At 66.9% G+C, this 44,667-nt stretch carries 34 protein-coding genes, 6 pseudogenes and 1 riboswitch; of the genes and pseudogenes, 13 read left to right on the forward strand and 27 right to left on the reverse strand.

Annotation, left to right across the window (positions count from 1 at the left end):
* Positions 1–20: 20 nt before the first annotated feature.
* From J7E94_RS26265 to J7E94_RS26325, 12 genes and pseudogenes are all read right to left on the reverse strand, one after another.
* Positions 21–797: pseudogene (locus tag J7E94_RS26265) on the reverse strand (transposase); the annotation flags it as partial.
* 54 nt (positions 798–851) lie between these two features.
* A complete protein-coding gene (locus tag J7E94_RS26275) occupies positions 852–3,527 on the reverse strand; it encodes a non-ribosomal peptide synthetase (protein ID WP_215019282.1) in 2,676 nt (891 codons plus the stop codon).
* A gap of 65 nt (positions 3,528–3,592) precedes the next feature.
* Positions 3,593–4,942 carry a hypothetical protein gene (locus J7E94_RS26280; RefSeq protein ID WP_215019283.1) on the reverse strand — a complete coding sequence of 450 codons (1,350 nt, stop codon included), beginning with the start codon at positions 4,940–4,942 and terminating at the stop codon, positions 3,593–3,595.
* 108 nt (positions 4,943–5,050) lie between these two features.
* Positions 5,051–5,281 (reverse strand): MbtH family protein, encoded by a 231-nt coding sequence (locus J7E94_RS26285; RefSeq protein ID WP_215019284.1) that lies wholly within the window; start codon positions 5,279–5,281, stop codon positions 5,051–5,053.
* Positions 5,282–5,284: 3 nt separating this feature from the next.
* Positions 5,285–6,091 (reverse strand): hypothetical protein, encoded by an 807-nt coding sequence (locus J7E94_RS26290; RefSeq protein ID WP_215019285.1) that lies wholly within the window; start codon positions 6,089–6,091, stop codon positions 5,285–5,287.
* Positions 6,088–7,632 (reverse strand): condensation domain-containing protein, encoded by a 1,545-nt coding sequence (locus tag J7E94_RS26295; RefSeq protein WP_215019286.1) that lies wholly within the window; start codon positions 7,630–7,632, stop codon positions 6,088–6,090. Before J7E94_RS26295 ends, J7E94_RS26290 begins: the two co-directional genes overlap by 4 nt.
* Before the next feature lie 12 nt (positions 7,633–7,644).
* Entirely contained in the window at positions 7,645–8,859 is a 1,215-nt protein-coding gene (locus tag J7E94_RS26300) for a cytochrome P450 (RefSeq protein ID WP_215019287.1), read from the reverse strand.
* 28 nt (positions 8,860–8,887) lie between these two features.
* Positions 8,888–10,153: an acetyl-CoA carboxylase biotin carboxylase subunit family protein gene (locus tag J7E94_RS26305; protein WP_215019288.1), complete on the reverse strand. Its 1,266-nt coding sequence runs from the start codon at positions 10,151–10,153 to the stop codon at positions 8,888–8,890.
* Positions 10,150–10,392 (reverse strand): phosphopantetheine-binding protein, encoded by a 243-nt coding sequence (locus J7E94_RS26310; RefSeq protein WP_215019289.1) that lies wholly within the window; start codon positions 10,390–10,392, stop codon positions 10,150–10,152. The genes J7E94_RS26305 and J7E94_RS26310 overlap by 4 nt, the downstream gene beginning before the upstream one ends.
* A complete protein-coding gene (locus J7E94_RS26315) occupies positions 10,389–11,603 on the reverse strand; it encodes a cytochrome P450 (protein ID WP_308345465.1) in 1,215 nt (404 codons plus the stop codon). The genes J7E94_RS26310 and J7E94_RS26315 overlap by 4 nt, the downstream gene beginning before the upstream one ends.
* A gap of 3 nt (positions 11,604–11,606) precedes the next feature.
* Positions 11,607–12,374, reverse strand: a complete 768-nt coding sequence (locus J7E94_RS26320; protein ID WP_215019290.1) for an FkbM family methyltransferase — start codon at positions 12,372–12,374, stop codon at positions 11,607–11,609.
* Positions 12,375–12,417: 43 nt separating this feature from the next.
* Positions 12,418–12,627, reverse strand: coding sequence for an MbtH family NRPS accessory protein (locus J7E94_RS26325; RefSeq protein WP_215019291.1), 210 nt, complete (start codon positions 12,625–12,627; stop codon positions 12,418–12,420).
* 409 nt (positions 12,628–13,036) lie between these two features.
* On the opposite strand from J7E94_RS26325, the gene J7E94_RS26330 reads away from it, so the two are divergent.
* The 8 genes from J7E94_RS26330 (at position 13,037) to J7E94_RS26365 (ending at position 23,773) form a co-directional block, all read left to right on the forward strand.
* The gene (locus J7E94_RS26330) at positions 13,037–14,815 is read left to right on the forward strand and encodes a non-ribosomal peptide synthetase (RefSeq protein WP_251057248.1); all 1,779 of its coding nucleotides are present in this window, start codon (positions 13,037–13,039) and stop codon (positions 14,813–14,815) included.
* 129 nt (positions 14,816–14,944) lie between these two features.
* A complete protein-coding gene (locus tag J7E94_RS26335; RefSeq protein WP_251057249.1) occupies positions 14,945–16,132 on the forward strand; it encodes an MFS transporter in 1,188 nt (395 codons plus the stop codon).
* 30 nt (positions 16,133–16,162) lie between these two features.
* Positions 16,163–17,527 (forward strand): condensation domain-containing protein, encoded by a 1,365-nt coding sequence (locus tag J7E94_RS26340; RefSeq protein ID WP_215019294.1) that lies wholly within the window; start codon positions 16,163–16,165, stop codon positions 17,525–17,527.
* Positions 17,524–18,294: a thioesterase II family protein gene (locus J7E94_RS26345; RefSeq protein WP_215019295.1), complete on the forward strand. Its 771-nt coding sequence runs from the start codon at positions 17,524–17,526 to the stop codon at positions 18,292–18,294. Before J7E94_RS26340 ends, J7E94_RS26345 begins: the two co-directional genes overlap by 4 nt.
* A gap of 83 nt (positions 18,295–18,377) precedes the next feature.
* Positions 18,378–19,085, forward strand: a complete 708-nt coding sequence (locus tag J7E94_RS26350; protein WP_215019296.1) for a thioesterase II family protein — start codon at positions 18,378–18,380, stop codon at positions 19,083–19,085.
* A 12-nt stretch (positions 19,086–19,097) separates the two neighbouring features.
* Positions 19,098–19,922: an SDR family oxidoreductase gene (locus tag J7E94_RS26355; RefSeq protein ID WP_215019297.1), complete on the forward strand. Its 825-nt coding sequence runs from the start codon at positions 19,098–19,100 to the stop codon at positions 19,920–19,922.
* A 44-nt stretch (positions 19,923–19,966) separates the two neighbouring features.
* Positions 19,967–22,828 (forward strand): non-ribosomal peptide synthetase, encoded by a 2,862-nt coding sequence (locus J7E94_RS26360; protein ID WP_215019298.1) that lies wholly within the window; start codon positions 19,967–19,969, stop codon positions 22,826–22,828.
* An 87-nt stretch (positions 22,829–22,915) separates the two neighbouring features.
* A complete protein-coding gene (locus J7E94_RS26365) occupies positions 22,916–23,773 on the forward strand; it encodes an alpha/beta fold hydrolase (RefSeq protein WP_215019299.1) in 858 nt (285 codons plus the stop codon).
* Between the two features lie 99 nt (positions 23,774–23,872).
* Here the strand turns inward: J7E94_RS26365 and J7E94_RS26370 are convergent, their stop codons facing one another.
* From J7E94_RS26370 to J7E94_RS26405, 8 genes and pseudogenes are all read right to left on the reverse strand, one after another.
* Positions 23,873–24,055 carry a hypothetical protein gene (locus J7E94_RS26370; protein ID WP_215019300.1) on the reverse strand — a complete coding sequence of 61 codons (183 nt, stop codon included), beginning with the start codon at positions 24,053–24,055 and terminating at the stop codon, positions 23,873–23,875.
* A 362-nt stretch (positions 24,056–24,417) separates the two neighbouring features.
* Positions 24,418–25,662: pseudogene (locus J7E94_RS26375) on the reverse strand (ABC transporter ATP-binding protein); the annotation flags it as partial.
* A 343-nt stretch (positions 25,663–26,005) separates the two neighbouring features.
* Entirely contained in the window at positions 26,006–26,446 is a 441-nt protein-coding gene (locus J7E94_RS26380; protein ID WP_215019302.1) for an RICIN domain-containing protein, read from the reverse strand.
* A 501-nt stretch (positions 26,447–26,947) separates the two neighbouring features.
* Positions 26,948–28,216, reverse strand: coding sequence for a site-specific integrase (locus J7E94_RS26385; protein WP_215019303.1), 1,269 nt, complete (start codon positions 28,214–28,216; stop codon positions 26,948–26,950).
* Positions 28,213–28,362, reverse strand: a complete 150-nt coding sequence (locus J7E94_RS26390; protein ID WP_251057252.1) for a helix-turn-helix domain-containing protein — start codon at positions 28,360–28,362, stop codon at positions 28,213–28,215. Before J7E94_RS26390 ends, J7E94_RS26385 begins: the two co-directional genes overlap by 4 nt.
* A gap of 28 nt (positions 28,363–28,390) precedes the next feature.
* A complete protein-coding gene (locus J7E94_RS26395) occupies positions 28,391–29,734 on the reverse strand; it encodes a replication initiator (protein ID WP_215019305.1) in 1,344 nt (447 codons plus the stop codon).
* Between the two features lie 169 nt (positions 29,735–29,903).
* A complete protein-coding gene (locus tag J7E94_RS26400) occupies positions 29,904–31,232 on the reverse strand; it encodes an FtsK/SpoIIIE domain-containing protein (protein ID WP_215019306.1) in 1,329 nt (442 codons plus the stop codon).
* Positions 31,232–31,558, reverse strand: coding sequence for a hypothetical protein (locus J7E94_RS26405; protein WP_251057253.1), 327 nt, complete (start codon positions 31,556–31,558; stop codon positions 31,232–31,234). Before J7E94_RS26405 ends, J7E94_RS26400 begins: the two co-directional genes overlap by 1 nt.
* A gap of 229 nt (positions 31,559–31,787) precedes the next feature.
* On the opposite strand from J7E94_RS26405, the gene J7E94_RS26410 reads away from it, so the two are divergent.
* Positions 31,788–32,666: a GntR family transcriptional regulator gene (locus J7E94_RS26410; RefSeq protein ID WP_251057250.1), complete on the forward strand. Its 879-nt coding sequence runs from the start codon at positions 31,788–31,790 to the stop codon at positions 32,664–32,666.
* 71 nt (positions 32,667–32,737) lie between these two features.
* On the opposite strand, the gene J7E94_RS26415 is transcribed toward J7E94_RS26410, so the two are convergent.
* Positions 32,738–33,460, reverse strand: coding sequence for a GntR family transcriptional regulator (locus J7E94_RS26415; protein ID WP_215019309.1), 723 nt, complete (start codon positions 33,458–33,460; stop codon positions 32,738–32,740).
* A 156-nt stretch (positions 33,461–33,616) separates the two neighbouring features.
* Between J7E94_RS26415 and J7E94_RS34930 the strand changes: the two are divergent.
* The 3 genes and pseudogenes from J7E94_RS34930 (at position 33,617) to J7E94_RS26425 (ending at position 36,497) form a co-directional block, all read left to right on the forward strand.
* A pseudogene (locus J7E94_RS34930) lies at positions 33,617–33,816 on the forward strand (hypothetical protein).
* 1,341 nt (positions 33,817–35,157) lie between these two features.
* Positions 35,158–35,526 carry a hypothetical protein gene (locus tag J7E94_RS26420; protein WP_215019310.1) on the forward strand — a complete coding sequence of 123 codons (369 nt, stop codon included), beginning with the start codon at positions 35,158–35,160 and terminating at the stop codon, positions 35,524–35,526.
* Positions 35,527–36,119: 593 nt separating this feature from the next.
* Positions 36,120–36,497, forward strand: a complete 378-nt coding sequence (locus J7E94_RS26425) for a PD-(D/E)XK nuclease family protein (RefSeq protein WP_215019311.1) — start codon at positions 36,120–36,122, stop codon at positions 36,495–36,497.
* 181 nt (positions 36,498–36,678) lie between these two features.
* Here the strand turns inward: J7E94_RS26425 and J7E94_RS26430 are convergent.
* The 4 genes and pseudogenes from J7E94_RS26430 to J7E94_RS26445 all read right to left on the reverse strand — a co-directional run.
* Positions 36,679–37,866: pseudogene (locus tag J7E94_RS26430) on the reverse strand (tyrosine-type recombinase/integrase); the annotation flags it as partial.
* Positions 37,867–38,011: 145 nt separating this feature from the next.
* Positions 38,012–38,374 (reverse strand): annotated as a pseudogene (locus tag J7E94_RS26435) (transposase family protein); the annotation flags it as partial.
* Positions 38,375–38,622: 248 nt separating this feature from the next.
* The gene (locus J7E94_RS26440) at positions 38,623–38,964 is read right to left on the reverse strand and encodes a hypothetical protein (RefSeq protein WP_374224506.1); all 342 of its coding nucleotides are present in this window, start codon (positions 38,962–38,964) and stop codon (positions 38,623–38,625) included.
* Positions 38,965–39,212: 248 nt separating this feature from the next.
* A pseudogene (locus J7E94_RS26445) lies at positions 39,213–39,638 on the reverse strand (transcriptional regulator); the annotation flags it as partial.
* 228 nt (positions 39,639–39,866) lie between these two features.
* Between J7E94_RS26445 and J7E94_RS26450 the strand changes: the two are divergent.
* Positions 39,867–40,088, forward strand: a complete 222-nt coding sequence (locus J7E94_RS26450) for a hypothetical protein (protein WP_215019312.1) — start codon at positions 39,867–39,869, stop codon at positions 40,086–40,088.
* Here the strand turns inward: J7E94_RS26450 and J7E94_RS26455 are convergent, their stop codons facing one another.
* Together J7E94_RS26455 and cobN are read right to left on the reverse strand one after the other, a co-directional pair.
* Positions 40,089–40,358, reverse strand: a complete 270-nt coding sequence (locus J7E94_RS26455; RefSeq protein WP_215019313.1) for a hypothetical protein — start codon at positions 40,356–40,358, stop codon at positions 40,089–40,091.
* A 140-nt stretch (positions 40,359–40,498) separates the two neighbouring features.
* On the reverse strand, positions 40,499–44,116 hold the full coding sequence (gene cobN / locus J7E94_RS26460) for a cobaltochelatase subunit CobN (protein ID WP_215019314.1): 3,618 nt from the start codon (positions 44,114–44,116) through the stop codon (positions 40,499–40,501).
* Between the two features lie 53 nt (positions 44,117–44,169).
* Positions 44,170–44,250, reverse strand: a riboswitch (cobalamin riboswitch).
* Between the last annotated feature and the right edge of the window lie 417 nt (positions 44,251–44,667).

Raw genomic sequence — 44,667 nt, forward strand, 5'->3', positions numbered from 1 at the left:
CCATTTGCCGGTCGGTCTTAGTCCTTCTTCTCTGGGACGACCGCCTGGATGCGGCGTTTGTGCAGGTGGGCGCGGTTGCCGCGGGACGAGTACGCCTTGTCCCCGGCGACCGCGTCCGGCCGGGTGCGGGGGCGGCCGACGAGCCCGCGTACCCCTACCTTCTCCAGGACGGGGATGAACTGCGGGCTGTCCGCTGCCTGGCCCGTGGTCAGGATGAACGCCGGCGGCGGCACTTGCGGTCGGCGGCGAGGTGGACCTTGCTGGTCTGCCCGCCCCTGGAGCGTCCCAGGAGGGCGGCCTTCAGCCGGAGTTTCTGCCGACGCCGGATGCGTCTTCGTTCTTCCCGCGCGGGATCGCTTTCGGCCTCCTGCCCGCTTTGTTCGTCGCAGCTGCCCCTTTGACCTGGCTTTCTCTGCCTCGGCGGCGGCTTCCTCCAGGGCGGTGAGGACATCCTCGTCCAGGTGCATCCCGGCAGCGTCGTGGTGGGCCCGTGCGGTGGTGGAGTCGATGCCGACCAGGGACAGATCAACCTCGCCCCGCTTCGCGGCTTCTGCGGTCAGGCCCTCCAGCAGGGCCTCGAAGACGCCTGCGTGACGCCACTGCCGGAAGCGGTTATGAACGGTCGACCAGGCGCCGAGCTCCGTCGGCATCTACCGCCACTGCCCGCCCGTCTTGAACCGCCAGATCACGCCCTCGAACTGCTGCCGCAGTCGTTCGGGGTACGGGCCGTACTCGCCGATCGGCGGGTACGGCTCGATGAACTCCCACTCCGGATCAATCAGTTGCACTCGCGTCACACAAGAAGATCTACCGGTCCAAGACCCGCCGCGGGGCCAAATCCGGCAAGTTGATCACGACTCGATACGCGCCCTAGCGCCGCCGCCGACCACAGACTCGCTCACGACGAGCGCCAGCTTCGCCGCGGTCCGCTGCTCCATCATGTCGCGGGGGGAAAGGTCGAGCCCGTGACCGCGAACCCTGGAAACCACCTTGATCGACATGATGCTCTCTCCTCCGAGGGCGAAGAAGTCGTCGTCGACCCCCACCAACGGTAGGTCGAGAACCTCCGCGAACACCGTGCAGAGGATCTGCTCCACGGGAGTACGCGGGGCGCGATAGGTGCTGTCGAGCGATCCGGGATCGGGGAGGGCCGATCGGTCGAGTTTCCCGTTCGGGGTCATCGGCAATCGATCGAGCTTCACGTACAGCGGCGGCACCATGAATTCCGGCAGGTGCCGGCCCAGGAACTGCCGCAGCTCGCCGCGCCACGCGTCGCGCCGGTCGCCGCCGTTCGCCGTCTCGTCCGCATACGGCTCGCCCACGGGGTCGGAACCGACCACATATGCAACCAACTGCCTGCTACCCACCGACCCGGCGACATCGCGCACCACGACCACAGCGTGAGCTACCGCGGGATGCCGCATGAGAGCCGATTCGATCTCGCCCAACTCGATCCGATACCCGCGGACCTTCTCCTGCGTGTCCACGCGACCGACGAATTCGAGATCTCCTCCGGCGTTCCAACGGACCAGGTCTCCCGTACGATACATCCGCTCGCCCGGTGCTCCGAACGGACAGGCGACGAAACGGCTCGCCGTCATGGCGGGACGCCCCAGATAGCCCCGGGCCAGACCTGCTCCCGCCACGTACAACTCGCCGACGACGCCGACGGGAACCGGCTGGATTCGCTCGTCCAGAACGTACACGCGACTGTTCTGTATCGGAAGACCGATAGACGGCGGGCGGCCGTCGGCCAGATGCGCGCACATGGTCGGCATGACCGTGGTCTCCGTCGGACCGTACGCATTGGCCATCTGCCGATGTGGAGCCCAAGCGGTGACCAGCTCCGGCGAGATCGGTTCACCCGCGACGATGAGACAGGAGACGCTCGGCAGCGAGCCGAGCGGCAGCGCCGCGAGCACGGAAGGCGTCAGCAGGACGTGAGTGACCGCGGCCGCACTGATCGTATCGACCAACGGCTGTCCGGGTTCGAGCCGTTCCTGCGTGTCGACGACGAAGGTGGCCCCGGAGAACAGTGCCATGCACATTTCCCATATCGACGAATCGAAACTCGGCGAGTTGAACTGCAGCACTCTGGACTCCGGCGTGACGCTCAGCCGCTCGATTTGCGCCGCCAGCAGGCTGGCCAGTCCCCGATGAGTGACCGCCACTCCCTTGGGTGTACCGGTCGATCCCGACGTGTAGATGAGGTAAGCGGTGTGTGCCATCGTCAGTGGCACCAGCCGATCGGTGTCCGTCACAGCGGTCGTCGCAGAGTGCGTTAGCGCGGTGATCAGCGCAGGGTCATCCAGCCGCAGGACGGGCGTCGACCGACCAGCCCCGTGTGCGGCCGTCGCGGATTCGCCGATGATGACGTGCGCACCCGAATCCTTCAGCATGAAGTCGATGCGCTCCGCCGGATACGCGGGGTCCACGGGCATGTAGACGCCGCCCGCCTTCGCGACCGCCAGCGCCGCCGTCCAGAGGTCGGGAGAGCGCGTCACCATCACGGCGACGACCACTTCGGTGCGCACACCATGGTCGATCAGGAGACGGGCCAGCCGGTTGGACCGGGCGTCGAGATCGCGATAGCTGATCGTCTCGTCGCGGAACACGATGGCGGGGGCATCCGGACTCGCCATGACACGTCGTCCGAAGAGTTCGGGAATCGTGCCGGGGTTCACCTGCGCGCGCGTCTGATTCACAAGATCGAGCACCTGATGCCGCTCGGCCGGGTCGATGACGTCGACGGAGTTCACGGCCACGGTCGGATCGCCGGCCGCGATCGTGGCCGCGCGCACGAGACACCGCACCAGCCGACGCGCGGTGTCGGCGTCGAACACGTCCGTGGCGTAGACGATGTCCACGCGCAGGCTCGCTCCGTCACGGGGCGAGACGACGATCCGCGCGTCGAACGGCGCGGTCCCCGGCCGCTGCGGAGCGGGTCCCGCCGAACGGCCGCCGCGACCGTCGGCCACACCGTGCCAATCGAACCCCACCTGTGTCAGCGGGTGATGGGCCGTCGGTGGATCGACGACCAGAACTGAGACCACGTCGTCCAGCGCCATACCCCGGTGCTGTCGGGCCGCCTGGGATCGGTCGTGCACCGCGCGGAGCAACTCCCCGAACGAGATGTCGCCGGGCATATCGGCGCGCAGTATCCAGCGGTCATCGCTCGATCCGCCTCTCATGCCCGAAAACGCTTCGGCGCCGCCCACATTCCGTGCGCCGATCGTCACCGTCGTCTGCCCGGTGAGGCGCCGAAGTGTCATCGCCCATGCGGACAGCAGGACGACCGCCGGGGAGACCCCCTGCGCAGCGGCCAGCGCCTCGACTCGACCCCCAACGTCGGCGGTGAGTTCCACGCCGACGACCCCGACGTCGAGGCTCCGATGTGGCGGGCGCGGTCGATTCATCGGCAAGGGCAGGGGCTGAGGCACGTCGGCCAACTCCTTCGCCCAGTAGACGGCGTGCCCGGCAGACCCCTGCTTCGGCGGCACGGGCCCCCGTGCCTCACTGGTGCTCACGACAAAACCAACCCTTCACGCCGCGGCCGCTCCTCGGGCGCGGCCGACTGAGAGGCCACCGGTGGTCAGACTTCACGTCGCGGAGGGCGCGTGAAGGACGGCCTCTGGGAGAAGTAGTTCAGCCGCTCCTGAACATCACGGAAGTTCGCTTGCGTCACTTCGCCGGTGATCGAGAGGAGTAGCTGGTCCGACGACTTCGGGCCGTCCAGATAGCCGTCGAGAGGTCCTGCGACCGCTGCGGGACGATCTCGTGTCTTCGGGCACGTCGGGTCCGCGGACGCCGCATTGTCCCGCATCTTCTGCACGGTCCTGACCGCGTCGGGCGCCCCGGTCAAGGACTTCGTCTGCGTCCCGCCGAGATTGTTCCGCGGAAGGTGCAGGTGCATGTCTCGCCACGAGAAGATGAAGACGCGCAGATCGGCGACGTGACGCCTCAGCCGGGCAACGCCGCTCCCGTCGGGGGCGGTGTCCTCCAGGGCCATGACCTGCTGCGCGAATTGTTCATACAGATCTGTGAACAGGTGGAATCGCATGGCGACGGAATGGCTGCCACTCGTCATCCCCAGATTCTCGCGGATCTGGTGGTAATCGAACGTGCTCAGATTGTCCACGATCGGCGGCAACGACGCCTCGATCGCGGGATACAACGACGCGGCGCCGTCAAGCAGTTCGAGCGCGCGCGCGTGATCCCCGTCGCGCAGCTCCTTGGTCGCCAATTCGAGCCGATCGTTGATCTCCCTGACCAAGAGCTCGGGAATCTGATGCAATGCGCGGAACTGCGTGAAGTAGGTGTCGCCGACCAGACGATGTTCATCAACGGCATGACGCAGATGGGAGGAGGCGAGCGCTGCCTCCAGCGCCTCTGCGGGCTGGGGGTGAACCGCGCGAGCCAGATTCGTGGCCCACACGCGCGCGTCGTGATTCACGACGCGCACGCAGTGAAGAATCGTATACGCGCTGTCGGTGAACGATGCCTCGGAGATGACGGTCCTGGCGTCCAACTCCCCCCGGTCGACGAGCTCGACCAAGGAGCCGTCGAACAACTCGAGCGCCCTCGTGAACTCGGCGAACGCAGGCGTGTCCTGGAGTGGCCATCGCGGCGCGGTCGCCGGCCAGTCGCTGCTGATGCGCAAGGCGTCGCCGCTCAACCGCACCAGCAGCCGATGGAAGCTCCGGGTCCACAGCAGCTTGATCGCACACGCATCGACATCACCCGATGCCAGATCTGCGCTGGCGCGCGTGAGGAGATCGGCCACGTTGTACATGGCGATCTCCGATGACTGATAGAGCCCGATGAGCAACGCCTCGGGTGTGGAGCCCGGTACCGTCATGCTCAAACGAGCCGCCTCGATGGCGCCGATGCTATGCAATTCGTAATAATTCTCCGCTATGACGCCGCGGTCATTCTTGATCATGTCTGACTCCACCAGATCACCTGACATCTGAAATCCTCCTCATAGACGACGAACTGCAACGCACGAGAAGACCGCACTTCGCAGGGTTGAGAGCTGTCTGACGGCACGTCATGCTAGGCGCGCCAGCGCCTCGTCCGCGATATCGCGAAGCGACTGCGGCCTCATATCCGTCCACTCGCGCTCGATGAAAGCGAGGCACGGTTCCCTCCTATCCGACCCGAAGACGAGCTTCCATCCCGTCGGCTTGTCGGCGAAGGCCGGCCATAGTGAGTACTGCCCCTCATTGTTGACCAGGACGAGGAATTGCGCCTCGTTATCTTCGAACGGATTGCTGCTCATCGTCTACCCCCTACCATCGCTGATCCTCTCGGCCAAGAACGACAGAACGGCCGCTTTCGCACCTGGATCGAGCACCAAGCCGTCTCGATCCGTCGAGATCTCGACGACTTCCTCCGAGCGGCTTCCCAGCCAATCCGCTACCGGATGCGACTTCGAAATCAATTGGAGTACATCCCCACCCCAATGAGGCCACTGAGCATTATGAGCGGCAATCAGATAGACCAGCCAGTCGGAGAACCAATCAGCGAAGATTTCGACATCCCTGGCGATGCCGGGGACCCCTCCGTCGGGGCGCTGTTGCGCACCGATCGACGTCATCGAGTCGTGGATCTCCTGGGCGATCTCGCGAGGCTGAGCGAGCAGTTCGTCATCGGAGAGTGCCCGCGTCACATCGTCGGCGACGTCGGCGCCCACCATCTGAGCGATACGTCGCAGGGCTATCTCCCATTGCTCTCGGATCGCCTCGCCCGTCGACGGCTCACCGTCCAGGACCACGAGGGGCACGTCGTAGTGAGGTGACGAAAGCCTCGCCGCCACTTCCTGCGCGATCGACCCGGCCATGCAGTAGGTGACGACCGCCGCCACCTCGGAGCCCGCGTAGGTGTGCGGTTCGATGAGCGCGGACGCGTAGCCTGCGGCGTCGAAAGCGCGGACGTAGGGCGGTCGCAGGATCTCGACCACCCGGAACCCGTGGTCCTCCAAGCGAAGCGCGGTCAACGGCGGCTCGGACCTCAAGCCCACGTAGTCGACGACGAGGATGGTCCGTCGAGCGGTGAGCGTGCGTTCCTGATCGTCGTGCATCGACGTCACCGAGGGCCCTTCGCGTCGCTGACGAGCCGGGTCAACGCAGTGATGTAGGCACTCGTCATCGCCTCTAGGTCCTCGTTCGTCCACCAGTGAGCGCTGGCCGAGCCTTCCACCCGCATCGCACCGCGGCTTGCCTCGTGAACGACTTCGATCAGGAGGGGCAGACTCGTCGCGTCCACAATGCGTGATTCATCGATCCAGACCTCCGGGCGCTTCTCGAACTCGACGTAATTAAAGGCGCCGTCAAAAAGCGCATGCCCGGCCATTTCCCTGATCTTCAGATACGGGAAGTTCCCGAAGGTGGTGATCTGGCGTTCGGCCTCGAAGACCCGCCGCACCAGTTCCGCACCCGTGGCGTTTACACGGCAGTGCAGCGGAAGCAGGTTCAGGAAGAGTCCCACCATCCGCTCCGTCCCGAGCACGGGTGGGCGCCCGTTGATGACCACCCCCGTCGACGGGGCATCCAAACCATGGACCTCACCCCACGCCACGAGGTGGGCGGCCAGTGCGAAGCTCTTGACGGGAAGTCCCGTATGCGCCGCGGCGCGCACGAGGTCGGTTACAACCTCAGAGTCGACGTCAGCATGAGTACGCACCGTTGCGCCGCCGACGGGCCGCGGGCGTGCCCGGGGCAGGGACTCGGCATAGGCCGACCAGAACTTTTGGGCATCGGGCGAGGTCAGGGCCTCCCGCTCGCGTCGGACCAGCTCATCCATGCCGGCCACGGCGGGCGGCAGATCCGGGACCGCTCCCCGCAGTATCGACGCATAGCTGGACATGAGCTCCGAGGCGAACACCGTCTCGCTCCAGCCATCCATGATGGCGTGGTGGAATCCGTAAGTGAGCCAGAACGAGCTGTCATCCGGCACTGAGACGCAGACTCGGAGAAGCGGCGCTGTGGTCAACGCGAATTCCTGGCCGGCGCACGCGACGTCATCGTTGAGATCCACTTCGTGCTGGCCGGTCCGTGCGTCGTGCACGTGGACGGGGATCGTCGTCGACGCCTCCGTTACACGCATCACCTCGTCGTAGTCGGTCAGATTGAATCCGGTCCGCAAAGTTTCGTGCCGGGCCGTGAGGATGTCGAGCGCGGAGCGCAGAGCGGTCTCATCAAACGGAAGCCGGACGCGATGGGACACCACGTCCAGGTACACAGCGCCCGGCCGCAGTTCGGACTCGAAGAGGAGGCCCTGCTGCAATAGGCTGGCCGGACCGATCTGCGGTCCCTCCACCACCGGCTCGGCCGCAATGCCCGGTGCCGAGAAGGCCGAATCTCCGTCGGGTGCATCCTCGACTGCTGACACCACCTGGCTGAGCTCCCTGATCGTCGGGCTTTCGAGCATGCCGACGAGGGTGACGACGATCCCGTGCGACTCAGCACCGACGACGGCTCTAACTGCGAGCATGGAGTTACCGCCCAGAGCGAAAAAGTTGTCGTCGAGCCCGATAGACTCCGTCTCGAGAACGTCCGCCCATACCTGAGACAGGACACGCTGAATGTCCGTCAAACTGAGGTCGAGGGCGCCATTGGATTCAGGGTTCATATCCATCCTTCGTCACTGCATCCGCAAGGGAAGCTTCGAATACCCACTCAGCAGGTTCGAGTAAATGGGGAGCGGTTCGCCGGCCAGTTCCAGCTCGCGCACTTCCTCTCGCATCGTCCGCAGCAGGGCCGCCACCTCGATCTTCGCCAGATAGGCGCCGATACAGAAGTGCGGACCGTGGGACAACGTCACGTGGCGGTTGGGCGCCCGCGTCACGTCAAAGCTCGCGGGATCGCTGAACTCGGCCTCATCGAAATTAGCTGATGAAAGCCAGGCGATGATGAGGTCGCCTTCAGCGATCTCACGTGCACCCAGCGTCACCGACGCGCTGGCCGTGCGTCCCACGTGCATGACCGGTGTGCTCCACCTGAGCACTTCGTTGACTCCCGCGTCGATGGGCGTCCCTGACTTCAACAGCGTCCATTGATCGGGACGACGGACGAGCTCCAGAACCCCACTGATCATCGCGAGTCGCGTCGTCTCATCTCCTCCGAGGATCAGGCTGTAGCAGTTGTAGATGATCTCCTCAGCCCGCAGATTCTGGCCGTCGATGGTCCCGTCGATAAGCACATCCATCAGCGGAGACCTTGAGGACGACGGCTGACGAGAGCACTCGGCGACGAAGCGGGTGAAGTAGAGCAGGATTTCACTCTTGGAACGCATGGTTTCCTCGGCCGTGTGCTCCTCGGTATCCGAGCTAAGGGCCGAACTCGCGTGGCGCAGAATAAACGCCCGGTCCGATGCTGGAATGCCGAAGAGATCACAGATGGCCATGAGCGGGATATGAGCCGCCACGTCATGCGCAAACTCGCACGACCCGTCGGCGACCGCGCGACGGATCAGGTCGCGGGTGTTGGCCCGGACACGGTCGGCCGTGTGACTCAACGCCTGGGGCGTGAGGGCCCTCCAAAGCAGCTTGCGAATCGCGGCATGGCGCGGACCGTCCGAGACCGCGAGCATCTGCTGGGCCGCCGTATCACCACCCGCGAGCAGCGTGTTCAGCACGTTACCCCGGCCGGACACGAAAACATCGGCCGATCTGCACACCTGCACGACATCGGTGTATCTGGTCACGTTCCAGAATCCCGGAACGCCATCGCGGGCGGGCTGCCACGCCACCGGGTCATGCCTCCGGAGCTGGCGAAGGTGATCGTGCGCGGCTGTACCCGCGTGGAATGCGGGATCGGCGAGGTACGGTGTCGACTCTACGGGCGTGGTGAAGGTCATGTCGCTCCCGCCATATCTGCATGGCTATTCACATATCCACCAATTCCCGCGCTGTCACGGCGGATTCGGTGCCATCCATATCAAGTCGATAAACGACGTGGTCGAGGAGCCTGTCCACCTGCTTCAGCATCTCTTCGTGGGTATTCGAGTACCCAGAGATGACATCGAGCGGATTGGTCATTACGTCCAGGTCCAATGGATCGCCCTTCTGGTAGTAGGGCGTGTATTTCGAGACGCCGTCGAGACCAGTGACCGTGGCCGCATGGGCGTTCGCCACCAATCGGGCCAACCTCCGCGGGGCCGGCGTGTTGTATTGCCAATAGACCCCGGGAGGGGGACGGAACATCGACGGCGCCGGATCCGCTCCTAGCGCGATGGTCCCCGCGATCTCGATCGGCGATGGGACGCCGGCGCGTCGCGCGAGCTCGTGGATGTGGCCGCCGAGCCGACCGTTGATCTCGATGATGCGAGGTCCGTCAGGTGTCAACTTGATCTCGGTATGCGTCACGCCCCGACGCACGTCCAATGCGGTAAGGCCAGCGGTTGCGAGGTTCAATGACGCGCGCCGGATGTCCTCGTCCAGCAAGGCGGGCCAGAACTGTCCGACCTCTCGGAACGGCGCCGCGAGGGCGAACTTGCCGGTCACCGCCAGATGGGTGATTCGCCCGTCCACGACGGCACTCTCGATCGAGATGTAGTCCCCAATCCCGGCGGGCATGCGACGACCGACCAGCAGCTCTTCGATGACCAGCCCCGCCGGGAGATACCTATCGAGGAGCGCGTCGACGAGCTGCACACCCCGGTCCGGGTGGCTGATCACATGCGTATCCCGACTCGCACCACCCCGGGCTGGCTTCAGGATGACCGGAGCGTCGAATTCTGCCATCGCCGCGGCGACGTCAGCGCGGTTCTGAATGCGATGGGTCACGGTCGCGTCCACACCGCGTTCGCGTAGGCGCAGCCGCTGTAGATACTTGTCCTTGAGGCATCCCAAGGTCGGTTCCTGATGGTAGGAAAGGCCCAGGTGCCTCGCGAGCTCGGCGGTGGGTTCCACCATATCCTCGCTGAACGTCACGATGCCCGCGGGTGTGAACCTCCGCAAGCGATCAGCGGACAGGCTCGCCGAGGACCCGAGAACCACCGACTCGCCGAGCCGCTCCACCACGTTGAGGGCCCGCTCACCATGTTCCGACGGGGCCATGGCGAATACAGGCTGCGCAATGGCGGACAGCCCCACGTAAGCCTCGAGTGGGTTTACTGCGCCCTTGTCGTAGACGACGATCAGTTTCTTCATGCGTCTGCGGTCTCCAGAGCGCTCACGAATGCGCCAAAATTGCTGTTCTTGAGCAGCAGCTTCACCGGCACCTTGCAGCCGAGGAGGGCACTGAGGCGTGCGCAGAGGCGCAGCGCCTTCAGGCTGGTGCCGCCCGTCTGGAAGAAGTTGTCAGTCTCCGCCGGGACGGCTCCCTTCAGGATCTCCGCCCATGCGGTAGCTGCGTGTTCCCGGGTGCGGCTGACGGTTTCGTCGCTCAACGTGTCTCCCTCGAGAGGGCAACCGGAAGGCGGTTGATACCCCACATGAAATTGGATCTCATACGCTCCACCGAGCCGGTGATCTCCATATGCCCCACCCGTTCCGCCAGCACCTGCAGCAGCACCTTCAGCTCGACCCGTGCCAGAGGCGCCCCCAGGCAGAAATGCGGCCCTATCCCGAACGTGAGATGCCGGTTGGGTGTACGCCCGAGGTCAAATCGGTCCGGGTCGGGGAAGACGCTCTCGTCGCGATTTGCCGAGGCGTTCCACAGCACCACGGCCTCGCCGGCACGAACGTGGTGCCCGCCGAGCTCCACGTCCTGCGTGGCGACGCGCATGACGTGCAGGGCCGGACTGGTGTAGCGGAGCACTTCGTCGACTGCGGACTCGATGTCGACCTCGCCCGCCTTCAGGCGCTGCCACTCCCCTGGGTTCTCGATGAGCGCGATCAGCCCGGCGGACGAGCCATGCCGGGTCGTCTCATTCGCGCCGGTGACAAGTCCGTCACAATTGAGCAGGACTTCCTCGTTGGTGAGGTTGCGTCCGCCCATGTCGCCCCGGATCAGCGCGCTGACCACATCGTCGCCGGGGTTGCGTCGGCGCTCTTCCACGAGATCCATGTAGTAGAGGAAGATCTCCGCGTGGGCTTCGGTCTTCCGTAGCTGGTCCATAGGGCACCCGCTGGAGGTACCTACAGATGCACCGAACGCCTGGCTGGTCAGCTCGATCATCGTCGAACGTTCCGCCTGCGGCACGTTCATGATGTCGCAGATGATCGCCGCGGGCAGGACTGCGGCGATCTCCTCGACGAAGTCGACACTGTCTTTCTCCAGCGCCTGCTCCACCAGCGGCTCGATCACCCGGCGCATGGATTCCTCGAGCGTGGCCACCACCCGCGGCACGAATGCCGCGTTCATCAGCTTGCGCAGGCGAGGATGGACGGGTGGGTCGCTGACAATCAGCATCTTGCCGGCCGCAGCCTTAACCGCGGCTGGGTCGGAGTCGACCCGCATGCCCAGCTCGGAAGTGAAGGCAGTGGTGTTGCGGTAGACCTGGAGGGCTGGCTCGTAAGACATGACGGACCAGAATCCCGGGCCGGGTGGGTGCTCGGTCCAGACGACAGGTGTCGTGGCACGTAGTTGCGCCCAGACGGCGATCGGATCGCCGGACTCGTAAAGGCCGGGGTCCGCGACGTCGATGATGTCGGACACAGCTCAGACTCTCTTCCGGACAGCGAAGGCCTCGTAGATTTCGGTGCCGCCCAACAGCGGGTCCTGCTCGAGAGCGACCGCGAACCCGTGCTTCCGCAGCAGCGAGGTGAACTTTTCGAGCGCACCGTCGATGTCGTGGACTTCGGCGACGACTTGGCGAACCTTCGGCCAGTCCTCGTCCGCCAGGCCGCGTAGAACCTCCAGCTCACTCTTCTCTACGTCGATCTTCAGGAGATCAATCGAAGTAATGCCGCGCTCGGCGATCACCTCGGACAGGGTTCGCACCGGACATTCGACGGCCTGCGTCGCATGCCGACCGCTGACCATGTCGTCGACGTCCTCATCGTCGAGCCCGCTGCGCATCAGGAATGTGCGCATCAGGGCCGACTCGGCCTCCGGGTCGGCGTGGAAGCCCGACATCGAAGTCGAATCCGGGTAATAGGTCAAAATGGCGGCACCCGAATGATCGGAGAGCGCGCAGGGCGTCGCATGCCCCTTGATGCCGTGCAGGGAAAAGTTCTCCTTCAGCGCCGCATACGGAATGGGCGCCGGCTCGAAGGCATGAAAAGTCAGCCCCTGGCATTCCAGATGCAGAAACAACGAGGCCATGCCAATATTTGCGCCGACATCGACCACCGTATCCCCAGGGCGGAGCGATATTTCGTGCTGCATATAGCAGCGTTCGGCAAATATGTCTCGGTACAGGAGGGCGGTCTCCCCTGCATTGACATGGCTCACCGTCAGCCCGTTAGGGAGTTTCATTGCTTGCATTACCGCGACCCTTCTAGGGAAATACCCTGGACTAGCAAACCCATTAGGCCACGGAAGAACCAAGTGCTTCTCGAAGACTCAGCGGCCTCATGTCCGTCCAGACGGCATCCACATGAAGCATGCAATCCTCTTCTGTGCCGGTATATCCAGCATCCTGCCATCCCATGGGAACCGGCAGTTCAGCGGGGTGCAGCCCGTACTGTTGCTCCGAGTTGACGAGAACGGTCCAGGTCAGAGTGATGGCGTCGGCCATGAGTCGCTCCAGTGACTGAGGGCAGGAACATATGGATCCAAAGTGGTCTCCAGTGGGCGTCGGTGGCCGCTATCGCAGCGAAGCCGAGCTCGACGAGAACGCACTGCAATCACTTTCACCGGAAGCGGGAGTGACACATGCCTGGCCCCGACGCATCTGAGCCAAACGCTATGAGCAAGTCGCCAGAAAATCCACTCTTGATCTTGCTCAGCAAGCATGATCTACTGCAAATCGATCCAGCACTCATGCCGCTAGGGCGGCCACCGAAGTACGTATGAACTACGCACCTTGCACGCTCCGTCGCGAAGGTGAGGGGATTTACCCCCGAATGTCTCTCGCGCGCGAGACGCACAGTTGAGCGCTCATGAAAAGGTTCCCTTCACTCAGTGACGGAAGTGGGTTTCAGGCAATGACTGCACGGCAGAGTGTCGCCGATATCACAGCGTACGGCTCCGAACGAACAACAGCCGGAGCTTCCTTCGATCCCGCAGCAGCAATTGCCGTACACGCTGACAGAACGCCTGGAACCGTGGCTGTGCGTGCGTATGACGGCACCTACACGTTCGGGGAGCTGAACGAGCGGGCGGACGCGATCGCCGCCGAACTGCTGCGCTTGGGCGTAGGCCCGGAGGCGGCCGTGGGGGCGCATCTCGACCGGTCCCGCGATCTGGTGGCCGCGCTCATCGGCACTTGGCGCGCCGGCGCCGCATTCGTAGCGCTCGACCCGGGCCATCCAGACGTCAGACTGTCCACCCTGGTCCAGGACTCCGGCGTCGCAGCGGTCGTGTCCCGCAGTAAGGCTGCATTCGTGGCCAGCCAGATCGCACACATCGACCCGGCAGTCGCCAGCGCATCGCCGTCAGCCGTTCCTTCCGGCCCGCTGTCCCCTCATTCCATGGCCTACATCGTCTACACCTCGGGCACGACCGGCGCTCCCAAGGGTGTCTGTATCACCTACGGAAACATCACGAATCTACTCACTGCCGTCGACACCCTTGCGCCGGACGAAGGCCTCGAGGGCGGCAACGTACTGGCCCCCTCCTTCGACGGCTGGCTCTGGTCCACGCTCATCCCTCTGGTGAACGGGCGGGGCGTTGTGCTCTCGGACCCACGGGACGAGGACGGCTCGCTCCTTCGTGGCGAGGTAGCCTTCATAACGGCCACCCCCTCACTTCTCGCCGTCAACGATCCGCCAGCACCGGAAGCGGACCTGCGGGTCGTGGTCTCTGCGGGTGAGGCCTGCGCGCCGGACCTCGCGGCCCGCTGGGCGAGCGGACGGCGGTTCATCAACGCCTACGGACCGACCGAGACAACGATCTGCGCGACATGGGCGGATACCGACGCTGGAGACGACCCGTCCACCATCGGCCGGCCTCTGCCCAACTACCGCGTTCAGGTCCTGGACGAACGGCTGCGTCCGGTTGCGCCTGGGAAGGTCGGTGAACTGTTCATCTCAGGTGCCGGTGTAGGGCGCGGCTACCTGAATCGGCCTGGCCTCACAGCCGCGCGCTTCTCTCCCGACCCATCCGGAGATGGCGAGCGGATGTACCGCACTGGCGACCTCGTGCGCAGCCGTCCCGACGGAGCACTCGAATACGTCGGGCGGGCCGACAGCCAGCTCAAGATACGGGGTTTTCGCGTGGAGCCCGGCGAGGTTGAGAGTGCCGCGCGAGCATTGCCCGATGTGCGGACCGCCGTGGCCTTCCCCGCGTCTGTGGCCAGTGGCTCCGTGCTTGCCTTGGCTGTGGTCCCCGAGGCCGGTCGGGTGCTGGAGCCCGAAGCGGTACTGGATGCACTTCGGGTAGAACTACCCGAACATCTGGTGCCGTCTCGGATCCTGCGTCTGGACCGCATACCCCAGACCGTCGCAGGCAAGGCCGATGTGACCCAGCTGGCGAGGCTGGTCCAGGAAGCCGACCAGACGACGCCAGCATCTGGCCTCGATACTCCGACACAGGAACTCGTTGCCGAGGTCTGGGCCGCCGCGCTTGAGGTGCCGGTCGAAAGCGCTGACGCGGACTTCTTTGAGCTCGGAGGTCATTCACTGATCGCCACGCGCGTAGTCGCCATGCTCCGCGTCCGCCTTGGCGTGCGCCTTACGATGCGCCAGCTGTTCGCCTCCCGAACCGTCAGAGCGCTGGCAGCCGAGATCGACGAACTGGTCGCCACCCAGCCGGCCGACGCCTGATCCTCCGCCGACACTCCAACCTCAGCCCAGGAGCCTCTTATCTCAACTCGCCACACGAGCCCCTCCGGCTCTTCGCCGACCGTGTCGACTGCAGGCACCAGGAGCGCGGCACGACTGCCGGGTTCCTACTTGCTGTGGCTAACCGGCATTCTGGCGTCGCTTGCCGGGGACGCGGTCTTCTACTTCGCGATCGGCTGGGCAGCAAGCGCGAATGGCGGTGCGGTCGCAGGACTGGCCCTGAGCGCCATCACCCTGCCAAGGGTACTGCTGCTCCTCATCGGTGGTGCCGTCAGCGACCGGTTCAGCGCGCGTCGCGTCCTGATCGCAGGTGACGCCGCGATGCTGGCCTTCTCCCTCATCCTGGCTGCTGTCGCCTATAACCTCGGGGCCTCACCCGCCGTGCTCATCGTGGCCGGCATTGTGGTCGGCGTCGCCGACGCGTTCTACCTTCCTGCCTCCGGATCCATGCCCCGCCGCCTGGTTAGCAAGGAGCAGCTGCCCCGTGCGCTCTCCTTGCGCCAAGTAGGCGGTCAGGTTGTCAACATGGGAGGCGGGCCGCTGGGTGGCATACTGGTAGGCCTAGCCGGGCTGGCGGGGGCGGCCCTGGTGAACGCCGTCACCTTCGCGCTCGTCCTGGTGGTACTGATCGTGATCCGGCCTCAGCACGAGCCACCCCCCGCGCCGAGGAGCGGCAATCTGGTCAAGGACGCCTGGGACGGTGTGAGCGTCGCCTTCGCCCATCCGGTTCTGCGTCCGGGGCTGCTGATGACCGGTGCTGCAGCGGGCTTCCTATTGCCGGTCCTTCCCCTGTTGCTCCCGCTCCTAGCGCGAGAGCAGCACTGGGACGCGAGTACCGTTGGCCTGGCGATCGGGGCGCAAGGGGTCGGCATGATAGCAGTCACGCTCTTGGTCCTGCGCCGCGGAGCGCTGGGCCGACCCGGGCTCCTAGCCGCATGCGGTCTCATCGTGGCCGGTGCCAGTGTCCTGGGCATTGCGCTCTCACCCGGCGCCGGAGCTGTACTTGTTGCCAGCTTCGGTGTCGGCATCGGCAACGGCCTTTTCGCCGCACACATCATGCCCCTGGTCCTCGCGGTGACACCTAACAGTCACCTTTCACGCATCCAGGCGGTGCTCGTTCTCGTCCAGAGTCTCGCCCTGCTGCTCATGATCAATGTGCTGGGCAACCTCGCCGAATTCAGCAGTGCGGTAACCGCCCTCACCGTCTGCGCTGCTGTGACCGTCGCTGTCGGGCTGCTGGGACTGGCCTCGGGCCCGCTTCGCAACAACCGCACGGGGCTGGATTCGGCCCCGGCCTGAGCCACGCTGCACCGCACCTTGGAGAGACACATGCCTGACACCGCAGATCCGGTTGCTTTGTCTGCAACGCAGGAACGTCTTTGGGTCGTGGACCAGCTGGCGCCTGAGGGCAGCTACAACGTCGCCTTGTGCTTCCGGCTCACCGGGGCTCTCGACGGCGCCGCTCTGCACAGGGCAGCACAGTCGGTGACGAGACGCCACGGCGCCCTGCGCACTCGCTTCGACGACACCATGGGCATGCCCGTGGGGAGACTGATACCGCCAGACGGCGTCTGGGTCGACGTGGAACGAGCCGAAGCAGACGGCCCTGGCCGTACCCTGGACAGGCTTCGGTACGAGGCGGCATCACGGCCGTTCGACCTAAGCACGGGGCCCCTGCTCCGCCTGCAGGTCGTGAGTCTGCCGGGGGCAGTCCATATTGTGCTGGTCATCGTCCATCACGGCGCTTTCGACGGACTGTCCGGCCCTATCCTGACCAGGGAGCTCTGGCACCTCTATGATGCCTACGCCTCCGGGAAAGACCCGGCTCTACCTGAGTTGGCGGCCGCTTACGGCGACTTCGCCCGGTTGCAACGTGACTGGCTTGATGGTGCAGACGCGGCTGCCCAGCTGGCCTACTGGACACAGCAGCTTCTCGATCCGCCCGCACCGCTGAACATCACCGCACCGGTCCCCCGTCCAACCTCCACTGACGAACCCACGCGGGGGGTGGTCGAGTTCGACTTTCCGCCCGACGCCGCGCACGCTACCGCGCAGGCCTGCGCTGACCTGGGGGCTACCCCGTTCATGGTGCTGCTGGCCTCGTTCGCCGCGTCGCTGGCACGCCACACCGGCGCTCGGGACCTGATCATTGGCACGCCGGTCACCGAACGCCCTACAGAGGAGTTCGAGGCCCTCATCGGTCCCTTCGATAACACGTTGCTGGTCCGTATCGACGCGGAACCCGCCGTTACCGCCGCGCAGTTCGTAGAGCAGGTCAGCGATGTAACGGTGCAGGCCTTGGTCCACAAGGACATCCCGTTCCAGTATGTGGTCCGCTCCGTAGCTCCGGCCCGGGGTGGGTCTGGTGCACCGGCTCTGTGCAACGTGGCGTTCTCCGTGGAGGAAAAGCCGCAGGATCCGGGTTCGGTGCACGGGGCTGTGGTGTGCGCTGACCCATGGCTCTTCGTCCCGCCGGCCCGGTTCGACCTCACGTTGATGGTCGAGTTGTCCGAAAGCTGCTTCAAGGGACGTTTCTACTTTGACCCCGAGCGGGTGAGTGAGTCTGCGCTGCGGAAACTGGCCGAGGAGCTGGCAGCGATGCCCGTCCGGTTCGCGTATCAGCCGGATTCTCTGCTGTTTCCCGCTGACAGGGAATCGCGCACCGAATCTAGCGAAGAGGAGGGATCTTCATGAGTGCGGCGAACGCCGATGCCCTTGGTCAGAACCTGAACAAGTGGTTGTGGGAGCCAAGGCCGTCCGCGGCAGCACCGCGCGCGACACTGGCCATCCTGCCGCATGCCGGCGGGATGGCTCAGGGATACGCCAAGTGGGCACAGTGGTTCCCCGACGACGTGCGGCTCATCGCCGTACAGTATCCCGGTCGCGGCGCCCGCTTCGCGGAGCGCGCCGCTCTCTCGATGGCCGATCTTGCCGACCCGGTAGCCGAAGCCCTCGCAGCGGAGGAGGAGCTCCACGTCTTCGGCCACAGTCTCGGCGCCATGCTCGGCTTCGAGGTGTGCTGGCGCCTGGCACGCATGGGACGTCCGGTCAGGGCCTTCTTTCCCTCGGCCGCCCCCGCCTCACACATCCGGCGCGACGTACTCGCACCGGATAGCGAACCAACCGACGCGGAGCTCATCGAGGCCCTGGTAGACCGCGGCGGAATGGACCCGGCAGCCCTCGAACACCCCGAACTCATGGAACTGGTCCTCGAAACGTGCCGCTCCGACCGTCAGATCACGTTGTCGTACCGTTACGGGGAACGGCACCGCACGCTGGACTCTCCGATCGTGGCCTTCGGCGGCACCTCCGATGCCGCCGCCGTCCCAGAGGATGTCGCGCGCTGGCCAGAACTGACGACGGGCCTCGGCGAGGTGCACCTTCTAGAAGGCGGCCACTTCTACGTCAACGATCACATGGCGTCGGTAACCGCCCGGGTCCGACAGCAGATCGCGCTGTGAGTAGCCGTGCCCACTCAACCCAACAGCTGATACCCGACCGGCCGAGCTGACCGCTCGGGTCGCTCCACAACAACTCCAGGAACATGACGAACCAGCCTTTCTCCCTCGTTTGCCTCCCCTTCGCCGGCAGCGGGGCATCCTTCTACCGCGCCTGGCCACCAGCTCCTTTCGACGGCCCAGGCCGCGTCTTGGCCGTTCAGTTTCCCGGGCGGGAGGAGCTGTTCGGAGAGAAGCCCTTCGACGACGTCCAGTCAGCCGGGGCAGCCCTCGTCCCTGACGTACTCGACGAAGCCGATCCCTCCACGCCCCTCGTTCTGTTCGGGCACAGCCTGGGCGCACTAGTCGCGTACGAGATGGCCCGGGCCATCGAACGATCACACCCCGGCCGCCTCAGCCACCTATACGTGAGCGGGTCTCCGGGGCCGCAGGGAGGCCGCGTCGAGCGAGCCACCGGCCTCGACGATGAGGAATTCCTCGCCCGTGTCTACGAGTTCGCCGGGTATCGTCACGAGGCGTTCGATGTGCCGGAACTACGCGAAATACTCCTGCCCGTCCTGCGCGCCGACGTCGCCATGCACGAGAACTACCAGCCGGCCGATGGCGAACCGCTGTCCACGCCGATCACCGCGCTGCGCGGCGCCGACGATCTCCTGGTGTCCGCTCGGCAGGCGCGTGAATGGGCAGACTGGACACAAGGCACCTTCTCCTACCAGGAACTCCCTGGCAGCCACATGTACCTGGCCGAAAGCCCTGACCCGCTGCTGCGAGTCTTGTCCGGCACACGGCTCTAAGGGGACGACGTCATGAGGCTCAAAGGCAAGACGGCTCTGATCACCGGCGCAGCACGCGGCCTGGGACGCGACTGCGCCCTCAGATTCGCCGCAGAGGGCGCCGATCTGGTGCTCCTCGACATCGGACGGGACATCGACGGTGTCCCGTACTCCCTCGGTTCGCAGGCTCAACTGGACTTCACGGCCCAGGAATGTGAACGGGCCGGTGCCTGCACCGTCGCCGTCACGGCCGACGTGCGCAGCCAGGACGACTGTCATGCCGGTGTCGCCGCCGCCCTGGAACGCTTCGGGCGCCTGGACGTCCTTGTCAACAACGCGGGCATCGCCGCGCCTTCGGGAAAGCTCATGGAGGACATCACCGAGCCGGAGTGGTCGCTCATGATCGACGTCGATCTCTCCGGCGCCTGGCGCATGATGAAGGCGGCACTTCCCCATATGGCCGAGCAGCGTTCGGGCAGCATCGTCAACGTCTCCTCCACCGCAGGCCTGGTCGGGTACCGGCGCTTCGCCGGATACGTCGCGGCCAAACACGGACTGATCGGTCTGACCAAGGCCACGGCACTGGACTACGCGCCCGCGCAGGTTCGCGTGAACGCCCTCTGCCCGGGATCGGTGCACGACGACCCGGCGCGAGAGGGCCGCATGCTCTCCGAGATCGCACGGTCGCTGGATGTGTCCGTGGCGGAACATGAAACGATCTTCGTTCGTGACCAGCCTATGAACGCCCTGATCGACCCCGCCGACGTCTCCTATGCCGCCCTGTGGCTCGCGAGCGACGAATCCCGCCAGGTCACCGGCACCGTCCTCACGGTCGACGGCGGCTTCACGGCTCGCTGACGATACCCACTCCCATTCACCTTTGCACCGGCGGAGGGCCGTTCATGACCATACGCACGACCACGGATACCGTGCCGCTCCAGCCGGGTGCGGCATGCCACAGCCTCGCTGTCAGGCTCGCGCACGGCTTCGAAGCCGAGCGCACACGCGAACGGCTCGCCGAAGCCGATATGCAGACTGTGTACGGTGGGGCGAAGCTCTGGATCACCCGCGTGCACGCGCGGGTGGCGGCACCCGAGGCACAGCGCAGACGAGCTGCTGAGGCGGCGCGTCCGATCCGCGCAGGAGTCGCTCCGCTGCGTGCGGTGCTGCTGCGCTACGACGACGCGCACGATCTCATCCTGGTGGCGGACCGTTCCCGCGTAGCGCTTCCGAGCCTGCGCCAGGCCGCCGCTGTGCTGACATCTCTGCTGACGTCCGAAGATTCCGCCTCTGGTGCGGTCCTGGCCTGCGACATGCTCTCGGAGCCTTCCCCGGACTCCGGCCGGGGGGACGCCCTTCGGCCCGCATGGGGACTCCCCGACCACCACGACGCATCACCGACCGGCTGGGCCTCGCTGAACCTCGCGCTGGAGAGCGCAATCGACAGGACCTCCCTCATCGGGGCCATGGCGCTGACCGTGGCTCGGTACAGCGGAGAGGAGACCGTCCGGCTCGGCACCCTGGACCCCGCCGAACATCCGGAGCCGCGCGTCATCACCCTCACGACGTATGAGGGCCGTCACGACGTGTCCGACCTGCTCTCCCGCGCCGCAGCCCGCCCCGAGGAACGACCGGATCACGAACCTCTGCCGAGTGTGGGCATCATCCACACCAGAGAGGGTCGGGAAGAATACGAGCCCACACTGGGGCCGCTGTTCCCCCTCACCCTCCGCGTTACCGAACGGGCTGACGGAACGCTGGACGCCACCTGTCGATTCGAAGAGTCAGCCGTCTCCCGCACCATCGCCGAACAGTTCTGCTCCTATCTGGCTGGGGTCGCCGCGCAGCTAGGCTCCGGGACAGGGCGGCGGCTGCTCACTGAGGTTGACCCCCTGACCGGTGACACCGCACGTGACATCCTCGCCCTGGGGGGACTGGGGACCACGGCTCCCCCGTCGGATGGGGCGATTCACCAGCGCTTCGCGGAGATCGCCCGGAGGTCGCCTCATGCCACGTGCTTGACGGCCGGCTCCACCCGGCTGACCTACCAGGAGCTCGACAGCCGTGCCGAGATCTGCGCGGCCGGACTCCGCGACCTGGGAGTCGCTCCCGGGGACCTGGTGGGTGTGTGCCTCGAACGCGACGCAGACCTCGTCGTGGTTCTGCTGGCCGTCCTCAAGGCCGGGGCCGCCTACGTCCCGATGGATACCCGACACCCGGTCGAACGACTGCGATACACGGCTGCGGACGCGGGCCTGTGCGTCGTTGTCACGACGCTGGAACCGTTTCCAGCACCGGACGGAGCGGTACTGGTGAGCCCCGCCGACGTAGCCGAACGAGGCACCGCCGCGCCGTCGACCGAGCTGGAGCCCTCGGCCGGCGGGGCGGCGGGCACGGCGTACGTGATCTACACCTCGGGTTCGACGGGACGTCCCAAGGGCGTCGTCGTGCCGCACCGCAACGTCGTTGCCCTGGTGGAGGCTACGACAGCAGATCTCCGCCTTAGCCCGGACGACACCTGGACCCTCTTCCACTCAAGCGCCTTCGACTTCTCGGTCTGGGAAATGTGGGGATGCCTGCTCACCGGTGGACGTCTGGTGGTGGTGCCGTACTGGGTGACACGGGACACCGACGAATTCTGCGAGCTTGTTCTCACCGAGCGGGTCACCGTGCTGAACCAGACGCCCTCGGCGTTCTCCCAGCTCCTCCACGCGGGCAGATTGCACGAACGCGATACGGCGCTCCGGCTGATCATTTTCGGTGGTGAACCGCTCGACACCGGGATGCTGGGAGCCTGGTACGCCCGCCGTTCGCCCGCGCACTGCCGACTCGTGAACATGTTCGGGATCACTGAGACCACTGTGCATGTCACTTCCCACACCCTGACACCGAAGGACGTCGCCTCCGGGTCCCGTTCGGTCGGCAGACCTCTGCCCGGTTGGCACGTATCCGTCCGTGACGCGCACGGCAGGCTCCTCCCCCCGGGGGCGATCGGCGAACTCTGGGTAGGGGGCGCGGGAGTGGCCGACCGCTATCTGGGCAAGCCAGACCTCACCGCAGAGCGTTTCGTGCACGACCCTGTCACGGGCGAACTCATCTACCGAAGCGGAGATCAGGGGCGGATGCGGCTCGACGGCAGCTTCGACCACCTGGGCCGCTTGGACAACCAGGTCAAGGTGCGCGGCTACCGCATTGAGCTGGACGAAATCCGGGCCGCGTTGATCGACTCCGGCGGCGTTTCCGCAGCGGCCGTGGTCGTGCGTCAGGACGACCCGGTGAACCCAGCGAGCAGGCGGCTCGACGGCTATGTGGCCGCAGCGGAGGACACATTGGACCTGGACGCGGTGCAAGCCCATCTCCGAGCCGTGCTGCCTGACTACATGGTCCCGTCCACCTTCACGAGGCTCACCGAGATCCCTCTGACCATCAACGGCAAGCTCGACACGACCAGGCTGCCTGATCCTCGCGCTGCCGCCACTCGCCTCTCGACGGTTTCCGCGGAAGTGGCACCGCAGACGGCTCGGGTCGCCCCTGCCGCCCCGGCCGCAACCGTCATTCGCGTCTGGAGCGCCCTCCTGAAGACCGAGGTCGGACTGGATGACAACTTCTTCAAGCTGGGCGGCAATTCACTCATGGTGGTCCAAGCCCTGGCCGCGCTCCGCGCCGAAGGACTGCCCAAGGTCTCACCCAGGGAGTTCTACAGGAACTCGACAGCCCGCCAGTTCATTTCACTGGTGCAGCAGCTCACGGAAACCTCCCATTGATCGCGAACACCTGAAGACCTGGGCCTGAGGTTCCCTAGGGAAGTAGCACCATGCGGGAAGCAGGAACAACCAGAAGGAGTCGCGCGCATGCCCACGTTCCCGTCTTTCGACGGCCTCGAACTCACCTACCACATATCCGGGGAGGGGCCACCGATCGTCTGTCTGGCGGGAGGTCCCGGACGAGCGTCCGCCTATCTCTCCGGAATCACCGCCGGCCTCCCCGGCAGCACCGTCATCCGCCTGGACAACCGTGGCACCGGGCAATCCGCTACCCCGGATGACCCCGCGACGTATCGTGCCGCCGCCTCGGTCCACGATGTTGAGGCGTTGATGAGGCACCTCGACTACGAGCGCCCCGTTCTGCTCGCGCATTCATCCGCCGCCAACACCGCGATGCTCTACGCTCTGCGCCATCCTCACCGGGTCTCCCATCTAATCCTTGTCGCTCCCAGCAGCCGTCTCGTGGGCATCGACGTCAAGGACTTCCACGAAGCGCTGTTGCTGCGGACACACGAAGAGTGGTACTTGCAGGCCCGCCAGGCGATCGACGGCTGGGTCGGCTCCAGCACCATGGCGGAATCCCTGCCCTACCGAGTGCCTGCGGCTCCCTTCTACTACGGCCGTTGGGACGAAGCGGCGCGGACGCATGCGGAGAGCGAACCGGAGCAGATCAGCCTCGCCGCGGCCGAGGGCTTCTACGAGGGATTCGACTTCGACGCTGCATCCCTGCGCACGGCTCTGCGGCAGCTGCCCGTTCCCGTACTGGTGATCACCGGTGAGCTGGACCCCTTCCCCACGCCGAGCACCGGCGAACGGCTCGCAGCCGTATTTCCCCACGGGAAATCGTTCGTTCAACCGTCGGGAGGTCACTTCCCCTGGCTTGACGACCCTTCCGTTCTCGCTGAGGCGATCCATGACCACCTCAAGAGCGGCGGGGCTGCTTAGCGAACGTGAGGCTGTGGGTACCTGGTCGACAACCCGGGTGACCGGCACGCCGTATGTGTCCCTACTGATGCTCCCTGTGAACAGGTTGCCGGTTGCCCCTCATCGTGCGCCTGTCCAGGTCGCCGCGTTCGGGGCGGCGCGGTCCGAGAAGTTCTCGGCGAACTGCACCACGCTGACCATCGCCAACTGCCCCGGCGAGAGCCCCGGTCGGCCGTCGACTGAGAACAGGTCCGCGAAAACCTCGTCCTCGAAAAGCGCATCCAGCCGGTCCCGGATCAGCATCGCGGGCGTGCCCCGCGGACATGTCGTCCGGGCTGTCCGCACCGTCCTCGCCGGATTCTGCTGATGACTCTCCCGCCGTGGCGGCATCCTCTCCGCCACTGCTGCTGACGCGACCCCGCTGCGGTCAGCCAACCACCACCAGCGCCAACCGTCAGCCCCCATCCAAGATCACCAACGGAGTCATGTCTTCGGAGGAAGAGTGCAGGGTGCCTGGGCGCTGTCCTGGCAGCGCGTTGTACGAAAACTGTTCCGGTAGGGATTGCTCATCAGGCATGCATGACGGTGTTGTTCAAGGGTGCGGACTGCAGCGGCACCACCCAGGTCATAGAGCTGACAGTGCTCAGTTCCACGCGGCCCCTACAGGTGAGGGAGACCCCCGCGAGGACGGGTTCGTCGCGGTCCGGGTAGCTGAAGTGCACGTCGTCGAGCCGGAGCGTGCCCAGCCGCTCGGCCAGCGGCAGCCCGCCGGACGGGATGGCGCGGCGGCCCGCCGCGGCCACGAACCGCTCCAAGTCCCGGACGTACAAGGACTCCTCGTGCAGCGTGTTGGTGGTGTTCACCAGGGCGCCGAGGCTCGCCGAGCCGGTGCGCACGGCGATCACGGCCGTCCCGGCCACGGCCAGGTCCATCCGGCCGGAGACGATCAGCACGCCCATCGCCCCGTAGGTGACGAGGGCGGCGGCGCCGGAGAGCGCGGCGGCGAGGAGCTCGGTGCCGGCCTTGTCCTTGGCGAGGCGGGTGGCCTCGCCCTCGGCGTGCTCGGCCATGTTGCGGTAGTGGCCCAGCAGGTAGCGGCCGACGCCGTGCACGCGTACCTCGGGAGCCGAGGTACGGGAGATCAGCAGCTGGCCGATCAGCCGGGCGGCCCGCGCGTGCTCCACCCAGGTGATCACGGACAGGTAGCGGCGCTGGGCCACCCGCATGGCGCCCCAGCCGCGCGGGGCGGCGATCAGCAGCAGCATGGGCAGCAGCAGCGGGTGCAGCACGGTCAGCACGCCGGCGGTGGCGAGGAGCGAGATGACCCCGCCGAGGGTGGCCACACAGGCCCCCACCGTCCGGCGGGCCGAGGGCGGCCCCCACTGGGCGCTGTCGAGCAGCCGCCGGAACTCCCCGTCCTCGATGGCTTCGAGCTCCACCTCCACGGCGGCCTTCAGGTACTGCTCGTACGCGGCCCGCTCCACCTTGGGCTCCAGCCGCCCGGCGGCCGCCGTCGACCGCGAGGCCAGTACGGCGCCCAGTACGGCGACCAGCGCGCCGGCGGCCAGGGCGGGCACGGCCGAGTGCAGCCGGTCGGCAGCGCTGCCCGCGCCGAGCAGCGTACGGAGCACCTCGCTGAGGACGAGCAGCCCGACGGCGGAGGCGACCCCCTGCCCGGCCTCGCAGGCGGCGACGGTGAGCAGGGCGCGCCGGTCGGTGTCCCAGGCGAGGCGCAGGGTCCCGCCGGCCATGCGGGGCATGGAGCGCAGGGTGGCCAGGAGCCGGCTCTCCAGCCGGGCGTAATCGTGGTTGGACCAGCCGGCGTCGTAGCGCAGGGGCCCGCCGAAGAGGCGGCGCTCGCTCTCGGAGACGGCGGGCTCGGCGGGCGCGGGCCGCTTGAGGAGCCTCATGCGCGGCCACCTCCGCCCGGTGCCGGGTCGAACACCACATGAACGTGCACGGATCGCAAGTTTCCTCCCGAGGCGCAGCGGCTGCGAACTGGACGCCGGAAGAACGGGCCTGCTCAGGGCGGCGTCACGGGCCGCCGGGAGCGACTCCTCGCACGCAGTTGCGACCCGCCCCCGGACCCCAAGCCCCGCCCGGCCAACGCCCCGTGACCCGGCGTTCGAACCACCCGGAGGTGGCGAGGCCCCCCTTCGAGGGATTGCGCGGCTTCGCTACATCCCCGAACGGGAAGGGCGGAGGCCGCCTCCCTGGGTGGGAAGGCGGCCTCCGTCTGGTGAGTGTGTGCGGCTATGGGACGGGGACGGGGAGGGGTGCCGTGCCGAGGGCAGGGACGGTCCACCGCTGGGCGGCGCTGGGGTTGCAGCCGAAGAGCCAGAGCTGGGTGCCCGGGGTGGTGTTGAAGCCGCCGAGGTCGAGGCAGCGGCCGGAGGCGGGGCTGTAGACACCGCCGTCGGCGCGGGGCAGGAACTGCTGGCTGCCGGCGCTGCTGTCACAGGTGCGCAGCTCGATGGGAGTGCGGTTGTCGACACCGGCGTTCGTGGCGTTGAGGCACATGCCCTGATTCCGGATGGTGCCGTCGTTGTGGACCTGGAACTGCTGGGCCGGGGTGCCGTTGCAGCCCGCGATCTCGATCTTGTTGCCGTCCTCGAGGAGGTTGGAGTCGTTGTCCACGCAGTTGCCGGCGGACTGGGTCAGGTGGATGGGCCCGGTGGCCTGCGGGGCGGTCATGGGCGCGGCGTAGGGTTAGGCGGCGAAATTGCTGATGCCGCCGCTGAAGCGCGAGGCGGCGTATGCCCCGGCGTCCTTGAAGCGGCCCAGGTGGAAGGGTCCGACGGGGGCCGGGCTGGTCGATGCTTTGTGGTGGCCGGTGGCGGCCAGGGCGCCGCTATTAGATACGGAGGGCGTTGGTTGAGAAATGGGGTATTCGAGCGGTGAATTTGGAAGAACTGCGAGATCTTTGGGAATCGGCAAAGGACCAGTACGTCTTGGTCAGGGTCGACGAATCAGCCGGTGACGGCGGTCTCGTGATCTATGACATCGCTGGCCGATCCGTGTTCCTGGTCGATGACGACGATCTGCATGACCAGGTGGTCCGATGCACGCGCGAAGCTGGCGTCTCCGTAATGGATGACTTTCCAAGCTAGATGAACCAGCAAATATCAGAAGCCTCCCCCCGGAACTTGCGGGGGGAGGCTTCTGAGCCGTTTGACGGCAACGCCGACGGCAACGTCAGCGGACGACTGCCGTGGTGGGTGGGTCGTCAGGGTAGTCGGCGGCCCCGCCGAGCGCGTCGTTGAGGGTGTCGATGGCTTGGCGTTGGAGCCGGAGGCGGACGTGGGCGTAGACGCCGGCCGTGACGCCGATGTGGGCGTGGCCGAGCAGCTCCTTGATCACGACGAGGTCGACGCCTTGTTCCAGAAGGAGCGTGGCGGTGGAGTGGCGGAGGTCGTGGAAGCGGATACGGCGCAGCCCTGCCTGGTTGAGGAGGCCGCGGAAGCTGCGGGTGAGGTTGGCGGGGTCGAGTGGTCCGCCCGTTGATGTGCTGAAGACAACGCCGTTGTCCTTCCAGCCCACCCCTGCCGCCTCACGTTCTCCTTCCTGATGTTCGCGGTGTTCGTTGAGCGAGCGGATGCAGTCGCGGGGGAGGGCGATGCGACGTTCGGAGGCGCGGGTCTTGGTGGGCAGGGAGGTCAGACCTTTGGTCCGAGTGCGCTGGAGCGAGCGCCGGATGCTCGCCGTACCGCCGTCGAGGTCCAAGTCTTCCCAGCGCAGGCCGAGGAGTTCGCCTTTGCGGAGTCCGGTACGCAGGGCGAGTTCGTAGAGCGCGTGCAGCCGGTCCTCCTGCACTGCCGCAAGGAACTGCCGGGCTTCGGCCGCTGTGAGGGGCTGGAAGCGGCGGGGCCGGGGCGCAGCGGTCTTCACGTTCCGGGCAACGTTGCGGGGCAGTTCATCCTCACGGACGGCGTGTTCCAGGGCTGACTTGAGGACGGAGTGGACGTAGGTCAGGGTCAGCGGTGACAGCAGCTTGCCGCAGCACTGGTCTATGGCGCAGCAGCGCCGCCGGGCCTCATCTAGCCCGTGGGTGCAGCACTGGCAGGTGGTGCGAAGGCGGTCGAGGAAGGTCCGCACATCACGTGCGGTGAGCCGGGAGAGCTTCTTCGTGCCGAGGCCGGGGATGAGGTGGAGGCGGATGCAGGTGGCGTAGCGGGTTTGGGTGTTCTCCCGCAGGTGGTGGATGGCGACGCTGTTCAGCCAGTACGTCAAGTAGTCGCCCAGGGTGCTGTCGGCGGTCGCGACGGGCAGGCCGCGGTTGCTGTCGACGATCTTCTCGGTGAGTTTGTCGACGGCGTCCTTGCGGGTGGTGCCGTAGACGCGTACGCGTTTGCGGGTGCCGTTGGCGGCGAGGACGTAGCCTGCGGCTTCCCAGCGGCCGTCCTTGCGCTGGTAGATGGTGCCTTCGCCGTTGGCGCGGGCCTTGTTGCGCTTGGGGGCGGTCATCGGGTGGCCTCTTCCAGGTGGTGCTGGATGTAGTCGTTCAGGGCGTGGGCGGGGATGCGTCGGGCGCGGCCGATGGTCAGCGAGGCTAGGCGGCGGGCGCGCAGGAGGTTGTAGAGGGCGGAGCGGCCGATCTTGAGGCGGGCCATGGCTTCGGGGACGGTGAGGAGTTCGTCGTCATGCACTGGCTGTCACCGCCTCGGAGTGGGGCTGGCCGCTGATGAGGGTGGCGAGGCGTTCGAGGTCGGGGGTGAGGCCGATGCCGTCGAAGGCCCAGTGGGCGATGACGAGCGTGCTGGCTTCGAGTGCGGGAGCGTGGCGGCGGTGCCAGGCGGCGCGGGCGTAGCGGAGCGCACCGAGGGTGGTGGAGTAGGTGCGGGTTTTGGTGGAGAAGTGTCCGCGGAAGCCCAGCATGTGTGCCCAGGCCCGCAGTCTCAGGTCTTTCAGGTCGCGTCGAGCGCCGAGGGTCCAGGCGGTGCGGATCATGCGGGCGGCGTGGTCGGGGATGTTCTCCTGGCCGAGTTCGGCGATCAGTTTCAGGCGGCGGTCGAGGGTGCTTGTTGCGCTCTCGGTGCCCTTGGTGGCGTACTTCGCGATGTACCCGGCGACCTTGCCCTCGGTGATCGTGGTGCCGTCCTGGAAGTCGGCGGACCAGATGGCCTTGACGTCGAGCTGCTCTCCGAAGGCGAAGGTGAGGGAACGGCCGTCGATCTCCGGCCCTTCAACCTGGGCACGGGTGACGGCGGTGCGGATGGCGTCCGCCAGGAGGTCGGGGGTGGCCCAGGCGGGTGGCGGGGTGTAGGCGCCTTTGGGGCCGTCGAGGCGGATTACGGCGTGGAAGTGGATGAGCCCGCGCTGCTGGTATTCGGCGACCTTGGCGTACGAGATCCGCGCGTACTTCGCCAGCAAACGCTGGGGAATCCCGGCCACGGCCGCGATCTCGCGTCGCAGGTGGAGCATGAAGCGGGCCCACAGTGCGGGCGCGTGGGCGTTCCAGAGGACCGCGCCCGTGTAGTCGTAGCGGTCCGCGTTGAGTGGGGTACCGAGAGCCGGGTCGTCCTTGGTGTGGGTGCGTCCGCAGCGGCAGCGAGCGGAGGCGCTGGAGCGCCGACCGTGGACGGGGCCGAAGCTCGGGGCGGTGAGGGTGGCGAAGACGCGCGGGTGGGCAGCGACCTGTTCCGGGATGCTCTTGCCGCCGCGGAGTCCGGCGGCGATGACCTGGTAGGTGTCCTGGCGGTAGAGCTCGGCGCAGGAGGGGCAGCGGGTGGTGCGGCGGTTGCCGCAGCGGACCAGGAGGTGCCCGGCGGGCATCTTCGTGGACTTGAGTTCCCGCAGGATCTCGCCGGTGGTGGTGCTGATCTCGGTTCGGTGGCCTTCGAGGCGGATGGGCTGGGCGCAGCCGCCGAGGGAGGTGAGTTGCTGGACGAGGCCTGGCAGGTCCCGGTAGGTGGTGAACGTCGGGAGGCCGGGGGTGCTCGGCTGGGGCCGGGGGATTGTTGTGGTGTGGTCGGGCGATGGCATGCTGGCAGGACCTCTCTGCGTTCCGGCACACGCATGTGCCGTGGGTGAAGGGGATGAAGGCCCCGGCAGGGGCGAGGGTTTGGCGACTACACGCCTCTGCCGGGGATCACTGCGATGCGAGACAGGGACAGCCGGGGTCTTCGCCGTCCGGGCGGACGGCCGGCGGGGTTCACGCGGACTTGTCCAGGTTGATGTGGTCGGGGAGTTCGCGGATCTGTAGCCCCTCTGTGCACATCAGGTCGTTGATCTGCCAGCAAGCTTCGGTGGGCAGGTAGACGGAGCGGAGCCGGACGGGAGTGCGCATGTCGCCAACTGAGGCGATCGACACTCCGGGCGGCATCTCGCGGTCGGCGGCGGTGATGTCGAGTTCCCGGCCGTCGGGGAACAGATGCAGGAAGTCCTCGGTGGTGTCGACGCGGTGGCAGATCCGGGCGGACAGGTTGGTGCGTACGGCGGTGGTGAGCACGTCGGAGGAGGGTTTCTGAGTGAGCAGCCACAGCCGGATCCCGAACTTGGCGCCCTGACTGGCGATGGCCAGCAGCTCGGCCTCAAAACGCTCGCGGGCCTTGCGGTCCGGGTGCCGGGTGTAGTTCGCCACCTCGTCGATCACCAAGACGATCAGCGGCAGTTCGGGGCTGAACGCGGTGATGCGGTCGGTCCGCCCCGACCAGAACAGCCGCTCCCGCCGTTGCATCTCCTCCCGCACCCAGCGCAGGATCTCCGTCGGCTCGTCCGGGTGGATTGAGTCGGAGACCTTGTACGCGGTACGCCACCAGGGGGCGACCGCTCCGAGGTTGGGGTCGATGACGATCAGGCGCACGTCCCGCATCAGAGATGCGTAGGTGAGCAGGGTGTTCACGGTGATCGACTTGCCGGCCCGGGTGACGCCGGCGATCAAGGCGTGTGCGGAGTAGGCGAGGTTGAGCACCACAGGGGTGCCGTCCTCGCCCCACCCGAGCAGCGCGTCATCGGTGGAGACGAACTGGCCCGGACGGCAGGCCGGAGACCCGTCGGCGTGGAGCAGCGGTGAGCGGATCACGGCCTCCAGAGGCTCGCGCCGGAATCCGCGTGCCGTGATCACCCCGGGCTTGGGCTGGGAGATCCGGATGCGCCGCATTCCCCACGCGTCACGCAAACCTTCGGCTGCGTCCTGCCAGGCGCTCAAGCCCACTTGCGGGAGGGCATCTGCGGTGACGGTGACGCCGAACGGGTCGGCGCTGGTGTGCAGGCGCGGTGCCAGCACCCTCGGCTTCGACGGCTGCTCCTGGGGGCCGTACTGCTGGAGCACGGTGGGTGTGGCGTCTTTGACGGCCAGGCCCAGCATCGGGGCGAGCCGCTTCCAGCCCCACCGGATCCGCCGCGCCTGCCGCAGGCTGATACGGGTCTCTCCGTCGGCCCGGTACCAGCGGACGAAGCAGAAGCCTCCCCACCCGAGCAGCCCCGCCACGCCGAGGCAGACGACAACGAACAGCACGAGACCGAGTGCACTCGTCGGCATCAGGAGGCCGTCCTGACGGTGATGGCGTCCGCACGAACCGAGATGCCGTGGCGGTCCTTGCCGTTGATCGCGTTCTCCCAGAACGAGGCGACCAGACCGGTGAAGACGACGGGCAGGCCGATCTTGAGACCCTTGCCGAGGCCGGGCTCGGGCACGTTCACGGTGATCACTTCGGCGCGGCCGTTGAACGCGAACATCACGTCCACCTGGTGCAGCTGGGAACCGGTGGCCCGGTCGATCGCGGCCTCCCGTCCGTCACGGTCCTTGAACCGCGGCCTGGGCTCGGATGCCAGGATCTCCAGCGCCTGGGACTGGTCGATAGGCATGGTCTTCACGGCAAACCTCCAGGTGAGAGGGGTGCGCACCACCCGTGTGGGTGATCAGGTGCCGCAACCATGCATTCATTCCATCCGAAGTCCATCCCTATCGCACTCCATCCGTTCTTGGGGTGGTCCATCCATGGGGCCGCTACCCTGGCATCGCGGGCGGCTGAGCTGGTCAAACATGGGAGCGGCGGCCGGCCTGCAACCTGTGAAACTCGGACCCGGACCAGGGATGGACATGCCTCCTGCTGACGACGCGCGCCTGACGTTCGAACGCATCGCGGACGACCTGCGGCAGCAGATCCGGGAGGAGAAGCTGCGGCCGGGCCAGCTGCTGCCGACGCAGAGCCAGCTCATGCAGGAGTACAAGGCGTCGAGCCTGACCGTGCAGAAGGCCATCCGTCTCCTGCGCAACGAAGGCTGGGTCATCGCCCGCCAGGGGCGCGGCACGTTCGTCACACGCTCGGCCGGCTTCGAGGAAGCCTTCGAGAACGTCGCCAGTGATCTCCAGCAGCAGATCTACTCCGGCACATTGGCACCGGGAGACAGACTTCCAACCCGCGAGGTTCTGGCTGATCACTACTCGGTGCCGCTGAACGTGGTCACCAACGCCATGGCCCTACTGGCCGGCAACTTCCTCCTGCGCTACCCCGGCGAGCTGCCCGGCGACGAGGTCTACGTAGGGGACTGGGACGACCACGGCTTCGCCACGCAGCTCATCCACGGCCGGCTGGTCAGGAAGATCAGGGACGGATCACTGCCCAGAGGCACCACCCTGACCGTGAACGAAGTGGCCGACACGATCGGCGGCAACGCCGAAGCCGCGGACCAGGCCCTGACCTTCCTCGCCCTGGAAGGCCGGGTCAAAAAGGTCCACCGGCCGGATGGGGTGCCGGCCTATGCCGTTGTGGGCGGAGAGTTCGGCACCGAGGTGCCGGTCGCGGTGCAGCCGATCAACGAGCAGGATGAAGCACTGGCTGCTCCGGCCGCCCGGGAGTTCCCGGCGTCCGCTGGGCTTGCGGACCTGACCTACAAACTGGAACGCGCCCTGGAACGGATCGAAGAACTGGAAGAACGCGTCGAGCGACTCGAAGGCCGCGACGCCGACTGAGACGGTCGCCCAAACACGAAGCGTCCCCGGAGGCCACGGACAGGCTTCCGGGGACACTTCGCGTTGATCGGTCAGGGCTGGTACTCGTAGCCGATGGTGAAGCGGGGCGGCAGGCACCATTCCCCGTACTCGATGATCCCCTCCGCGTCCGACCAGCGGTGGGCACCGGCCAGGATCGGGGAACCCACGGGCAGCCCCAGGGCGCTGGCCTCGCGGGCGTCGGCGGGGCGGGCGTGCATGTCGTCGCGGGCATGGGTGATCGTGCGCCCAGTGGCTTCCAGTACCCGGGCGGACAGCCCGTGATTGCGCCCCGGGGCGGTGTTCAGCAGGTCGGGGACCAAGGCGGCGAACGGCGCCGGGTACCAAGTGACCGCGAACACGGTCCTCGTCATGCCCCGGCCGGCCAGCCACTCGCGCCGCACCACCTGGTCTCCGGCCTCCAGGTCGAAGATCTCGGCCACATACAGCGGCGGGGCGATCAGCTCGGCGGCCGTCACCCGGCTCGTCTCGCCCTCCGCGAGGAACGACTTCACCCGCTGAACCCTGGCCAGCCGATCACGCGCCGACAGGGTCCACCTCGGGTCATCAGCGACGAACGTCCCCCTGGGAGTGGTGCGAATGAAGTTCTCCACCTGGAGAGCTTGCAGAGCCCTCGACACCGTGGCGGCGGCTGCCTGCCACTGCCCGGCGATCTCGCGATTCGTCGGCAGCTTGGCACCTGGCTCAAGCTCCCCGGCCAGGATCCGCTCCCGGAAGTGATCCGCGATCTTCGTGAACGTCTTGGTACTGGGCATGAGGTGTGCCCCTCCAGTCAGTTGACGCACTGTCAGTGAGAGCACACTAGTGCACTACGAACCGTAGTGGGAGTGCTTCGGCCACTCGAATACTGAACTAGAGCACCGACCTGTCAACAGGTCAGCCATGTGACGTTCGAAGGGTGGCAACACACCATGAGTGAACCGACCAGGTACTCCACCGCACCTGTTGAACTACCGCTACGCCTCGAACACTGGAACCGACACCCGTCGAGGGCTGCGCAGGCTGCACCGAACTGGCCAACGTCCGCGACCGCGCACGCGTAGTCGGCGACATGACGACGGTGACCGACTGCAACGTCTACATGCGACGCCACCCCGAAGGCCACCAGTGAGCACCCGCGCCGTATACCGGCACGTGCCCCACACGATCCGACACGTCCCCGAAGGCGGCGTCACCTACGAAGCATTCTGCGTGACCGCGGGCTGCAACGCGGAATCCGGCCGCACGACGAGCAGGAAGCAGCGCGGGACTGGGCACTTCGGCACACCGGAAGAACCGGCCACGACCTCTTCCGACGCATCGTCACCGACCACGCGAAGGTCACACGCACCTGAACCCACTCCTGCGAGCCGACGCACCAGGCCCCAGCCCCACAGCTTCGCCAGCAGCCACGGCGTACCGCCGAAGAGGGATGCGTCCAAACTTTCTATACGTCTTCAAGGCGACCCGCTGACGCGGGTCGCGCGCGGCACGGCCGCCCACCCGGCCCGCTCTCGGCTCCGCCACCGCGGGCCGGCCAGCGACCAGGCCGCGCAAGACAGCACAGCGGACGGCAGGAAGCGCAAGGGAGTAGGACGCACCCGCACGAGGAGCGCCAAGCCGACGGCGGAGCGGCGGGGAGTCGGCCGGGGCGCAGCTTGCGGGTGGGGTCGGTCGGCTCCGTGGGCTTTACCCACCTCCCCGGGTCGGGGCCCGCGTCGGGCAAGGCCAGGGGGCCACTCGTTCAAATTCCGGGCAGGATCAAAGCCTGCCCGAGTTGCCGGCCAGCGTACGGCCCCCTGACCATGCCCGACCCCAACCCGGGCAGGACACCGGCCAAAGCCCACTCCACCGCCCTCACGCGCATAGCCGTCTGACGGCAACGCCGACGGCAACAGGGAGGCACAAGAGGGCACTTCCACGCACATCCACGGACTGGCCGAATTGCGTTGACCTGCAAAAACGCAGATGACGACACCTCAGCCCGCACACGTACTATGTGCTGGCAGGAGCCACGCCCGTACTCGTTCACAATTGCGGCGACGGGGATGGTTATCTTTACCGCGGAGTCCCGAACGAGCATTACAAGTATGACGATGCTCTGGAAGGGCGAGCCGTCCCGCTTGGTGGGCATTCCGATCCGGGTCGGCATGCGGGTGGCAACACCAACAGCGAATTCACCTCGTGGACTCACGACTACGAGGACGTTGCTCTCGACGCGGCCGAGGAGCTCGGTCCGGGAGGCATCGTAATGCGGATTCCTCACGCCAGCGTCCCGGCCGGGAGAGACGTTCGTATTCGTGGAACTGAGCATGAAGTTTATGAAGAGTCGGAGCATGCGCTGCGTGGAGTGATTGAAGGCGCAGAGATCAGTATCAATAGAGGGCCGTGGTTCAGGCCGGGCGGTGGCGGATAGCCCGCTACAGGGTTCCCATCTGAGATCAGGCAGTTCGCAGATTCATTGGAGAGGTTCGTGGAAAGAAGTCGCCTTGCACAACTCCTCGCCGGGGCTGATGAAGTGCGGCTTCTTTCGCGAGCTGCCCTCGGTACAGGCGTCGATTACAAGGTCTGGCCTGAAGCGGTCGAAACCCGGCGTCTCGTTTCTATCTACGAGAGGCGAGAGCGTGGAACCCGGCGCTCTGGACAACCTTCACTTGGCTTCGCTGAAGCGCTCGATGCACTTCGCGCCTATGGTGGTGCCGAGCTTGCAATAGGGTTCATCGATGATCGGCGCCGAGGTGGATATTACTTCCAGCTCTTCCTGGATCCAGAATTTGGTTCGGTCGTTGCTTGTTTCGGGGTGAAATCAACTGGGTCAACTGGGGATCTTCCGGATTCTTAGGTGAACGCCTTGAAACAAGTCCCCAGGTGGGATTCCCAGAGGGCATGAGTCTGTGCGGTCGACCCAGAGAGGCCGGTAGCCCGGTTTCTGCGGGGTCGGGCAGTGTCAGGCTGTATCTATATGAGCTGAAAAGGTTCGCCGGGACGGCCCTTCGACGTTCGGACCCGATCGGACCGGACCGGCGGTGCGATGGCCATTGCGGACCGGACCGATCCTCGACCGACTGTGACCGGTTGATCTTCACGATCGGGTGACCTGCGAAGTACGGGACTAGAAGGTCGAGCTGTTCCGATCGGCGGTCCGTCCACTCCGGCGAGTCACGTAGGTGGCAACAATACTGACAGTCCATACACTTCCTGGAGCCATGCCGAGGGGAGAGCCCAGGAGGAGGTTGACGATTGGGGACCGGGCTCAGTGGTGATGCGAATCCGACGCTCCGATGTGGATCCGAGTAGGGATATTCGGGTTCATGACAAGGACATCGACTCCGGGTTCTTCGAGGAGGAGCATCTACTCGAAGGGATCATTGAAGCGGCGGAGATCAGGATAGGAAATGGCCCATGGTTCAATCCGCGATCACAATAGGGGTGCACGTGGAGCGAGATGAGCTGATGCAAGCGTTCGCTGTCGAATCCGCTGTCAACTCGCAGGCTAAGAGTGCTCTTGCCGCTGGGGCGCCGTTCGAAATCTGGCCAGCAAGAATGCCTGCGGCGAGACTACATCACACCTACGCCCGGCGGTTGCGGAGACTGCAGAAACTCGAGCGCCCATCATTGGGTTTCGAGGAGGCGGTGGCCAGCCTCGCGGAAATCGGTAATCAGGAACTTCTGGTCGGGTTTATCGATGACCGAAAGAGGGGAGGGTATCGCTTTATGGTGTTCCTCAGTGCTGATCTTACGCGGGTGATCGCATGCATCGGCCTGATAGTTCCCTCGCAAGATGTGTTTGATGCTGATGTAACGAAGGAGTAGAGACTCACATCAGTGTGTCCGGCATAGCCGAGGAGGTGGGTAAGTGAAGTTGAGTATGCGCCCTGGATTTCCGTTCCACGCGAAATAAGGCGCTGTCGACCGTTACAGCGTCCAGCGGCCCCACCGGATGTGTTTCCGGTGGGGCCGCTGGGGTGTCTGACGGCAGTAGTTGACGGCAACATCAGCAGACGGCCGTTGCGCAAGGCGGTGGGCCAGCGCTGGCATCTGAACCGGTGGTGGCCTCGGTGGGGTTGTGGAGCGTGTGGCCGAGGAGGTCGACGGCGTCGCGCTGGAGGCGGAGCCGGACGTGGGCGTAGACGGTGGCGGTGGCGCCGATGTGAGCGTGACCGAGGAGCTCTTTGATCAAGACGAGTTCGACGCCTTGCTCCAGGAGCAGGGTGGCGGTGGAGTGCCGTAGGTCGTGGAAGCGGATGCGGCGGAGCCCGGCCCGATCGAGGAGTGCACGGAAGCTGCGATTGAGGTTCGCGGGGTCGATCGGCCCTCCCGCCGGCGTGGTGAAGACGAGTCCGCTGTCCTTCCAGCCTTCCGCTGCTGCCTGACGTTCTGCTTCCTGCGCTTCACGGTGTTCTTTCAACGAGTGGATGCCCTCGCTGGGGAGGGCGATGCGCCGTTCGGATGCGCGGGTTTTGGTGGGCAGGGTGGTCAGTCCGCCGGTCTGGGTGCGCTGGAGGGTGCGGCGGATGTTGGCAGTGCCGGCACTGAGGTCGACGTCGTCCCACTGAAGGCCGAGAAGTTCGCCCTTGCGGAGGCCAGTGCGGAGGGCGAGTTCGTACAGCGCGCGCAGGCGGTTGCTGCGGGCGGCGGTGAGGAACTGGCGGGCTTCGTCGGCCGTGAGTGGTTCGAAGCGGCGCGGGCGTGGTGTGCCAGTGCGGACGTTGCGGGCCACGTTTCGCATGATCTCCTCCTCGCGAACGGCGTGCTCCAGGGCCGACTTGAGTACGGAGTGGATGTACGCCAGCGTCAGTGGGGAGAGCGGCTTGGAGCAGCACGTTCCGGCGTCGCAGCAACGGGGCTGATCGCGGCGGGCGTCGATGCTTCGGGCGCAGCACTGGCAGGCGGTGCGGAGCTGGTTGAGCCAGGTGCGGACGTCCTTGGCGGTGAGCTTGGCGAGCTTCTTCTTGCCCAGGCCGGGGATGAGGTGCTGGTGCACGCAGGCGGTGTAGCGGGTGTGGGTGTTCTCGCGGAGGTGGTGGACGGCGACGTTCTCCAGCCAGTACGTGAGGTACGCGCTGACACTGCCCTGTGCGGACGGCACGGGGACGCCGCGGTTGCTGGTGGCGATCTTCTCGGTGAGCTTGGCCAGGGCTTCCTTGCGGCTGGTGCCGTAGACGCGGACGCGCTTGCGTGTACCGAGTCTCGGATTCCGTCATCGCCTGTTCGCGTAACACCTGTGGACCAAGGACACCGCGCTCCTGGCAGCCCTCACCACCGCATGCCCCGAGATAGCCGAACTCTCCGCACTCGTCGGCAGGGCGGACAAGATTAGTTCGACATCTTGCAGTGCGGGCCGCCGCCCGGCCGCATAACTCTTTGACCACCTTCGACACCTGGCCTGTCAGACGCGCGGTGGGACGTTGATGGCGCTCCAGCAGCCCTGGAACCTGTTCGCGGAAGGTCTGCCGCCGACAGCCCAGGACGGGGCAGACCAGGCGCCGGACCCGGACGCGGACCACGACGCGGCGGCCATCCACCGGCACGTCCGCCACCGTCCGGTGGTGGTACCCGTGCACCTTCCCCGTCGGCACCCGGCACATCGGGCAGGGCACCGGAACATCCTGGGTCCGGGCCGTGACCCGGATTGCCTCACCACCATCCGCCACATCTTCGATGACCAGCGCGGATAACCCGGAAAACACCACAGCGACAAGGGAGTTGACGCTATCCATGCCTCATGATGCCAGGCAGAGACGCACCGTCACCACCGACTACGGAACAGAGCCGAACGTTTTACAGTCCCCGTCACAACGGAGCGGCAGAGAAGTCGGAACGGTTCAGATCGAGGAGTTGCAAGAGCGGGTGGAGCTTGTGGAGCGCGGCGAGCGCCTATGAAGGACAGATGTCCTTGGGGGCTACTGCCTCCAGGGACTTTCCGGCCCTGGCTCGACTACGGCCTCAGGTCGCCCTCATCATCCGTGCCGTCGATTGCATCGAGGTCGTTGCTCGCCGGAGAGGCCAGGCGGGCACCCCGACTCACGGCGATCCGGTGCACGGCGATCAGTGCCTCGGTGAGCTGGACTGCCAGGAGCTGGAGTTCCCCGGGGGTCCAGGCGCGCTCCTCAAGGACGTCCTGTGCCTCTTCGATGAGGTCGCCGGCCAGGCCGAGCTGAGTGGCCTCCATGTTGTCCGCGAGGCGTGACAAGAACCCGGTCCCGTCGCCCGCGAGGTAGCACGGCTTGCCCTCGGCTCCGACCCACGGCAGCAGCCTGACATCACCCGTCAGGCTCACGCGGTCACCCCCGTTCCACCCGTGGCGCAGCGGCTATGGCCCGCAGCAGGGGAGGGAAGCCGCAACAACAGCAGCTTGAAGGCATGGGCGATACAGTTCGGCATGTCGACGCTCCTACAAGGCATTGGCCACGCCCCCGGACCGTCCACCACGGTCGCGGGGGTCTTCCGACCCTTGCATCGTGGCGACAGCAGGAGGCCGGAACTATCAGACATCGCTGATAGCCCCGGCCACTGCTTGACGTTCCGTCACATACCGAGCCATGAACCGTAGCTGTTGAAGCTCTCCGGCATCCTGCGCCTGGCCGACTCCAGCCCGGCATACGTCTCGCGCGCCGTCGGGTGGTACCGCGTCTGCTGTGGCGCCAGCTTGCGCGCGGCCAGCAGGCTCTTGAACGCTGTGTCGGTCCGGCCGGTGCACATCTGTGCCCGAGCCACCTCCACGTGGTGATGCGCGAGCCGGGATGGCGGCCACCCTTCCGGAATCACCGTCTCCTCCGCCGTCCGCACTGCCTCCGGATACAGGTCGAGTTCAGCCAGCACACTCACCCGGTGCACACCGACGTTCGTCGGCCCGAACGACAACCAGTGGACCTTCTCCGCCGGCCCCGTCCGCTCCGCGATGCGGCTCGCCTCGCCGAGATGCGCCTCTGCGGCGTCCCGGTCCTTCTCCCTTCGACACCAGAACGGTACCCCCGGCCAGTTCCAGGGGAACGGCGATTGGCCCCCACCATCCGGCGGGGGTCATCGCGCATCCGACCACGGCCCGGCCTCGGCCCGCCGGGCAGCCTGGCGAGGCCGTCGGTGTTCTCGTCCTGGACGGCGCGTCGGAACGCGGGTTGATTGTCCGATTAGACTAGATTTGCGGTCGTATGTGATTCCGGTGTTCCTGGAGGGACAGGCATGACGATCGATCTGAGCAAGGTTCTGGACAAGGCCTGGGAGGACAAGCCGCTCGCCGAGATCCTCTCCGCGCCCGTGGCCGCGCTGAAGGGGGTCACCGACAAGGACGGTGAGCTGCTTCAGGAGGCGTTCGGGGTCAGGACCGTCGCCGACTTCGGGCAGCTGAAGTACGCGCGGTGGGCGCACGCGCTCGTTGCGCTGAATCAGACCACCAAGGCGTAATCAGCCGGCGGCGTGCAGCTCGTGGTCCGGGTGGGCCGTACGCCAGCCGGCGAGGGAGCGGTCCCATTCGTCGCCCGCCAGGGCGGTGAGGGAGGCCGGGAAGAGGCCGTCCTCATCCTTCGCGATGTGGTGGAGCTCGTCCATCGCGCCGCGGAACTCGTTCGCTCCGAACGGGGACGAGAGGTCCACCTTCGTGAGGAAGGCCGCCAGGTCGCGGTGTTCCGACGTCAGCGCCGCGATGTAGTCCGCGTACTCGGGGTCCGTTGACATGACTGCGAAAAGGTTGGTCCGTCCTCCTCACCCTTCCAGTGGGCGAGGAGGACGGCCTGCATGTCCGAGATGAGGGCGCGGGCCTTTGGGAGGTCGCCCGTGTCCAGGGCGCGCAGGGCGTCGCCCATCGTTTGGGGCTCTTAGCCGGATTCGGCTTCCAGGTTGCCTTCCGTGTCCAGGTAGACCTGGCGGAGGGATTCGAGGATCTGGGGGTCCGGCTTTTCCCACATACCGCGGGATTCGGCCTCCAGGAGGCGTTCCGCGATGCCGTGCAGGGCCCAGGGGTTGGCCTCCTCCAGGAAGGCGCGGTTCTCCGGGTCCAGGACGTAGGTTTCCGTGAGCTTGTCGTACATCCAGTCCGCGACCACGCCCGTCGTGGCGTCGTAGCCGAAGAGGTAGTCGACCGTCGCCGCGAGTTCGAAGGCGCCCTTGTAGCCGTGGCGGCGCATCGCCTCGATCCACTTCGGGTTGACCACTCGGGCGCGGAAGACGCGCGAGGTTTCTTCCACCAGGGTGCGGGTCTTGACGGTTTCGGGGCGGGTGGAGTCGCCGATGTACGCCTCCGGGGCCGTGCCGCGCAGGGCGCGGACAGTGGCCACCATGCCGCCGTGGTACTGGAAGTAGTCGTCGGAGTCCGCGATGTCGTGCTCGCGGGTGTCGGTGTTCTTGGCGGCTACGGTGATGCGCTTGTACGCCGTTTCCATTTCGGCGCGGGCCGGGCGGCCCTCCAAGCCGCGGCCGTACGCGTAGCCGCCCCAGACCGTGTAGACCTCCGCGAGGTCGGCGTCCGTACGCCAGTCGCGGGAGTCGATGAGCTGGAGGATGCCGGCCCCGTACGTACCCGGGCGCGAGCCGAAGATACGGGTCGTGGCGCGGCGTTCGTCGCCGTGCACGGCGAGGTCCGCCTGGGCGTGGGCTCGGACGTAGTTCTCCGAGGCCGGCTCGTCGAGCGAGGCCGCCAGGCGGACCGCGTCGTCGAGGAGGCCGATCACGTGCGGGAAGGCGTCGCGGAAGAAGCCCGAGATGCGGAGGGTGACGTCGATGCGGGGGCGGCCCAGCTCCGCGAGGGGGATGGGCTCCAGGCCGGTGACGCGGCGCGAGGCCTCGTCCCAGACCGGGCGGATGCCCAGCAGGGAGAGGGCTTCCGCCACGTCGTCGCCCGAGGTGCGCATCGCGCTGGTGCCCCACAGGGACAGGCCGACGGAGGCCGGCCACTCGCCGTTGTCCGTGCGGTAGCGGGTGAGGAGGGACTCGGCCAGGGCCTGGCCCGTCTCCCACGCCAGGCGGGAGGGGACGGCCTTCGGGTCCACCGAGTAGAAGTTGCGGCCGGTGGGGAGCACGTTGACCAGGCCGCGGAGGGGGGAGCCGGAGGGGCCCGCCGGGATGAAGCGGCCGTCCAGGGCGGCGACCACGTGGGCGATCTCGTCCGTGGTGCCGGCCAGGCGGGGGACGACCTCCCGGGCCGCGAAGTCCAGTACGGCCGCCACGTCCGCCGAGTATCCGGCCGCGACCGAAGCCACCGCCTCCGGGGCCCAGTTCGCGTCCTCCATCGCCTGGACCAGGGCGCGCGCCTGCTCCTCGACGGCGTCCGCCGAGGTGCGGGTGGCCGCGGACTCGTCCAGGCCGAGAGCTTCGCGCAGACCCGGAAGGGCCGTCGTACCGCCCCAGATCTGGCGGGCGCGCAGGATCGCGAGGACCAGGTTGACGCGGGCGGCGCCGGTCGGGGCGCCGCCGAGGACGTGCAGGCCGTCGCGGATCTGGGCGTCCTTGACCTCGCACAGCCAGCCGTCGACGTGGAGCAGGAAGTCGTCGAAGCCGTCGTCGTCGGGGCGTTCGTCCAGGCCCAGGTCGTGGTCGAGCTTTGCGGCCTGGATCAGGGTCCAGATCTGGGCGCGGATGGCGGGCAGTTTCGCCGGGTCCATCGCGGAGATCTGGGCGTACTCGTCCAGGTGCTGTTCCAGGCGCGCGATGTCGCCGTACGACTCCGCGCGGGCCATCGGCGGCACCAGGTGGTCGACCAGGGTGGCGTGCACGCGGCGCTTGGCCTGGGTGCCCTCGCCCGGGTCGTTGACCAGGAACGGGTAGATGAGGGGGAGGTCGCCGAGGGCGGCGTCCGGGGCGCAGGCGGCGGAGAGGCCGGCGTTCTTGCCCGGCAGCCATTCGAGGTTGCCGTGCTTGCCGAGGTGGATCATGGCGTCGGCGCCGAAGCCGCCGTCCGAGGACGAGGCCTGGATCCAGCGGTATGCCGCCAGGTAGTGGTGCGACGGGGGGAGGTCCGGGTCGTGGTAGATCGCGATCGGGTTCTCGCCGAAGCCGCGCGGCGGCTGGATGAGGATGAGGAGGTTCCCGCGGCGCAGGGCCGCCAGGACGATGTCGCCCTCCGGGTTCGAGGAGTGGTCCACGAACATGTTGCCGGGGGCCTCGCCCCAGTGCCGCTCGACGCTCTCGCGCAGTTCGGCGGGGAGGGCGGCGAACCACCGCTTGTAGTCGGCGGCCGGGATGCGGACCGGGTTGCGGGCCAGCTGCTCCTCGGTCAGCCAGTCCTGGTCGTGGCCGCCGGCCTCGATCAGGGCGCGGATCAGCTCGTCGCCGTCGCCCGAGACCAGGCCCGGGAGTTCGGAGACGGGGCCGAAGTCGTAGCCCTCGGCGATGAGGGTGCGCAGCAGGTGCACGGCGCTGGCCGGGGTGTCGAGACCGACCGCGTTGCCGATGCGGGAGTGCTTGGTGGGGTACGCGGAGAGGACCAGGGCGACCTTCTTGTCGCGGCGGTCGATGTGCCGGAGCCGGGCGTGGCGTACGGCGATCCCCGCGACCCGGGCGGCCCGCTCGGGGTCGGCCACGTAGGCGGGCAGGCCGTCCTCGTCGAGCTCCTTGAAGGAGAACGGGACGGTGATCAGGCGGCCGTCGAACTCGGGCACCGCGACCTGGGTGGCGGCGTCGAGGGGGGACAGGCCCTCGTCGTTCTCCTCCCAGGTGGAACGGGAACCCGTCAGGCACAGGGCCTGGAGGATCGGCACGTCGAGGGTGGCGAGCGCGCCCGCGTCCCAGGACTCGTCGTCCCCGCCGGCGGAGGCGGTGGCGGGGCGGGTGCCGCCGGCCACCAGGACGGTGGTGACGATGGCGTCGACCCCCTCCAGCTCGGCCAGGAGTTCCGGCTCCGGGGTGCGGAGGGAGGAGACGTAGAGGGGGAGGGCCTGGGCGTCCTGGGCCTCGATGGCCTCGCACAGGGTGTGCACGAAGGCGGTGTTGCCGCTCATCTGGTGGGCGCGGTAGTAGAGCACGGCGACGCGGGGGCCCTGGCCGGGCCGGGCGGTGCGCTCCAGGGGGCCCCAGGTGGGGGAGGCGGCAGGAGGTTCGAAGCCGTGGCCGGTGAGGAGGACCGTGTCCGAGAGGAAGCGGGCCAGCTGCTCGAGGTTGGCGGGGCCGCCGTGGGCGAGGTAGCCGTGCGCTTCGGCGGCGATGCCGATGGGGACCGTGGAGGCCTCCATGAGCTGGGCGTCGGGGGCCTGTTCGCCGGTCAGGACCACGACCGGGCGGGTCTGGGCGGGGGCGAGGAGGAGGTCGAGGCCGTCCTGCCAGGCGCGGAGTCCGCCGAGGAGGCGTACGACGACCAGGTCGGCTCCGTCGAGGAGGCCGGGGAGGTCGTCGAGGGGAAGGCGGGAGGGGTTCGCGAACCGGTACGGGACGGGGCCGTCCGCCGTGTTCGCGGCGCGGGCGCTGAGCAGATCGGTGTCGGACGTCGACAGCAGCAGGATCATGCGGCGGCAGGCCTTCCTCGGGGTTTCCGCGCCCCGGGCAGTGAGGACAGCGGGAGTTCCTGACTCACCCTTCGGCCGTGGGGCCGGCGGGTTCACAGTGGCGGGACCGCGCCGGAATCGCACCGGGCTTCCTCCCATGTCGCCGTCCTCGGCGACGGCGGGCCGTGTGGTCCGCCGGGGGTCATCCTAGGGGGCCTTTGCCCTGGCCGGGCGTGGGGGTGCTCTGGCGGGCGCTGCGCTGCGCTGCGCTGGGCTGGGCTTGGGGGTGGGGTATCGGGTGCGGCGCCGCTGCCGGTGCGCTGCGCTTGCGGGGGTGGGTGGGGTATCGGTGCGGCGCCGCTGCCGGGGCTCTGCCCCGGGCCCCGCGCCTCAAACGCCGGCGGGGCTGAGGATCGGGCGCTGCCCCCGGGTGCGCGCCACAAGCGTCGGCGGGGAGAAGGACCTGGGGCTCCGCCCCAGACCCCGCGCCTCAAACGCCGGCGGGGGGGGCCCGGCGGGGCGTGGGGTGGGGGGGGCGGCGCGCCCCAGGGGCGGGAGCGGCCGCCGGAGGG

Origin of the sequence: Streptomyces sp. ISL-94 (assembly GCF_018614075.1) — a bacterium.
GTDB lineage: Bacteria > Actinomycetota > Actinomycetes > Streptomycetales > Streptomycetaceae > Streptomyces.

What these genes read in the sequence shown, in the direction of transcription:
- J7E94_RS26280 (WP_215019283.1), bottom strand. Translation starts at nt 4,942, where the DNA reads ATGATCAAGAATGACCGCGGCGTCATAGCGGAGAATTATTACGAATTG.
- J7E94_RS26285 (WP_215019284.1), bottom strand. Translation starts at nt 5,281, where the DNA reads ATGAGCAGCAATCCGTTCGAAGATAACGAGGCGCAATTCCTCGTCCTG.
- J7E94_RS26295 (WP_215019286.1), bottom strand. Translation starts at nt 7,632, where the DNA reads ATGAACCCTGAATCCAATGGCGCCCTCGACCTCAGTTTGACGGACATT.
- J7E94_RS26300 (WP_215019287.1), bottom strand. Translation starts at nt 8,859, where the DNA reads ATGACCTTCACCACGCCCGTAGAGTCGACACCGTACCTCGCCGATCCC.
- J7E94_RS26305 (WP_215019288.1), bottom strand. Translation starts at nt 10,153, where the DNA reads ATGAAGAAACTGATCGTCGTCTACGACAAGGGCGCAGTAAACCCACTC.
- J7E94_RS26320 (WP_215019290.1), bottom strand. Translation starts at nt 12,374, where the DNA reads ATGCAAGCAATGAAACTCCCTAACGGGCTGACGGTGAGCCATGTCAAT.
- J7E94_RS26325 (WP_215019291.1), bottom strand. Translation starts at nt 12,627, where the DNA reads ATGGCCGACGCCATCACTCTGACCTGGACCGTTCTCGTCAACTCGGAG.
- J7E94_RS26330 (WP_251057248.1), top strand. Translation starts at nt 13,037, where the DNA reads ATGACTGCACGGCAGAGTGTCGCCGATATCACAGCGTACGGCTCCGAA.
- J7E94_RS26340 (WP_215019294.1), top strand. Translation starts at nt 16,163, where the DNA reads ATGCCTGACACCGCAGATCCGGTTGCTTTGTCTGCAACGCAGGAACGT.
- J7E94_RS26345 (WP_215019295.1), top strand. Translation starts at nt 17,524, where the DNA reads ATGAGTGCGGCGAACGCCGATGCCCTTGGTCAGAACCTGAACAAGTGG.
- J7E94_RS26350 (WP_215019296.1), top strand. Translation starts at nt 18,378, where the DNA reads ATGACGAACCAGCCTTTCTCCCTCGTTTGCCTCCCCTTCGCCGGCAGC.
- J7E94_RS26355 (WP_215019297.1), top strand. Translation starts at nt 19,098, where the DNA reads ATGAGGCTCAAAGGCAAGACGGCTCTGATCACCGGCGCAGCACGCGGC.
- J7E94_RS26360 (WP_215019298.1), top strand. Translation starts at nt 19,967, where the DNA reads ATGACCATACGCACGACCACGGATACCGTGCCGCTCCAGCCGGGTGCG.
- J7E94_RS26365 (WP_215019299.1), top strand. Translation starts at nt 22,916, where the DNA reads ATGCCCACGTTCCCGTCTTTCGACGGCCTCGAACTCACCTACCACATA.
- J7E94_RS26370 (WP_215019300.1), bottom strand. Translation starts at nt 24,055, where the DNA reads ATGCTGATCCGGGACCGGCTGGATGCGCTTTTCGAGGACGAGGTTTTC.
- J7E94_RS26380 (WP_215019302.1), bottom strand. Translation starts at nt 26,446, where the DNA reads ATGACCGCCCCGCAGGCCACCGGGCCCATCCACCTGACCCAGTCCGCC.
- J7E94_RS26385 (WP_215019303.1), bottom strand. Translation starts at nt 28,216, where the DNA reads ATGACCGCCCCCAAGCGCAACAAGGCCCGCGCCAACGGCGAAGGCACC.
- J7E94_RS26390 (WP_251057252.1), bottom strand. Translation starts at nt 28,362, where the DNA reads ATGGCCCGCCTCAAGATCGGCCGCTCCGCCCTCTACAACCTCCTGCGC.
- J7E94_RS26395 (WP_215019305.1), bottom strand. Translation starts at nt 29,734, where the DNA reads ATGCCATCGCCCGACCACACCACAACAATCCCCCGGCCCCAGCCGAGC.
- J7E94_RS26400 (WP_215019306.1), bottom strand. Translation starts at nt 31,232, where the DNA reads ATGCCGACGAGTGCACTCGGTCTCGTGCTGTTCGTTGTCGTCTGCCTC.
- J7E94_RS26405 (WP_251057253.1), bottom strand. Translation starts at nt 31,558, where the DNA reads ATGCCTATCGACCAGTCCCAGGCGCTGGAGATCCTGGCATCCGAGCCC.
- J7E94_RS26410 (WP_251057250.1), top strand. Translation starts at nt 31,788, where the DNA reads ATGGACATGCCTCCTGCTGACGACGCGCGCCTGACGTTCGAACGCATC.
- J7E94_RS26415 (WP_215019309.1), bottom strand. Translation starts at nt 33,460, where the DNA reads ATGCCCAGTACCAAGACGTTCACGAAGATCGCGGATCACTTCCGGGAG.
- J7E94_RS26450 (WP_215019312.1), top strand. Translation starts at nt 39,867, where the DNA reads ATGACGATCGATCTGAGCAAGGTTCTGGACAAGGCCTGGGAGGACAAG.
- J7E94_RS26455 (WP_215019313.1), bottom strand. Translation starts at nt 40,358, where the DNA reads ATGTCAACGGACCCCGAGTACGCGGACTACATCGCGGCGCTGACGTCG.
- cobN (WP_215019314.1), bottom strand. Translation starts at nt 44,116, where the DNA reads ATGATCCTGCTGCTGTCGACGTCCGACACCGATCTGCTCAGCGCCCGC.